This is a genomic window from Pseudotabrizicola algicola (genome assembly GCF_010915705.1).
GTDB classification, from domain to species: Bacteria; Pseudomonadota; Alphaproteobacteria; order Rhodobacterales; family Rhodobacteraceae; genus Pseudotabrizicola; species Pseudotabrizicola algicola.
The window spans coordinates 900,554-952,754 of record NZ_JAAIKE010000001.1; the positions used below are offsets into that span (position 1 = coordinate 900,554).

64 protein-coding genes, 1 pseudogene and 1 riboswitch (2 of these 66 cut by a window edge) are annotated in these 52,201 nt (G+C 66.4%); of the genes and pseudogenes, 22 read left to right on the plus strand and 43 right to left on the minus strand.

Features of this window, described 5'->3' with window-relative positions:
* From G3572_RS04365 to bluB, 14 genes are all read left to right on the plus strand, one after another.
* Positions 1–1,325, plus strand: partial view of an NCS1 family nucleobase:cation symporter-1 gene (locus G3572_RS04365; protein ID WP_164609422.1) — the 3' portion only. It extends 100 nt beyond the left edge of the window; the window shows 1,325 of its 1,425 coding nt (coding positions 101–1,425); the start codon falls outside the window, past its left edge; the stop codon is at positions 1,323–1,325.
* Positions 1,326–1,576: 251 nt separating this feature from the next.
* Positions 1,577–1,879, plus strand: a complete 303-nt coding sequence (locus G3572_RS04370) for a hypothetical protein (protein WP_164609423.1) — start codon at positions 1,577–1,579, stop codon at positions 1,877–1,879.
* Positions 1,880–2,158: 279 nt separating this feature from the next.
* Positions 2,159–2,284: riboswitch (TPP riboswitch) on the plus strand.
* 68 nt (positions 2,285–2,352) lie between these two features.
* Positions 2,353–4,194: a phosphomethylpyrimidine synthase ThiC gene (gene thiC, locus G3572_RS04375; protein ID WP_164609424.1), complete on the plus strand. Its 1,842-nt coding sequence runs from the start codon at positions 2,353–2,355 to the stop codon at positions 4,192–4,194.
* A complete protein-coding gene (locus tag G3572_RS04380; RefSeq protein ID WP_164609425.1) occupies positions 4,191–5,153 on the plus strand; it encodes an FAD-dependent oxidoreductase in 963 nt (320 codons plus the stop codon). Before thiC ends, G3572_RS04380 begins: the two co-directional genes overlap by 4 nt.
* Positions 5,143–5,340, plus strand: coding sequence for a sulfur carrier protein ThiS (gene thiS, locus G3572_RS04385; RefSeq protein WP_164609426.1), 198 nt, complete (start codon positions 5,143–5,145; stop codon positions 5,338–5,340). Before G3572_RS04380 ends, thiS begins: the two co-directional genes overlap by 11 nt.
* Position 5,341: 1 nt before the next feature.
* Complete coding sequence (locus tag G3572_RS04390) at positions 5,342–6,127, plus strand: thiazole synthase (RefSeq protein WP_164609427.1); 786 nt, start codon at positions 5,342–5,344, stop codon at positions 6,125–6,127.
* Positions 6,124–6,726 (plus strand): thiamine phosphate synthase, encoded by a 603-nt coding sequence (locus G3572_RS04395; RefSeq protein WP_164609428.1) that lies wholly within the window; start codon positions 6,124–6,126, stop codon positions 6,724–6,726. The genes G3572_RS04390 and G3572_RS04395 overlap by 4 nt, the downstream gene beginning before the upstream one ends.
* Positions 6,723–7,673, plus strand: coding sequence for a HesA/MoeB/ThiF family protein (locus G3572_RS04400; protein ID WP_164609429.1), 951 nt, complete (start codon positions 6,723–6,725; stop codon positions 7,671–7,673). Before G3572_RS04395 ends, G3572_RS04400 begins: the two co-directional genes overlap by 4 nt.
* Complete coding sequence (locus tag G3572_RS04405) at positions 7,670–8,368, plus strand: hydroxymethylpyrimidine/phosphomethylpyrimidine kinase (protein WP_164609430.1); 699 nt, start codon at positions 7,670–7,672, stop codon at positions 8,366–8,368. Before G3572_RS04400 ends, G3572_RS04405 begins: the two co-directional genes overlap by 4 nt.
* 91 nt (positions 8,369–8,459) lie before the next feature.
* Complete coding sequence (gene queC, locus G3572_RS04410; RefSeq protein WP_164609431.1) at positions 8,460–9,158, plus strand: 7-cyano-7-deazaguanine synthase QueC; 699 nt, start codon at positions 8,460–8,462, stop codon at positions 9,156–9,158.
* Positions 9,158–9,514 (plus strand): 6-pyruvoyl trahydropterin synthase family protein, encoded by a 357-nt coding sequence (locus tag G3572_RS04415; protein WP_164609432.1) that lies wholly within the window; start codon positions 9,158–9,160, stop codon positions 9,512–9,514. Before queC ends, G3572_RS04415 begins: the two co-directional genes overlap by 1 nt.
* Entirely contained in the window at positions 9,511–10,248 is a 738-nt protein-coding gene (queE, locus tag G3572_RS04420) for a 7-carboxy-7-deazaguanine synthase QueE (RefSeq protein ID WP_205518462.1), read from the plus strand. The genes G3572_RS04415 and queE overlap by 4 nt, the downstream gene beginning before the upstream one ends.
* A gap of 17 nt (positions 10,249–10,265) precedes the next feature.
* Complete coding sequence (gene queF, locus G3572_RS04425; RefSeq protein WP_164609434.1) at positions 10,266–10,727, plus strand: preQ(1) synthase; 462 nt, start codon at positions 10,266–10,268, stop codon at positions 10,725–10,727.
* A gap of 31 nt (positions 10,728–10,758) precedes the next feature.
* Positions 10,759–11,400, plus strand: coding sequence for a 5,6-dimethylbenzimidazole synthase (gene bluB / locus G3572_RS04430; RefSeq protein ID WP_240335395.1), 642 nt, complete (start codon positions 10,759–10,761; stop codon positions 11,398–11,400).
* 334 nt (positions 11,401–11,734) lie between these two features.
* Here the strand turns inward: bluB and G3572_RS04435 are convergent, their stop codons facing one another.
* The 16 genes from G3572_RS04435 to G3572_RS04510 all read right to left on the minus strand — a co-directional run bounded on the left by G3572_RS04435 (position 11,735) and on the right by G3572_RS04510 (position 25,788).
* Complete coding sequence (locus G3572_RS04435; protein ID WP_164609435.1) at positions 11,735–11,992, minus strand: hypothetical protein; 258 nt, start codon at positions 11,990–11,992, stop codon at positions 11,735–11,737.
* The gene (locus tag G3572_RS04440) at positions 11,989–12,669 is read right to left on the minus strand and encodes a YcbK family protein (protein WP_164609436.1); all 681 of its coding nucleotides are present in this window, start codon (positions 12,667–12,669) and stop codon (positions 11,989–11,991) included. The genes G3572_RS04435 and G3572_RS04440 overlap by 4 nt, the downstream gene beginning before the upstream one ends.
* Positions 12,670–12,778: 109 nt before the next feature.
* Positions 12,779–13,033, minus strand: coding sequence for a DUF6127 family protein (locus G3572_RS04445; protein ID WP_205518464.1), 255 nt, complete (start codon positions 13,031–13,033; stop codon positions 12,779–12,781).
* Positions 13,034–13,065: 32 nt separating this feature from the next.
* Complete coding sequence (locus G3572_RS04450; protein ID WP_164609438.1) at positions 13,066–14,064, minus strand: FscB; 999 nt, start codon at positions 14,062–14,064, stop codon at positions 13,066–13,068.
* A complete protein-coding gene (locus G3572_RS04455; protein ID WP_164609439.1) occupies positions 14,061–14,930 on the minus strand; it encodes an SPRY domain-containing protein in 870 nt (289 codons plus the stop codon). Before G3572_RS04455 ends, G3572_RS04450 begins: the two co-directional genes overlap by 4 nt.
* Positions 14,927–15,604, minus strand: coding sequence for a DUF2793 domain-containing protein (locus G3572_RS04460; protein ID WP_164609440.1), 678 nt, complete (start codon positions 15,602–15,604; stop codon positions 14,927–14,929). The genes G3572_RS04455 and G3572_RS04460 overlap by 4 nt, the downstream gene beginning before the upstream one ends.
* A 35-nt stretch (positions 15,605–15,639) precedes the next feature.
* On the minus strand, positions 15,640–18,771 hold the full coding sequence (locus tag G3572_RS04465; RefSeq protein WP_164609441.1) for a phage tail protein: 3,132 nt from the start codon (positions 18,769–18,771) through the stop codon (positions 15,640–15,642).
* Entirely contained in the window at positions 18,758–18,964 is a 207-nt protein-coding gene (locus tag G3572_RS04470) for a hypothetical protein (protein WP_164609442.1), read from the minus strand. Before G3572_RS04470 ends, G3572_RS04465 begins: the two co-directional genes overlap by 14 nt.
* Entirely contained in the window at positions 18,961–19,209 is a 249-nt protein-coding gene (locus G3572_RS04475) for a hypothetical protein (RefSeq protein WP_045685068.1), read from the minus strand. The genes G3572_RS04470 and G3572_RS04475 overlap by 4 nt, the downstream gene beginning before the upstream one ends.
* A 9-nt stretch (positions 19,210–19,218) precedes the next feature.
* The gene (locus tag G3572_RS04480; RefSeq protein ID WP_164609443.1) at positions 19,219–20,085 is read right to left on the minus strand and encodes a phage BR0599 family protein; all 867 of its coding nucleotides are present in this window, start codon (positions 20,083–20,085) and stop codon (positions 19,219–19,221) included.
* The gene (locus G3572_RS04485) at positions 20,082–21,236 is read right to left on the minus strand and encodes a hypothetical protein (RefSeq protein ID WP_164609444.1); all 1,155 of its coding nucleotides are present in this window, start codon (positions 21,234–21,236) and stop codon (positions 20,082–20,084) included. The genes G3572_RS04480 and G3572_RS04485 overlap by 4 nt, the downstream gene beginning before the upstream one ends.
* Positions 21,229–23,661 carry a tape measure protein gene (locus G3572_RS04490; RefSeq protein ID WP_164609445.1) on the minus strand — a complete coding sequence of 811 codons (2,433 nt, stop codon included), beginning with the start codon at positions 23,659–23,661 and terminating at the stop codon, positions 21,229–21,231. Before G3572_RS04490 ends, G3572_RS04485 begins: the two co-directional genes overlap by 8 nt.
* A gap of 47 nt (positions 23,662–23,708) precedes the next feature.
* Positions 23,709–23,912, minus strand: a complete 204-nt coding sequence (locus G3572_RS04495; RefSeq protein WP_164609446.1) for a DUF7697 family protein — start codon at positions 23,910–23,912, stop codon at positions 23,709–23,711.
* A gap of 53 nt (positions 23,913–23,965) precedes the next feature.
* Positions 23,966–24,403, minus strand: a complete 438-nt coding sequence (locus G3572_RS04500; protein ID WP_164609447.1) for a phage-derived protein YdaY family protein — start codon at positions 24,401–24,403, stop codon at positions 23,966–23,968.
* On the minus strand, positions 24,403–25,344 hold the full coding sequence (locus G3572_RS04505; RefSeq protein WP_164609448.1) for a phage tail tube protein: 942 nt from the start codon (positions 25,342–25,344) through the stop codon (positions 24,403–24,405). The genes G3572_RS04500 and G3572_RS04505 overlap by 1 nt, the downstream gene beginning before the upstream one ends.
* Before the next feature lie 24 nt (positions 25,345–25,368).
* Positions 25,369–25,788 (minus strand): acyl-CoA transferase, encoded by a 420-nt coding sequence (locus G3572_RS04510; protein WP_164609449.1) that lies wholly within the window; start codon positions 25,786–25,788, stop codon positions 25,369–25,371.
* Positions 25,789–25,919: 131 nt separating this feature from the next.
* On the opposite strand from G3572_RS04510, the gene G3572_RS04515 reads away from it, so the two are divergent.
* From G3572_RS04515 to G3572_RS04525, 3 genes are all read left to right on the plus strand, one after another.
* Complete coding sequence (locus tag G3572_RS04515; protein WP_370693061.1) at positions 25,920–26,129, plus strand: metal-sensing transcriptional repressor; 210 nt, start codon at positions 25,920–25,922, stop codon at positions 26,127–26,129.
* Positions 26,126–27,091 (plus strand): CDF family Co(II)/Ni(II) efflux transporter DmeF, encoded by a 966-nt coding sequence (gene dmeF / locus G3572_RS04520; RefSeq protein WP_164609451.1) that lies wholly within the window; start codon positions 26,126–26,128, stop codon positions 27,089–27,091. The genes G3572_RS04515 and dmeF overlap by 4 nt, the downstream gene beginning before the upstream one ends.
* A 106-nt stretch (positions 27,092–27,197) precedes the next feature.
* The gene (locus G3572_RS04525; protein ID WP_164609974.1) at positions 27,198–28,085 is read left to right on the plus strand and encodes a cation diffusion facilitator family transporter; all 888 of its coding nucleotides are present in this window, start codon (positions 27,198–27,200) and stop codon (positions 28,083–28,085) included.
* A 92-nt stretch (positions 28,086–28,177) separates the two neighbouring features.
* Here the strand turns inward: G3572_RS04525 and G3572_RS04530 are convergent, their stop codons facing one another.
* Genes G3572_RS04530 through G3572_RS04560 form a run of 7 tightly spaced genes read right to left on the minus strand, consistent with a single transcriptional unit; the run spans position 28,178 to position 33,284 of the window.
* Positions 28,178–28,807, minus strand: coding sequence for a DUF6441 family protein (locus G3572_RS04530; RefSeq protein WP_164609452.1), 630 nt, complete (start codon positions 28,805–28,807; stop codon positions 28,178–28,180).
* Positions 28,804–29,115 (minus strand): head-tail joining protein, encoded by a 312-nt coding sequence (locus G3572_RS04535; protein ID WP_164609453.1) that lies wholly within the window; start codon positions 29,113–29,115, stop codon positions 28,804–28,806. Before G3572_RS04535 ends, G3572_RS04530 begins: the two co-directional genes overlap by 4 nt.
* Positions 29,115–30,128: a major capsid protein gene (locus G3572_RS04540; RefSeq protein WP_045681588.1), complete on the minus strand. Its 1,014-nt coding sequence runs from the start codon at positions 30,126–30,128 to the stop codon at positions 29,115–29,117. The genes G3572_RS04535 and G3572_RS04540 overlap by 1 nt, the downstream gene beginning before the upstream one ends.
* A gap of 24 nt (positions 30,129–30,152) precedes the next feature.
* A complete protein-coding gene (locus G3572_RS04545) occupies positions 30,153–30,524 on the minus strand; it encodes a head decoration protein (protein WP_164609454.1) in 372 nt (123 codons plus the stop codon).
* 6 nt (positions 30,525–30,530) lie between these two features.
* Positions 30,531–31,535, minus strand: a complete 1,005-nt coding sequence (locus tag G3572_RS04550; protein WP_164609455.1) for a head maturation protease, ClpP-related — start codon at positions 31,533–31,535, stop codon at positions 30,531–30,533.
* A 4-nt stretch (positions 31,536–31,539) separates the two neighbouring features.
* Positions 31,540–33,066 (minus strand): phage portal protein, encoded by a 1,527-nt coding sequence (locus G3572_RS04555; protein WP_164609456.1) that lies wholly within the window; start codon positions 33,064–33,066, stop codon positions 31,540–31,542.
* 2 nt (positions 33,067–33,068) lie between these two features.
* Positions 33,069–33,284 (minus strand): phage head-tail joining protein, encoded by a 216-nt coding sequence (locus tag G3572_RS04560; protein WP_045681590.1) that lies wholly within the window; start codon positions 33,282–33,284, stop codon positions 33,069–33,071.
* 48 nt (positions 33,285–33,332) lie between these two features.
* On the opposite strand from G3572_RS04560, the gene G3572_RS04565 reads away from it, so the two are divergent.
* On the plus strand, positions 33,333–33,947 hold the full coding sequence (locus G3572_RS04565) for a plasmid pRiA4b ORF-3 family protein (RefSeq protein ID WP_045681592.1): 615 nt from the start codon (positions 33,333–33,335) through the stop codon (positions 33,945–33,947).
* Between the two features lie 9 nt (positions 33,948–33,956).
* On the opposite strand, the gene G3572_RS04570 is transcribed toward G3572_RS04565, so the two are convergent.
* Positions 33,957–35,957: a phage terminase large subunit family protein gene (locus tag G3572_RS04570; protein WP_045681593.1), complete on the minus strand. Its 2,001-nt coding sequence runs from the start codon at positions 35,955–35,957 to the stop codon at positions 33,957–33,959.
* Complete coding sequence (locus G3572_RS04575) at positions 35,905–36,501, minus strand: hypothetical protein (protein WP_045681595.1); 597 nt, start codon at positions 36,499–36,501, stop codon at positions 35,905–35,907. The genes G3572_RS04570 and G3572_RS04575 overlap by 53 nt, the downstream gene beginning before the upstream one ends.
* Before the next feature lie 111 nt (positions 36,502–36,612).
* Here G3572_RS04575 and G3572_RS04580 point away from each other — a divergent pair, with 111 nt between their 5' ends.
* Positions 36,613–36,837 carry a hypothetical protein gene (locus G3572_RS04580; protein ID WP_164609457.1) on the plus strand — a complete coding sequence of 75 codons (225 nt, stop codon included), beginning with the start codon at positions 36,613–36,615 and terminating at the stop codon, positions 36,835–36,837.
* A 90-nt stretch (positions 36,838–36,927) separates the two neighbouring features.
* Entirely contained in the window at positions 36,928–37,500 is a 573-nt protein-coding gene (locus tag G3572_RS04585) for a DUF3489 domain-containing protein (RefSeq protein ID WP_164609458.1), read from the plus strand.
* A gap of 99 nt (positions 37,501–37,599) precedes the next feature.
* Here the strand turns inward: G3572_RS04585 and G3572_RS04590 are convergent, their stop codons facing one another.
* Positions 37,600–38,493 (minus strand): LysR family transcriptional regulator, encoded by an 894-nt coding sequence (locus tag G3572_RS04590; protein ID WP_164609459.1) that lies wholly within the window; start codon positions 38,491–38,493, stop codon positions 37,600–37,602.
* Positions 38,494–38,589: 96 nt separating this feature from the next.
* On the opposite strand from G3572_RS04590, the gene G3572_RS04595 reads away from it, so the two are divergent.
* On the plus strand, positions 38,590–39,015 hold the full coding sequence (locus G3572_RS04595; RefSeq protein WP_164609460.1) for a cupin domain-containing protein: 426 nt from the start codon (positions 38,590–38,592) through the stop codon (positions 39,013–39,015).
* A 23-nt stretch (positions 39,016–39,038) separates the two neighbouring features.
* Here G3572_RS04595 and G3572_RS04600 read toward each other — a convergent pair whose 3' ends face one another.
* The 4 genes and pseudogenes from G3572_RS04600 to G3572_RS04610 all read right to left on the minus strand — a co-directional run bounded on the left by G3572_RS04600 (position 39,039) and on the right by G3572_RS04610 (position 41,859).
* Entirely contained in the window at positions 39,039–39,302 is a 264-nt protein-coding gene (locus G3572_RS04600; protein ID WP_164609461.1) for a DUF7220 family protein, read from the minus strand.
* On the minus strand, positions 39,299–39,781 hold the full coding sequence (locus G3572_RS22030; RefSeq protein WP_240335457.1) for a hypothetical protein: 483 nt from the start codon (positions 39,779–39,781) through the stop codon (positions 39,299–39,301). The genes G3572_RS04600 and G3572_RS22030 overlap by 4 nt, the downstream gene beginning before the upstream one ends.
* Before the next feature lie 205 nt (positions 39,782–39,986).
* Positions 39,987–40,493: pseudogene (locus G3572_RS22035) on the minus strand (DNA cytosine methyltransferase); the annotation flags it as partial.
* A gap of 1 nt (position 40,494) precedes the next feature.
* Positions 40,495–41,859: a site-specific DNA-methyltransferase gene (locus tag G3572_RS04610; protein ID WP_164609463.1), complete on the minus strand. Its 1,365-nt coding sequence runs from the start codon at positions 41,857–41,859 to the stop codon at positions 40,495–40,497.
* On the opposite strand from G3572_RS04610, the gene G3572_RS04615 reads away from it, so the two are divergent.
* A complete protein-coding gene (locus tag G3572_RS04615; RefSeq protein WP_164609464.1) occupies positions 41,858–42,139 on the plus strand; it encodes a hypothetical protein in 282 nt (93 codons plus the stop codon). The genes G3572_RS04610 and G3572_RS04615 overlap by 2 nt on opposite strands.
* A 156-nt stretch (positions 42,140–42,295) precedes the next feature.
* On the opposite strand, the gene G3572_RS04620 is transcribed toward G3572_RS04615, so the two are convergent.
* The 13 genes from G3572_RS04620 to G3572_RS04680 all read right to left on the minus strand — a co-directional run.
* Positions 42,296–42,676, minus strand: coding sequence for a DUF6362 family protein (locus G3572_RS04620; protein ID WP_164609465.1), 381 nt, complete (start codon positions 42,674–42,676; stop codon positions 42,296–42,298).
* Positions 42,669–42,869 (minus strand): hypothetical protein, encoded by a 201-nt coding sequence (locus tag G3572_RS04625; protein WP_164609466.1) that lies wholly within the window; start codon positions 42,867–42,869, stop codon positions 42,669–42,671. Before G3572_RS04625 ends, G3572_RS04620 begins: the two co-directional genes overlap by 8 nt.
* A complete protein-coding gene (locus G3572_RS04630; protein WP_164609467.1) occupies positions 42,866–43,354 on the minus strand; it encodes a crossover junction endodeoxyribonuclease RuvC in 489 nt (162 codons plus the stop codon). The genes G3572_RS04625 and G3572_RS04630 overlap by 4 nt, the downstream gene beginning before the upstream one ends.
* Before the next feature lie 390 nt (positions 43,355–43,744).
* Positions 43,745–46,024 carry a PriCT-2 domain-containing protein gene (locus G3572_RS04635; RefSeq protein ID WP_164609468.1) on the minus strand — a complete coding sequence of 760 codons (2,280 nt, stop codon included), beginning with the start codon at positions 46,022–46,024 and terminating at the stop codon, positions 43,745–43,747.
* Positions 46,024–46,248, minus strand: a complete 225-nt coding sequence (locus G3572_RS04640) for a DUF6511 domain-containing protein (protein WP_164609469.1) — start codon at positions 46,246–46,248, stop codon at positions 46,024–46,026. The genes G3572_RS04635 and G3572_RS04640 overlap by 1 nt, the downstream gene beginning before the upstream one ends.
* Complete coding sequence (locus tag G3572_RS04645) at positions 46,245–47,981, minus strand: DEAD/DEAH box helicase (RefSeq protein ID WP_164609470.1); 1,737 nt, start codon at positions 47,979–47,981, stop codon at positions 46,245–46,247. Before G3572_RS04645 ends, G3572_RS04640 begins: the two co-directional genes overlap by 4 nt.
* Entirely contained in the window at positions 47,975–48,919 is a 945-nt protein-coding gene (locus G3572_RS04650; RefSeq protein ID WP_164609471.1) for a PDDEXK family nuclease, read from the minus strand. Before G3572_RS04650 ends, G3572_RS04645 begins: the two co-directional genes overlap by 7 nt.
* Complete coding sequence (locus G3572_RS04655; RefSeq protein WP_205518466.1) at positions 48,919–49,281, minus strand: hypothetical protein; 363 nt, start codon at positions 49,279–49,281, stop codon at positions 48,919–48,921. The genes G3572_RS04650 and G3572_RS04655 overlap by 1 nt, the downstream gene beginning before the upstream one ends.
* 65 nt (positions 49,282–49,346) lie before the next feature.
* Positions 49,347–49,844, minus strand: coding sequence for a DUF669 domain-containing protein (locus G3572_RS04660; RefSeq protein ID WP_164609472.1), 498 nt, complete (start codon positions 49,842–49,844; stop codon positions 49,347–49,349).
* Between the two features lie 21 nt (positions 49,845–49,865).
* On the minus strand, positions 49,866–50,612 hold the full coding sequence (locus G3572_RS04665; protein WP_164609473.1) for an ATP-binding protein: 747 nt from the start codon (positions 50,610–50,612) through the stop codon (positions 49,866–49,868).
* A complete protein-coding gene (locus G3572_RS04670; protein WP_164609474.1) occupies positions 50,612–51,097 on the minus strand; it encodes a hypothetical protein in 486 nt (161 codons plus the stop codon). The genes G3572_RS04665 and G3572_RS04670 overlap by 1 nt, the downstream gene beginning before the upstream one ends.
* Before the next feature lie 11 nt (positions 51,098–51,108).
* Complete coding sequence (locus G3572_RS04675; RefSeq protein ID WP_164609475.1) at positions 51,109–51,318, minus strand: helix-turn-helix transcriptional regulator; 210 nt, start codon at positions 51,316–51,318, stop codon at positions 51,109–51,111.
* Between the two features lie 159 nt (positions 51,319–51,477).
* A protein-coding gene (locus G3572_RS04680) for a hypothetical protein (protein WP_164609476.1) crosses the window boundary here: on the minus strand, positions 51,478–52,201 show its 3' portion. 224 nt of this gene lie beyond the right edge of the window; the window shows 724 of its 948 coding nt (coding positions 225–948); its start codon lies off the right edge, out of view; the stop codon is at positions 51,478–51,480.

Sequence of the window (52,201 nt, forward strand, 5' to 3'; positions counted from 1 at the left end):
TTTGGGCCAATGATATCCAGTCGCTGTTTGGCTATTCGCTGGTGGCCTCGCTTTTCATCGCTTACGGGGTGACGGGGTGGACTGCCTTTGCCGCGCTGATCGCGGCGGGGCTGTTCGTGATGTTCATGGTCAACCTATCAGGGGCCGCGGGCGAGCGTTATGGGATTCCCTACCCGGTCCTTGCCCGCGCCAGCATGGGGACCGAAGGGGCAAAGCTGCCCGCAATCCTGCGGGCGATCGTCGCCGTCTTCTGGTATGGGGTGCAGGTCTATTTCGCCTCTACCGCGCTGGCGCTGCTGATCCGGTCGCTGACCGGCATCACTGGCGGGCCTGCCTTCATGGGATTGACCGGTGTGGATTGGCTGTCCTTCCTTCTGGTCTGGGCCTTTCACATCGTCATCTTCTGGCGCGGCATGGGTTGGGTCGAAAGCTTCCTGAACTTCGCTGGCCCCTTTGTCTATGCGGTGATGATCGGCCTTGTCGCCGTGCTCTGGGTCAAATCTGACGGTCAGCTCTTGGCGCAGGCGCAAACGATCTTTGCCAATCCCGAAGCGACCTGGGGTACCGAATTCAAAGGTTTCATCGTCATCTTCGGCACCATGGTTGCCTATTTCGCCGCCGTGATGATCAACTTCAGCGACTTCTCGCGCTACGCCAAGGACAAGCCCGCCATGGTCAAGGGCAACTTGGTCGGTCTGCCGCTGAACATGATCCTCTTCTCGGCCCTTGCACTTCTGACCACGGCAGGGGCCGCCGTCGTCTATGGCGAGGCGCTTGTTAACCCGACCGAGATTGTGGAGCGGACAGACAGCGTCTTTCTGGCGGTGATCGCCGCGATCACCTTCTTCGCGGCAACGGTGGGCATCAACCTTGTCGCCAATTTCATCCCGGCCGTGAACGGCATCGCGAACCTGTCACCCTCCACCATCGGCTTTCGTAAGGCGGGTCTCATTACCTCGGCCTTCGCGCTGGTGATCGGCGGGTTCTGGACAGGTTTTATCAGCCAGTTCGGCATCAGCGGCTTCGTGAACACCCTTGGCGCCACGCTGGCACCGCTCTTCGGGATCATGATCGCCGATTACTATCTGATCCGCCGCCAGAAGCTGAACCTCGACGATCTCTACAACCCGGCGCGGGGAACCTACCACTATCGCAAGGGGTGGAACGACCATGCCTTGGTGGCCTTTGCGATCGCTGCCGTATTCTCTGTCGCAACGGTCTGGGTGCCGGCGCTCGGTCAGCTTGAAGGATACGGATGGATCATCGGCGCGGGTCTGGGTGGCGTGATCTATCTGGCACGCGCACGCGGCAAGGTCGCCGTCTGAACTTTCCCTGTCGGCCTGAAGGCATGGCCTTCCGGGCAGACCCAACCAACTGGCCCCGATTGCATCAGCATCGGGGCCTTTTTTCATAGAGGCCGAGGCACCTGTCCTTCCGACGGGCAAGGCAAGTCATGGTCGCGCCCAGACCGCATTGTTGCAAGCCCCGGACCTCTGGCAGATTATGGCGTGGATCCTCTGTCTAGGCGGCAGCGAGTGCAGTTCGCTCCGACGCTAACAGCTGCCGGAAACTGACCTTGCCGTTTCCAGCGCTAGATACTGTCGGTGGAGACGTGGTAACCCTTCGCGACCTGATCGACGGTCAGGAAGATGTTCTCTGGCGAGACATTGGTATTCAAGTAGTAGGCTCTCCTGATGGGGTGGTGGGCAATGTCGCCCACTACCTGCGCCTGTGCGGAGGACATCAGACTCTGTCGCTTGGCATTTTCAGGAAAATTCGATTTGCTGAGGATAGCCCTTACATCGAAAAATCCTACCGCCAACAGGATGTTGGCCTCTGTGATGATCTCACTTGGATGCCGGCAGAAATATCAAAGTAAACCAATACTTTAAGGGCATATGGCGGAGGGGATGGGCCTGACGTCGAACCTTCTCCACCAATAAGATACTGATATAGTTATCTTTTTTGAAATCATTTGTTCCGGCTGTGCCTCAACATCCCGAGTTTGGCACATCGCGATGCGTAGGGGGAGAGCGGGATCCACCCCAGCCCCGATACAGATGAGCGTGAGTCGGATACGCAGCTGCGGAAGAAAATTCTTCCCCCAAATTGGCCGGTTAGCAGCTGTTGACGCGGGCCGAGCACGCGTCTAAGCTTTCCAAACTGTCGGGGGAGTCCCGCCCAAGGGACTGAGAGGCTGATGGCAGGGGCAACCCTGTGGCGAAGCGACCCTTTGAACCTGACCCAGTTGATACTGGCGTAGGAAGCACAAACGGTCGCCTTTCTGGCAACACGCGGGTATATCCCGGCTTCTTTCCCTCTTCGACGGGTCGTCAACGCGAAGAGGCTTTGATGAACCAGTTCGACCACAGCACCGCGCAGGCCCGTTTGGCCGCGCCCAGGCTGCCTTCCGTCACCACCGGCCCTCTGCCCGCTTCCACGAAGCGGCATGTGCAGGGCGTGATCTATCCCGACATCCGGGTGCCGATGCGCCAGATCACGGTCCATCCATCGGCGGGGGAGCCGCCGGTCACGGTGTATGATGCCTCCGGTCCCTATACGGACCCGGCGGTCGTCACCGATATCGCCAGGGGCCTGGCGCCGATACGCAGCGACTGGCTGGCAGCGCGCGGTGATTGCGAACCTTATGCGGCACGGCCGGTTCGGCCTGCGGACAACGGTTTTGCCAGTGGCGAACGGCTGGTGCCCGGCTTCCCGGTGCAGCGCGCCCCGTTGCGCGCCCGCGCCGGAGGAGCCGTCACGCAACTGGCCTATGCCCGCGCCGGGATCATCACTCCCGAGATGGAATATGTCGCCATCCGCGAGAACCTCGGCCGCACCGGCGCCGCTTCCACGAAGCGCGATGGCGAGGATTTCGGGGCCGCGATTCCGGATCACGTCACGCCGGAATTCGTCCGGCAGGAAATTGCCGCCGGGCGGGCGATCATCCCGGCCAACATCAACCACCCGGAACTGGAACCGATGATCATCGGCCGCAACTTCGCGGTCAAGATCAACGCCAACATGGGCACCAGCGCCGTCACCTCCTCAATGGCCGACGAGGTGGACAAGATGGTTTGGGCGATCCGCTGGGGCGCCGACACCGTGATGGATCTGTCGACCGGGCGGAACATCCATAACACCCGCGAATGGATCCTGCGCAACGCTCCGGTGCCGATCGGCACGGTACCATTGTATCAGGCGCTGGAAAAGGTCGACGGAGTCGCGGAAGATTTGACATGGGAAATCTACCGCGACACGCTGATCGAACAGGCCGAACAGGGCGTCGACTATTTCACGATCCACGCGGGCGTGCGGCTGCATTACATTCCGCTGACCGTGAACCGCGTGACCGGCATCGTCAGCCGGGGTGGCTCGATCATGGCCAAATGGTGCCTGCATCATCACCGCGAAAGCTTCCTGTATGAGCATTTCAATGAGATCTGCGACATCATGCGGGCCTACGACGTCAGCTTCAGCCTCGGCGATGGCTTGCGCCCGGGCTGCATCGCCGACGCCAACGACGCGGCGCAATTCGCCGAGCTTGAGACGCTGGGCGAGCTGACGCGGATCGCCTGGGCCAAGGACTGTCAGGTGATGATCGAAGGGCCGGGCCACGTCGCCATGCACAAGATCAAGGCCAACATGGACAAACAGCTCGCCACATGCGGCGAGGCGCCGTTCTACACACTGGGGCCGCTGACCACTGATATAGCGCCCGGCTACGACCATATCACCAGCGCCATCGGGGCTGCGATGATCGGTTGGTTCGGCACTGCGATGCTGTGCTACGTGACGCCCAAGGAACATCTGGGCCTGCCCGACCGCGCCGACGTAAAAACCGGCGTAATCACCTACAAGATCGCCGCCCATGCCGCCGATCTGGCCAAGGGACTGCCCGGCGCACAGGCGCGCGACGATGCTCTCAGCCGGGCGCGTTTCGAGTTCCGGTGGGAGGACCAATTCAACCTGTCGCTCGATCCGGACACGGCCCGCGACTTCCATGACCAGACGCTGCCGAAAGAGGCGCACAAGACCGCGCATTTCTGTTCGATGTGCGGGCCGAAATTCTGCTCGATGCGGATCAGCCACGACATCCGGTCCGAGGCGCAGAAGGAAGGCATGGCGGCAATGGCCGAGAAGTTCCGCGAACGGGGCGAGGTCTATCTGCCGAGCGCCGGGGCTGCGGAATGATCACCGTGCTCGGGGCCGGGGTTGCGGGGCTGTGCGCCGCAACCGTGCTGGCCGAACGGGGTTTGCCGGTCGAGGTGGTGGACAGCGGGCCGGAAGGCGCCGGGGCAAGCTGGCTGGCCGGGGGGATGCTCGCCCCCTTCGTCGAAGGCGAACGCGCTCCGCCTGAGGTGGCGCGTCTGGGCGCCGGTGCTGCGGACTGGTGGGCGGCGAGGGTGCCGGGGGTGGCGCGGCGCGGTACACTGGTCGTGGCCCCGCCGCGCGACCGGCCGGAGCTCGACCGTTTCGCCACCCGCACGGGCGGCCATGAGCGCATCGGCGCGGACCGGATCGCCGCGCTGGAACCCGATCTGGCGGGTCGCTTTTCCAGCGCGCTCTTCTATCCCGACGAGGCGCATCTGGAACCGGGTGCCGCCCTGCGGTCGCTGGCCAAGGGCTTGCGCGCGCGCGGCGCGGTGGTCCGCTACGGCGTGCAGCTTTCCCCTGATCGGATCGACGTTGACTGCCGGGGCATCGCGGCCCGTGACATGTTGCCGGGCCTGCGCGCGGTGCGGGGCGAGATGCTCGTGCTGCGCTGCCCGGAGGTGGCGCTGTCACGTCCTGTGCGCCTTCTGCATCCGCGCTTTCCCGTCTATGTGGTGCCGCACGGCGAAGGACTTTATATGGTCGGGGCCACGATGGTCGAATCCGGCGCGACCGGCCCGATCACCCTGCGGAGCGCCACGGAACTGATGTCGGCGGCCTTCGCCCTGCATCCCGGTTTTGCCGAGGCGGCGATCGTGAGCCTGGGCAGCGGGTTGCGCCCGGCCTGGCCCGACAACCTGCCGCGCATAACGCAGGCAGGTGGACGGCTGCACTTGAACGGGCTCTATCGCCATGGGTTTCTGACCGCCCCCGCGCTCGCCGGCCAACTGGCCGATCTGCTCATCCAGTCACGACCGGAGGCCGCCCATGCGCATTGACCTGAACGGAGCGGCAACCGAGATCGTCGCCCGCACCCTTGCCGATGCGCTCGCCGAACTCGGCTACGGCGGTAATGCGCTGGCGACCGCACTGAACGGCCAGTTCGTTCCTGCCGCCCTGCGTGCCGATACTCCGCTTCGGGACGGTGACCGGGTCGAGGTGCTCGCCCCGATGCAGGGAGGCTGAGATGCGGCTTTACGACGTGGACCTTGGCTCGCGCCTCCTGCTTGGCACGGCGCAATATCCCTCGCCGCAGGTGCTGACCGATGCCATTGCCGCCTCGGGCTGCGAGGTGATCACGGTGTCGCTGCGGCGGGAAAGTGTTGGGGTGGCGGGCACAAACGGCTTCTGGCCGCTGGTGCAGGCTACCGGCGCGCGCATCCTGCCCAACACCGCCGGATGCCATTCGGCGCAAGAGGCGGTCACCACCGCCCGGATGGCCCGTGAGGTGTTCGGCACCGACTGGATCAAGCTTGAGGTGATCGGCAATGCCGACACGCTGCAACCCGATCCTTTCGCGCTGGTCGAGGCGGCGCGGATACTTTGTGCCGAGGGTTTCGAGGTCTTTCCCTACACTACCGAGGATCTGATCGTCGCCGAACGCCTGCTGGACGCCGGGTGCCGGGTGCTGATGCCCTGGGGCGCGCCGATCGGCTCGGGCCGGGGCCTGCGCCAGCCCGATGCGCTGGCCTCGATGCGAGGCTATTTTCCCGATGTACCGCTGATCGTCGATGCCGGGATCGGCGCGCCCAGCCAGGCTGCACAAGCGATGGAACTGGGGTTCGACGCGGTGCTTCTGAACACCGCCGTTGCCAGGGCGGGCGATCCGGTAGCCATGGCTCGGGCCTTCGGGCAGGCGGTGGCGGCGGGGCGGCTGGCCCATGAGGCCGGGCTGATGCCGCCGCGCGACATGGCGGTACCTTCGACCCCGGTACTCGGGATGGCCGATCTGCGTCCCGGGGGGCTGGCATGATCCTGCCGCGCTTCTATCCGGTGCTGCCCGATGCCGCGATGATCGCCCGGCTGGTGCCTCAGGGCGTGCGGCTGGTGCAGTTGCGCTTCAAGGGCGATGCGGACGATGTTCCCGCCCAGATCGCGGCCTCGATGGCGGTCTGTGCGCGACACGGGGCGCAGCTTGTGGTCAACGACCACTGGCAGGTGGCGCTGGATCAGGGCGCCGACTTCATCCATCTGGGTCAGGAGGATCTGGACGGCGTGGATACCGCCGCCATCGCCCGAGCCGGGGCGCGGCTAGGCATCTCCACCCACGACCGGGCTGAGCTCGACCGCGCCCTTGCCCTGTCTCCGGCTTATATTGCCTTGGGTCCGATATGGCCAACGCTGCTGAAGCAGATGCCATGGCGGCCGCAGGGGCTGGAAAAGCTGACCCGCTGGAAATCGCGGATCGGGGACATCCCGCTGGTGGCCATCGGCGGGCTGACTCCGGCGCGCCTGCCCGACGTCTTTGCCGCCGGGGCCGATGTGGCGGCGGTTGTCACCGATCTGGTGGCTGCCCCAGATCCCGAACAGCAGACACGCCTCTGGATCGAGGCGACGGAGATCCAAGGATGAGCCGCTATGCCCGCCAGATTCAGGTGCCGGGGGTCGGCGCGGATGGGCAGAGGCTCATTGCAGCGGCGCATGTGCTGATCGTCGGGGCGGGCGGATTGGGCTGCACGGTGATCCCAGCGCTTGCCGCTGCGGGGGTCGGGCGGCTGACCGTCGCCGACCCGGATCGCGTCGAGCTAGCAAATCTGCACCGACAGACCCTCTACACCGAAGCGGATATCGGCGAGCCCAAGGCTGCCGTCGCCGCTGCTCGCGCGAGCGCGCTGAATCCTGAGTGTGATGTCGGCACAATCGTCGCGCGGATCGACCCGGCCAACGCTCCCGACCTGATCGCGGCAGCGGACCTGGTGGTCGATGCCGCCGACAGCTTTGCGGTGACGTATACCCTGTCCGACCTCTGCCTGGCAGTGGGCAAGCCGCTGATCTCGGCCTCGGTCATCGGCCGCGCGGGTTATGCCGGCGGCTTTTGCGGTCCGGCCCCGAGCTATCGCGCGGTTTTCCCTGACCTTCCCGCGCAGGCGGCAAGCTGTGCGAGCGTCGGGGTTCTGGGGCCCGTGGTGGCGGCCTTGGGCGCGGTGCAGGCGCAGATGGTGCTGACGGCACTGATCGGACTGGAGCCTTCCCCCCTGGGGCGGGTGGTGACGCTGGACACGGCAAACTGGCGGTTCAGTGGCTTTGGCTTTGCCGGTGCGGCGGAGATGCCCGGTTTCGGCTTCATCGCGCCCTCGCATATCACTGCCGGGGATACTGTCATCGACCTGCGTCCAACGGGAAGCGTCCGTGCCCTGCCTGGCGCCTTGGCGCTTGCTCCTGAGGATCTGGCCGATTGGCGGTTTCCTGAGGGGCGGCTGGTTCTGTGCTGCTCGACGGGCCTGCGGGCCTGGCGTGGGGCGCAGGTTCTGGCTTCGCGCGGGGCCATGGCGCTCGCCCTCCTGGCGGACGGACAATGAGCGTGTTGATCGTCGCCGGACTTGACAGTTCCACCGGGGCAGGCCTGGCGCGCGATCTGGCGGTGCTATCCGATCATGGCACTCCGGCGCGGGTGGCCGCAACCGCGGTGACGGCGCAGGATGCTGCAGGTGCGTGCAGCGTCCATCCAGTGCCACCTGCTATGGTCGCGGCACAAATCCGCGCGGCAGGCCCGGTGCGGGTGGCCAAGCTCGGCATGCTGGCCAATGCCGAGGTCGTCGCGGCCGTCGCCGAGGCGATGCCGGATCTTCCCTTGGTCCTCGACCCGGTTCTGGCGACCAGCGCAGGGGTCGTGCTGTTGGACGCCGCCGGGCGGGCCGCGATGATCGCCCGGCTGATCCCGCGGGCGGCACTGGTGACACCAAACCTGCCCGAAGCCACCGCCCTGACCGGCCTGGAGCCAGACGCTTCGCCGGGCGCGCTGGCCGCCGCGTTCTTTGCCATGGGCGCCAAGGCCATCCTGCTGAAAGGGGGCCATGGCGACGGCGCCGAGGCGGTTGACTGGCTGTTGCGCGCGAACGCCGCGCCCCTGAGATTCGCCGCGCCGCGCAAGACCGGCGCCCGGCGCGGCACCGGCTGCGCTCTGGCCAGCGCCATCGCCGTCCATCTGGCCCGAGGTGATGATCTGGCCAGCGCCTGTGGCCAAGCAAAACATTATGTGTGGAAGTGGATATAGCCAACGGGTCTTCACATACGCAGTCGTTGCAGTGTATCGCTGCTTTCAGACTACCGGTCGCAGCCTACCCGGTCAAAACAAGGACATCTGAATGAAAACCATCGTGATCTGCTCCGGCGGATTGGATTCCGTTTCTCTTGCCCACATGGTGGCGGCCGAGCATGAATTGCTTGGGCTTCTCTCGTTCGATTACGGCCAGAGACATCGCAAAGAAGTCACCTTCGCCGCCGCCTGCGCCGCCCGCCTGCAGGTGCCGCACCAGACCATCGACATTCGCGACATTGGCCGCAGCCTGTCCGGCTCGGCCCTGACGGACGACGTCGCCGTGCCTGACGGGCACTACGCGGAAGAAACCATGCGCATCACTGTGGTGCCGAACCGCAACGCGATCATGCTTGCTATTGCCTTCGGAGTGGCCGCCGCGCGTGGGGCGGATGCGGTAGCCACAGCAGTGCATGGGGGCGATCATTTCATCTATCCCGACTGCCGCCCCGGGTTCATTGATGCCTTCCAGATGATGCAGCGCCATGCCCTCGAAGGGTATACCGACATCACCCTGTTCGCGCCCTATGTTGATCGGCCGAAGTCGGCGATCGTGACCGACGGTGCCCGCCACGGCACGCCCTTCGAGCAGACCTGGTCCTGCTACAAGGGCGGCGAGATCCATTGCGGGCGTTGCGGCACCTGTGTGGAACGCCGCGAAGCGTTCGATCTGGCCGGCATCGCCGATCCCACCATCTATGAGGATGTGGACTTTTGGCGCGAAGCCGTTCAGCGGGGGCGCCCCTGATGTTCCGCATCACCAAGGAATTCCACTTCTCAGCCTCGCATCAGTTGTGTCGGCTGCCGCCGGACCATCAGTGCGCGCGGCTGCACGGGCATAACTACGTCGTGGTGGTCGAACTTGCCGCGGCAGAGCTGAATGCGTTCGGTTTCGTGCGCGATTACCACGAACTGTCCCCGCTCAAACGCTACATCGACGACAATCTGGACCATCGCCACTTGAACGTGGTGTTCGGCCACGACGCCATCACCGCAGAATGGCTTGCCAAACATTTCTTCGATTGGTGCAAGGCGCGCATACCCGAGACGGTCGCAGTCAGGGTCAGCGAAACGCCCAAGACCTGGGCGGAGTACCGGCCATGATCGCATCCGCCCCTGACGAGATCCGCGTCAGCGAGATCTTCGGGCCGACCATTCAAGGCGAAGGCGCGCTGATCGGCCAGCCCACCGTATTTGTACGAACGGGCGGTTGCGACTATCGCTGTTCCTGGTGCGATAGTCTGCACGCCGTCGACAGCCGCTTTCGCGCGGACTGGCGCGGGATGAGCACCGCCGAAGTTCTGGCCAAGGTGCGCGCGCTTTCGGGGGACACGCCCCTGATGGTGTCGCTCTCGGGCGGGAACCCCGCCATCCAGCCCCTCGGGCCGCTCATCCAGCAGGGGCAGGCCGAGGGCTATCGCTTCGCGCTGGAGACGCAAGGCTCAGTCAGCCGAAGCTGGTTCGCCGATCTGGACGTGCTGGTGTTGAGCCCAAAGCCGCCTTCCAGTGCGATGGCAACCGACTGGAAGTCGTTACGAACCTGTGTCGACGCGGCCGCGTCCGGGCCGCGCATCGTATTGAAGTTCGTGGTCTTCGATGAAGCTGACTTCGCCTATGCCCGCCACGCGGCCGCGCAGTTTTCGGATCTGCCCGTTTATCTGCAACCGGGCAATCACACCCCGCCGGGGCCGCAGGACATTGACGCCTGCATCGACACTGAAGGCATCCTCCGACGCATGGCCTGGCTAGTCGACCGGGTCATCGCGGACCAATGGTATGCGGCCCATGTGCTGCCGCAGTTGCACGTCCTGATCTGGGGCAACAAACGCGGAGTCTGACCGCGACGGAGACCGACATGACAGATATCCACAAGGACCTCAAACAGCTCGGCACCGCAACCCCGCTGCCGGCGAGCCCCGATGACGCTGTGCTCGAGAGGGTGGCAAATCCACAGGCGGGCACGCCCTACTGTGTCCGCTTCACGGCACCCGAATTCACCTCGCTTTGCCCGATGACCGGCCAGCCGGATTTCGCACATCTGGTGATCGACTATGTGCCGGGACAGTGGTTGGTGGAAAGCAAATCGCTGAAGCTCTACCTCGGGGCGTTCCGCAATCACGGGGCGTTTCACGAGGATTGCACGGTCTCGATCGGCAGACGACTGGTTGAGCTTCTCGCCCCCGAATGGCTGCGCATCGGGGGGTACTGGTATCCACGCGGCGGCATCCCGATCGACGTGTTCTATCAGACCGGGCCCGCGCCACAGACCGTCTGGGTTCCCGATCAGGGCGTGCCAACCTATCGCGGGCGTGGCTGAGCCTTGGAAGGCAGAACGTCAATGGATCCGCATGGCGAATGAGCGCGAAATGAATTTTTCAAAGACACAGGCCGAGACCCTGAACGAAATCCTGCGCTGGCGGCGGGACGTGCGTCACTTTTGCGCCGATCCCATTCCTGAACCGATCTTCGACCGCCTGCGCGCCGCCATGAATCTGGCACCGTCGGTCGGCAATTCACGTCCGTGGAGGGTTTTGCAGATCAAAGACAAAAGCTTGCGCTGCCGCGTGCAGGAAATTTTTGAAAGCTGCAACCGTGAGGCGGCGACGGGCTACGATGAACCGGCAAGGGCGGAATATGTCCAACTGAAACTGGCGGGCCTTCGTGAGGCGCCGGTGCATCTTGCCGTGTTCACCGAAACAGCGCCCATCGAAGGGCGGGGTCTGGGGCGCCAGACGATGCCGGAAACCCTGCAATTTTCCACCGCCATGGCGATCCACACGCTCTGGCTGGTCGCACGTGCCGAAAACATCGGCCTGGGCTGGATATCGATACTTGACCCTCAGGCAATCCTCACCCTTTTGGATGTCCCGGAAAGCTGGGTATTCACAGGCTATCTCTGTCTGGGATACGCGGCGTCGCTTGAAGAACGCCCGCTTCTACATAGAAGCGGTTGGCAACGTGATACATCGACAGAATGGCTGGAAAGGTGAGTGGCCTGCTTTCTTTTCAGGAAACGTCCCGATCTCTCGATCATTTTCGTTCGCGCAGAAGACCTTAACGGCGGGCTTTGACAAAATCATCTTGCCGCGCTTGCGCCATCGCGGTGACGCACCACGAAGCCGAGCTCTTCGAGTTGCTCGATTGCGTTCTGATGCATCGGAAGATCATCGACACGCCCGCGCCTGCTCCTGCATAACGCTGTAATCGGCGAGCATCTCGGCGATGGCCGACCCATCAGGCAATGATGTCAGTTCCTCGGCCGCGCGGGCCTGAAACTCCCGACTGTATTCCACCACCGGCGGACATGCCGACACGCGACCTGCCTCAAAACCTGCCGCCGCGCAGCCGCTGAGCAAGCTCGTTGCGATCGCGAGGACGGCGAGCCGCCGCTTCCAGCATCTGGCGTTGGACATCATTGGCCTTCTCCGTTGTCTCAAGGCGTTCGGCGAACCGTCCCGCTCGCTCACCAGACCGCCGAAGCGAAAGCAGGAACAGGAGCACGGCGAGGACGATGGCGCCGTAGCGCAGCGCCGCCCGCATCCATGGGCTCGTGGCGATCCCGGTGAGGAGCCCGCCGATCATCGCCGCCCCCGGCGCCAGTCATCGAGCCGGGCGTAGATCGTGACCGCTATGCCGCCCAGAGCCACGGCGATGAACACCCAGCGCAGAGTGTCGAGATACGGCACCAGCGGCAGGATGGCGGATTGCGTCTCGGCCAGGACGCCCTGTGCCACCTCTACGCCCGCCGCGCCCAGCGTCGCCACTCCGGCCGCCCCGCCACCCTTCATGGTACGGCTGTCGGCCAGCACTTCGCGCGCAGGCGGAGCTTCTTCGGCGAACGCCGTCGCCCGGACCGGGAAGCGCTCGCCCCACTGACGAGCGGGGCCGAGGTCGACATGGATGAACCCCGATCGCGGATAGAAACCGAAACCGAGGAACCCGACCGCCCGCGCCGCCGCCTCGAAGGCCACCGGGTCATGGTTCGACATGGCGATATCAAACGCCGTGCCGTCCATGTGCTTCGACGCCTTGGCCCCGCCCACCGTGCGGTTGTGCTCGGGGCTGCGATAGGCGGACCGTACGATCAGCGGCTTGCCCAACCGATCGCGCAGGGCCTGCAGCTTGTCGAGCGCGTCGGGGTGCAGCTTGATCTGCCCGGTGCCGCGGCAGGCGATTTCGGCGGGCGAGAAGTTCGGCCAGCGCCAGAGGTTCTGCGGAACATCGCGGAAATGGCGGAAGGTGCGAATGGGATCGGACATGGGAGAATTCCTTTGGGAAGGGACGACGAGACCCGCCCGCAGTGACGCGACTGCGGGTTGGCGTGGTTTCAGGTGATGGGGTTGAGTCGCGGGACGACCCGGTTGGCGCTCAGCCGCCCGGGCCGAAGATCTTCAGCTTCAGCGCGATGCCCGCGAGCAGCGCGAGAATGATGCCGGTGGTGACGAGATGGACCGTGGTCTGTACGGCCGTGCGGCGCACGAAGCGGATGCAGTCGAGGAGCGCGCGCAGGTCGCGGACATCCATCGCGGCCTCTTCGCCGTCCAAGCCCACATCCGCCAGCGCGCGCCTGGCGCCTTCCTGGGCCGCGCGTGCCAGCAGTTCCTCGAACTCGGCATCGGGCATGCGGACATGGCCCTCTCCGGAGCGACGCGGGCTCATGCCGACAGGATCCCGACCTCGTTGGGCAAGGTCAGATCGCTCCAGGGGCTCGCGTCGGCCGGGTTCACCGCCCAGCTCGAATACACGGGCTTGGGTGCGAGGTCCGGCACGGTCTCGGGTGCGGCATCGTGGTTGACCCCGCCCATGCGCAGGAAGCCCGCCGTGGCGTCGGGCCCGACCGTGCCCGCCTGCGCGATCTGCTTGAGATGCACGCCCGCGATGGCAGAGACCGAGGCGGGTCCGGTCGGTCCGGTCAGAGAGAAGGACATGCGCTGTCCCGCTGCCGTGCTGGCGACCCGCGTGGCGATATCGCCATCGCGCAGCGCGTCGATGCTGCCCACCATCTGGTTGAAACTGGCGATGGCATTGGGGCTGCGCCGCACGAAGCGCCGCCCGATGGTCGAGACACCGTCGAGGGCCGCGATATGGGCGTAGTACCAGGTGCGAGTCGAGGCAGAGCCGTGGAGGGCGGTGTTGGCAAAGACCACATGGCGCGGCTTGCCCTTTCCATTCGCATTCGCGGCAGTGGCAGTCGATTGCAGCACGCCATCGACATAGAGCTCGATGGTGATCTGTGCGCCGACCGCCACCCGCACGTCGATCCATTGCGGCTGGCCATTCGGGGCGGTGTAGGAGGAACTGCCCTGCACGCTGGTGTCGCCCGCGGCGATGGCGTGATAGCGGTTGGTGGTCGTGACCGGCTTGATCTGGGCCAGCAGCACGTTGGTCGCGCTGTAGAATTCCAGGAAGTTGGCCTCTGACCGGTTAATGCTGTTGGCATCGGCGTTGGGCGGGACGTAGCGGAACCCCAGCCAGAGATCGCCCGCAGGTTCCAGCACCGAGAAGGAGAACGGCGCGGAATAGGTGCTCGATCCGGAATGCCGGATCGCGTTCACGTCGAGCGTCGGGTCGAACCCTCCGGCGGTCGTGTTCAGAAGCCCCGAGATGCCGGCGATGTCGGTGGGCTGGTGGCCCAGATGCAGGATGTAACTCATGGCAGTTCCACTTCGATGTAGAGGGCGGATTGGGCAGCGGTGAGGGACGAGCCCCCGCCGTGATCGAGGAAGATCGAGACGCCGCCCGAGGTCAGACGCGTGCCGCCGCCGAGATCGAACCAGGCCTCGAACTCGCCGACGCTGAGGTCCTTGTTCCAGGCCAGTTCGATGAAGGCATGCGTCTCGAAGATCCGCAGGTCGGGGTGCTCGTAGCCGAGAGGCAGTACGCCGGGCGGCACCGGGTAGCTGAACTGGGAGGGCTGCGAGCGCAGCGTGCCGCCGTCGCCGGGATTGCGGCCCTGGACCTGCGGATAGAAGGCCGTGCTCTGCGCGGCCGTCCAGGTGGCCGCCCCGCTCACCGGATCGTCGCGCCAGACGCCGTTCCTGCCGATCCAGAGGCGCGCAGTGCTTGGGTCGAGAACGAACATCAGCACGTCGCCCGCCCCGAAGGTCGGCAGCCCCGTCAACTGCTGGGCGGCCGTGGCAGTGTTCGACGACCAGAGGGAGCCGTTGCCGCGATAGCCGATGGAGCCCAGCGTGATCGGGTTGTTGCCGACATTGAACTCCTCGCGCTGCGCGGCCGAGACGACGCCCATGTAGCCGTCGAAACTGGTGGCTCCGCTGGCTGCACAGAGAACTTCCCAATAGCGCCGCCCATCCGAGGGCAGGATGGCCTTGGCACTCGGCACCCAGCGCATGTAGTTGGTCCCGCCAGAGGTGTTCACTGCGGTCTGGTTGCCATCCGACAGCGTGTAGCCCGGAGGGCGCCGCGTCGCGTCGAGTTGCCAGACAGAGCCGATATCGACCGGCGGGGCCGTATTGCCGCCTTGCGCCAGGATGGCGGCGCGCATCATCAACAGGCTCATGCGACGGCTCCCGCCAGCGCGCCCTGGATGACCCAGGCATCCGCCCCGCGTTTGACGAGGGCGGCGCCTGACCACTGGCCATCGAGCGCAACAGAACCGCCCGTGACGCCATTGAGCGACACGCCCGGAGCCGCCGCGACCGTGGCGATCCCGGCGCCGACCTGCGTCACGTTGATGAGCGTGCCGATCTCGAAGGGTACGGTCGCCTCGACCGGGATCGTCACGGTGACGGCAGAGGATCCGGTGGTCTCCAGGATGCTGCCCAGATCGACGGCTTCCAGCGTGTGGCTGGTCGCCGTCAGCGTCCGGATACGCACGACGCCCGGGCGCGGCACCTCGATCCATGCCCCTGCGGTGAAACGGACATGCCGCGCTTCATCCGCGATCCAGACCTTCCAGCCCTCTTCGGGGGTCAGGTAGACCCATGCAGCCGCGCCGGCTGGCGATTGGTCCCAAAGCGCAAGTGCGTTGGCATTGGCGCCTGCCGCGGCGGGCACGATGGCGATCTGGCCTGCGGTGCCGGTCCCAGGAAGTGCTGCGGTCCGCGATGTGGCGCGCGCCTGCACGAGGGCCGAGAGACGGCGCAGGTCTTCGCTGAGGCTGGTGCCCCAGTTGCGCTGGCCGGGATCGTAGAAGGCGCGCAGCCCCAATCCCGGCATGATCCGTTCGGGCATGCTTGGTCTCGCTTGTCGTTATGTGATGGCGGGGCTCAGGTGCCCCAGAGGAAGCCCCAGCCGCGATCCCATCCGGCGGCAAAGGGCGCGGTCAGCCGGAACCGGCGTGCCTCGCGGTCGGTGACCCAGCTGCCTCCAACCAGACGACGCGACCGGACGGCGAGGTCGATCTCGGCCGTGCGGTCCGGGGCGCCGGTCTCGGGGATGTCCTCCGGCGCCAGCGTCCAACTCGTCCCGCTGCCAGCGTCGATCACAATTCCGGGCGGCATGAGCGCCGCGCCCGTGTCGGGGTCGATCCAGCGCACCTCAATCGCGTAACCGACGCCCGGCTCCGGCCCGATGGAGGCAGCGGTGTGGTCGACGATCACGGGGCTGGTCTGGGTCAGCCGGTCGCGATGGGTCCAGGTCAGCGCCAGATCATCGGCGATCAGCGCATCGACATCCGGGCTGTAGCTGCCGTTGGCCTGCACCCGACCGGGCGGCAGGGGCCGGATGGCGCGCCGGTCGAGCGTCACGCTGTCCTCGGGCGCCAGCGCGAAGGCGAGCGTGCCGCGCCCGGTCTCGGGCAACAGCCGGATCGCAAGGGTCTCGCCTGCTGCCCAGCTGTCCTCCGTGATCCGCGCGCCTTCGTCAAAGAAGATTACCGGCGTATCTGCGGCATGCACACGCGGCACGGTGTCGAGGCATCCCCGACCAACCGTGATGGCCGTAGAGGTGATCCCGTCGACGCGGACCAGTTCGCCACCGATGCTCGCCAGCGTGCCGATGCCGACCTCGCCGATGTCGCGCCAGCCGGTGACAGGAAGGACACGCGCCTCCGGGTGGTCCGTGACGTCCGCCGCCAGCAGCGCCGTCGGCGCGAAGGCGACCACGCCCTCCTGCGCAGGGCTGGTGCCGGGGTCGATCCAGAGTTCCGCCGCCAGCGCATCGGCGCTGGGGCGCTCGCCCGTGGCGACCACCGCGCCCGCATCTGGATCCTCCGACAGGATGCGGTCGGCCTCGGTATGGCCCAGTTCGCGGACGAGCAGCCAGTAAGTGGCTTCCTCGACCATGCGCCGAGAAAGCGCCCTAGGTGGAGCGGCGACCCCGGACCCGGTCGGCATGCGCCCGCCTGCGATGGCGGTCGCGCCAAGGGCAAAGACGTCCTCGGCGAGCTTCAGCCGGATGCCGTTATCGCGCCCGTCGCCTTGCCCGATCTCGGAGATACGCATCACCACATCATCGAGCCCGAGGCGGGGCGACCGCAGCCGGATCACATCGCCTGGCCCGAGATCCGCGCCTTCGCGGTTCACCACGATCTCGCCCGTGAGCAGCGGCACCGAGAGCGCGCGTAGGTCGCGCTCGGCCACGCGGATCCCCAGCCCCTGGTAGCGGATGCCTGGATAGTCGAGCGTGGTGGCGATCACCTCGCCCATGGACTGCACCCGGGCAGTGTCGGTGACAGAAACCGCCCCCGTGTCGTCTGTCCAGGCATCGGTGAAACGCACGGTCACGCTGTTGACCAGGTCCGACGGCGCGCGGCGCCCCAGCCGCCCCCAATCCACGACATTGGTCTCATCGAAGAGTGGCACTGTTGCGGCCGTGTAGTCGGCCCGGATCAGCTTCAGTTCCCAGAGCCCGGTGCGCCGGTCGATGAAGAGTGTCGCGTCGATGTGGTCGAGAACGCTGCCGATGAACTCCTCGATGGAGCTGTCCTGCTGCCAGATCAGCGACAGGCCGAAGCCCTCGGTGTAGAGCGTGTCCGCGGCCGCCGTGAAACTCGCCCCGATCTCGACCGTCGAATAGCCCAATCCCCAGTCGCGGTTCGTCAGGCACTCCCGGATGATATGGGCCGGGTTCATATCCGGGCCGTTCCCGAAGGCGCCGCGCAGGGAGGCAACCAGCGCCTGCGGGTTGCCGGCCGGGATCACCGGCACGCCGTCCACCGGCGTGTTGTCGATGCGCGCGGTAGAGGTCGTGTTGGCCAGCGCGATGTTGAAGCCGAAGATGTCAGCGGGCGGCAGCGCGCGAATGATCGCCAGCGCTGCATCGACCGAGGAGACCGGCGAGGGCTCGCCATCGGTCACGAAGATCACGATCCGTCGCTTGGACCCGCCGCCCGCGAAAAACGCTCCCGCCTGCGAAAACGCTGCGTCGAAGCTGGTGCCGCCCGAGGTGCTGTTCGAGAGCGCCAGCATCCAGGCCTCGAGCGCGGCATAGTCGTCCGGACCCATATCGCGGCGCTCGATCGATGCTGCAACGCCTGCGTTCCAGAGCACGATGCGGATGTCGTTCGGACGGTCGGGATCGACGCTGGCCCCGATCTCGCGGATCAGGGCGGCAACGCCCGACTTCTGCGCCGCCATGCGCGTGCCCGACATCGAGCCCGAGACATCGAGCGCGATATAGATCGCGGCGTCCGAGATATTGGCCTCTGGCACGATGGCCGCCTTCTCGGGATACCATTGCGCCGCCCCCGCCTCGCCGGACAGCACGCGGGTCACGCGCACGGCCCATGGCTTCAGGTACGGGTTGATGCCGAGATAGACCTGCCGCAGCACCAGGCTGCAGAGCCCGCGATAGCCGGGCACGTCGCCATTCATCCGAGCAGCCAGGTAGTCGTTCTGACCCTGGCCCGGCCCGCCCATCAGCACATCGACATCGCCGCGAATGCCGCCCTCGCGGCTTTCGCCGCCGAAGAGGTCGGCCTTGTCGATGCGGATGCGCCCGCCTCCGGCGCCGGCATTGCTGGCCGCGCTGGTCGCCTCGAACACCTCGACCGCTTGCGCGGGGAAGCTCAGCGCCTCGGGCATGACGGACCACGAGGTGACGTTTGTGCCGGCGTTGAACGTGACGCCGCGCAGCGTGATGGTCTGGCTCGTGCCATTCGCCAATTGCAGCCGGTAGTCCCGGCCGATGCGCACCCCGGCGCGCGTCCCCGGAAAGGTGATCGTGGCGCCCGTGTCGCCTGCCAGCGCGGCAGTTGCCGCCATGCCTGCGACTGTGCCGATCCGCGTCTCCACGGCCGCGCCGCCACCCGAAACGCCGCCGCCGGTCGTGACAGACCATGCGGTTCGGCGGTCAACGAGGATCTCGCGAATGGCATCGATCGGCCCATGGCAGAGCGCAAGATGCATCCCCAGCGAATAGCGGAAGCCAACGGTCTGCGCCTTGCTACGCCCGCCCATCGCATGCCTCCCGCTGCTCGGCGATCGTGATCACCGGCTCCACCAGCGCATCCCCAGTCGCGCGCAGCCGGTCGGCATCGATGCCGTGGGAGAGAAAGTCCTGCCAGTCGAGCTCGTGGCGGCGGAACCATGGCCGCACGCCCGCAAGGCAATAGCGCGCGTCGCGCAAGTCCTGGATCGTCACACGCGTCACTTCTTGCCGCCTTTCTTCTTGATCGGATCCACCTTCAGGTCGCCTGCCCAGACGACGTTCGGCCCGGTAATCAGCACCGTCCCGAACACCACCGGGATCGGCCGCCCTTCCTCGGCGGTGGGCAGGGAGAAGTCGTCCAGCCCCGCCGCCTGAGGCTTCTCGACCTTGGGGCGCGGGCTCAGCGCATAGGAAATCGCCGAGAGCACCAGCCCGAGGACGAGCCGTGCGATGAAGGTCCAGACCATTTGGCGTTCTCAGACGATGGAGCTGCCGCCGAAGGGATTGCGGCCGGGGATCTCGGGGAAGCCCCCGAAGTTCGCAAGGTTGCCGAACTTCGCAGCGCAGGTGGCGGCGCGCAGATCGCAGCCCGGGGCGATGTCGACGAGGACCGGGATCGGTGTGCCGGTTTCCGGGTCGATCTCCGGCGCAGCCAGCGCCGCCGCCAGTTCCGGCATCGGGCGCGACAGCATGAGACTGGCCCCGGCGTGGCCGGTGATGAACCCGAGCTGCGCGCCGAACCTGAGCACACCGCCCCGGTACCAGCCGGCGGGCTCAGCCGACGCCTCAGGGATCGTCAGGCTCGAGGCGTTGCCGGATACAGCCGTCACCGTGCCGGTCAGCCAGTAGAGCGCGATGTCGAGGCCGCAGCCGCGCCCATAGAGCGCGTGTCGGCAAAGCCGCTGGTACTTAGCCCGCACTCCCGCGCGTCGCAGCGTGCTGAAGATCGACTCCGCCTGCAGAAGGATGCGCTGCCCCTCGGCCTCGGCGCCCACCACGCGGCCCTTCCAATGCGCGACCGTCTCCCCCAGCACCTGCTCGTGGCCACGGAAGATCGTCAGCGTCACGGGCGTGTTGCCCAAGGGACCGAGGAAGCGCCGCGCGAAAGGATGCGAGAGCGGCCAGGTCAGTTCCAACCGCCCGCGCTCGATCTCGCTCGTCTGCACCACATCGCCATGGGCCACGGCGGCAGGCTCCCAGGTGATCGTATCCCCGCCGCTGCCCGCGCTGGTCCAGGCAGTGGCGCGGCTGGTGAAACGCCAGACCTGATCGCCTTCCACGAACTGGTAGAGGAAATAGGGTCGGCCCTCGGCGACCGAGGCTTCGATGCTGGCATAGGTCATGCGGGCACCTCGACGACAGGCAGCGTGACCTCGCTCGCCACAGCGCCATGCTGGATCTCGACGCGGTCGGCATCCGCGCGCATCGCGGTCAGGAAATGCACCCTCGTCGTGAGCGAAACCGGCTCGCCGAGGTTCGAGGACAGCGTCAGCCGGTGATCCGCGCCCTCGGCGATGGCGGCTGTGATCGTCCGGAAGCGCAGTGCGGTCGGCATTTCCAGCAGGATCGCGCGGCCAACATAGGCCTGGAGCGACGCGACCGGCGCCACGCGCATCAGCGTGGATCCAGAGGTCATGGCTGCGCGCAACTGCAGCTCGCGCCCCCAGGTCGGCAGCCAGAAGCTGGCCTGCCGCCCGCGAAGCGACCAGAGCCAGCGGCGCAGGGAATGGCGTGCGAAGGGGCCTTGCGCCTTCAGCGTGATCGTCTCGCTCCGCTCGAAGACGTCGCCCAGCGGCTCGACCACAACCGGGCCGAAGCCAGTGTCGACGTATTCGACCGCGCGGCGCAGGCTGGCGCTGAGCGGGCGGCGCACAAGGCTCGGGTCGGTCTGGACCGGACGGCCGAGATAGGTCGGCAGCACCGGTGCCACCAAATCTGGCGCATCGCGCAGAAGGAAGCTGGCGGTGACCGTGCCATCTCCCTGCCTGCGGCGGGTAACCTCGATGGCCGAGGTCAGCACGCCTGCGCGGATCGGCGCGACCGTGATGCGCGGCGCGGCCACCGCTGGACTGGGCAGTTGCAGCCCCAGAGGCTCCGCCAGGATCAGCCGGTCGGCCAGAACGCTGGCGATGGACACGGCCGCCGCCTCACGGCCATCGACCGTGATCGCTACCAGTTCCCCGCTGCGAAAATCCGAGAGCCCCGTATCGAGCAGGATCTCGGTCGCGCCTTGCGCCAGATCGGCATTGGGCTGCAGCGCCATGTGCCAGAGCGGCACATGCCAGTCTCCGGCAAACCCGGCACGGGCGAGTTCCGCGGCGCGCGCCATCCCCAGCGCATCCAGCCTGTGCCGAAAGGTGACGATCTCGCGCGGGCGGGGCCGGAGCCCGATGCGCTGTTCGCCCGCGCGCGATGTCAGCACATCGGTGCGCCATTCCAGCACCTCGGTGATCTCCTGCGCCGCCGGGAAGGACCAGAGTGGCAATTCAGGCATTCAGCGCACTCCTGTTGCGGCGGATGACGTTCAGGATGGCCCGCTCACCCGAGCGCGTGGCGAGGTAGTCGCCGACCACAGACGGGTCGAGCACGTTGATGATGCGCGTCGACATGTCCTGCGCGGGTTGGGCGGGCGTGCTGTTCATCTCGACCCCGAGCCGCCCGTCGCGCCCGCGCCGGAGCGGCAGGATCGCCTCGGGCCCGGCCTCGCCCATCAGCCCGATGCCGCGGGAGAACGGGAACACCGTCGGCCGGTTGACCACACCGCCGCGCGCGAAGGCCGTCAGTTCCTGGCCACCTGCAAATGCACCGCCCTTGGCGAAGCCGAACAGGCTCGCGAAGAAACCACCACCGCCGCCCATGCCCGAGAAGGCCCGCATCAGTGCATTCTCGATCGGCTTGAACGCCAGCTCGATCAGCCGGTTCGCAAGGTTCTGGGCAATCCGCGAGATGGCGCTGGCAAAGGTCTCCCAGGTGAACTCACCCGACTGCAGCGCTTCCTTGATGGGACCGACAATGTCCTGCGCGAGGCCTTGCGCGATCTCGCGCGAGCGTTCCTGTGCCGCGCGCACTGCCGCGGCCGTGGCCTCCCAGGCACCCCGTGCCGTATCGGCCGCCTCACGCAACGCCTGACCCGCACCGCGACCGGCCCCGCCTGCGCGGCCCGCAGCCTCACCCGTGGCCTCAAGCGACTCTCCCAGCCCCTCAGCGGCCGTCCGCGCGCCGTTCAGCGCAGCCTCCGCGCCGAGACCGCTGCCCGTCACCGCCTGGCGCAGGGCGTCAATGGACTCGAGCGGTGCTGTCGCCGCTTCCGCCACACCAGCCATCGTCGCACGCAGGGCCTCGGCTTGGCCGCGCGCTTCCTCGGCATAGGCACCCAGCCCGAGGTCTGGCATGGTGATCGGTTCAGCATTGAACGCCGCCTGAAACGCCGCACGCGCCTCGGCACCGGCCTCAGTCGCCGACCCAGCGAAGGGGTTATCGATCCGGCCGAGTTCCAGATTGCCGATCAGCGAAATCCGCCGCTCGATCCCCAGCGCCTCGAGCCCGCCGTTGATCCCTTCGAGGAAGCCGTTGATGCGCTCGCCGACGCCATTCAGCATCGCCTCTACGCCCGCGATCAGCGCGTTCGCCGCCTGGAACGCAAAATCCCCGATCGCCGCGGGCAGTGCGCCCCAGAGCACCTTGATCGCATCGAGCGCCCCCTGGAAGGTGTTCAGCGCCCCGTTCCCGAAACCGACCACGGCTTGCAGCGAGGTCTGCAGCGCCTCGGCGATGGCGGCCTTGATATCGGCCCAACTCGCCATGATCGCGAGACCCATGGCGACAGCGCCGAGCTTCATGCGCTCCCAGACCTCGCGGGCAAGATCGCCCAGAAGGGAGAGCGCGTTGCCGAAGCCGCCCGCACCGCGCACCAACTGACCGAACCAATAGATCAGCTCGCCCGCGCCCACGATGAGCGCACCGATCCCGGTGCGGATGATCGCCCCGCGCAGGAGCGTCAGCGCGCCCGCGAGGCTGATTGTGGCGACCTGCGCCGCGACAAACCCCGCAACCCAGCGCGCGGCCATGAATCCCGCGAAGGCGATGCCGATTGCCGCCAGCCGCTCCATGTTGTCGGCGAGCCCGATCAGTGCCGCAGCCAGCGTCGATGAGGCGCCGACCATCTGATCCCAGGTGCCGACCAGTTGCAGCGCGGCATTGCCGATCAGCGTGAACGCATCGCCGATGGTCGCCGGCATGCTGTCGGCTTCCTCGCGCAGCAGCTCGAGATTGCCGATCAGGGCGGTTCGGATCACTTCGCCGGTGATCCCGCCCTGCTGGCCCAGCCTGCGCAGGCCGGAGACAGTGGTACCAAGCTCGGCCGCCAGAAGCTCGGCGAGCCGCCCGCCGTTCTGGATGACCGTGTTGAGGTTGTCCCCGCTGAGGGTGCCAAGCGCCATCGCGCGCGAGAGGGCCGTCTGCACCGAGGCCGCGCGTTCCGCCCGCGCGCCGGACACCACCATGGCGTTGTTCAGCGCCTCCGTGAAATCCAGCGACTCCGCCGTGGTCAGCCCCAGTTCGCGCAGCGCCGTGGCATTGGCCAGCCAGGACTCTGTGGTCTGGCCGAGGCTCGAGTAGGTCCGCCGCGCCATGGTGGCGAGCCGTTCCATGACGGCCGCGCCCGCCTCCTGGCTGCCGGTCGCGAGATCGACACGCGAGCGGAGGTCGGTCCATTGGTCGGCATAGGCCACGAGCTGCCGCGTGCTGATCGCGGCGCCGAGGATCCCCATGACGCGGCGCACCACGGTGCCGGTGATGTCGGCCTGCCGCTCGATCCGCTTGAAATTGCGCTCGCCCGCATCGCCGATCCCCTGGAATTCGGCCTTCACCTGCCTGCCGCCCTCGGCGACGAGGCGGACGGAAACGCGTTTCTGGGCCATGGATCAGGATTCCTGACGAGCGGGACGTGGAATGCGGGGCGGGTTCATCAGCCGCGGGACAGAGACGCCCGGTCATCAGCCGTGCTCTGTTCATTGAACTTGCGAACCATCACGGCCTCGATCACCGGCAGGCTTTCCGCCGCGATCAGCGGGTTGACCCCGAGCGCCTGTGCCATGGCCAGCACCGCGGTCATGTCCCAGCCCAGAACCACAGTCCCGTCGGCGCTGGATGCGACGCGCAGTTGTCCCATCAGTCGCTGCGCCAGATCCCAGACCTGCCAGCCTTCCGGGGTTTCCGGCTGGTTCAGCCGCGCCGGGCATTCCGGGCAAGGCCCTTGGCAGGCTTGGCAGTAGCGATCGCCCCCGCCGAGCCACCATTCGGCAAGGGCGCAGAGACGTTTTTTTCCTGCTCCAGCAGCAGCCATTTCGCGACATAGGCGGACTGGAAGGCATCAAAGGCGGGCCAGATATCGAGGAGCGCGTCGATCCCCTCGGGCGTCACCGGGACCGGGTTGCCCTCGGCATCGCCGACACCCTCCCAATCCAGCACTGCGCGCCGCGCCACGGCCTTGGCCATGATCATCGACAGTTCCTCAGGCCCGGCCTCGGGCGGCAATGCCTGGATCGCCGCATCGTTGCGCGCCGAGACCATCAGCGCGGTGGTCAGCGGCCGCAGCTGCAGCCGCACGCCCGGCAGCAGATCGAGCCAGCGTGGCGCATTGGTGAGATCAAGTGTCAGCATCAATAGGTCTCCCGTTCGTTCACCAGCGTGACCGTGCACATGCGCCCCGTCACCGGATCCTTCGCCGCCTGCCAGTCGAAGCTCGCCTGCACGCCCTGCGGCCCGGAAATCTCGATGCGCGGGCGCGGCAGGTAGACGGCATGTGCCACCAGCGTCAGGCTCTCGCCCGAGGTCAGCACGTAGGCGAAGGTCATGTCACAGGGCTCGCCATTGATCGCCTGGTTGACCAAGAGCTGATCTGCAAAGCGCACCTCGATCCGGCCGGTGAGCGCAGCCATGCCCGGGTCCGCGCCATCGATGCGGCCATCCGAGCGGATCGTCTCGATCCGGTCGAGCGTGTTGGCATAGGTGATCTCGGCCGAGACGATGTTGCCAAGCGGCTGGCCATTGCGCGTGATCGCACCGTTGAAATGGCCGAAGCGCTGCAGGTCGATCTCGGCCAGCGTGCCTGCGGCGGAGGTCGTGGCGATGGCCTCGCCCTGCGCGACCAGGCTTGCCGTCGCGGTCAGCAGGCCCGAGCGCTGCATCTGCCAGCTGAGCGTGTCGATCATGCAGCCCGAATACATCGCGAAGCGCGGCACCTCGGGCATGCCGGTCTCGATGGACATCGAGGGCAGCACCCAGCTGCCCGAGCGGAACTCGTGGCTGTAAGGCGCGGCGGTGCCGGTGGTGATCGGCTGTCCGAAGGCGGCCTTCAGCCAGAAGCCGAAGGCCTCCGCATCTATCGGCACGACGACATTGCCATCGGCCGTCAGCGCGTCCTTGATCGGCGCCAGCGGATCGCGTCCGTAACCGAGCAGTTCGCTGTTCAGGAGCGGCTGCTCTGCCCCCAGCGTCGCGCTGGCGAATGGCATCCGCGTGAAGCCGCTCGCGGGCGGCGTGCCATAGGTCGTCTCGAACGCAAGCGCCATCTGCGCCCGCGCCCCCTGGGCTCGTGCCATGGTGTTCTCCTCGGGTTGTCGGGATCAGCCGAGCGGATCGGCCGTGGAATAGTGAAGCACCACCGGGATCACGGCGGCCTTCAGGCTAGCCGCGCCTTCGACGGGCAGATCGACGGGGCGCGGCGCTTCCGCCTCGATCCAGTCGCACCGGCCGCCGAGCGTGCGGTCGGCGGCAATCGTCGCACCCACGCTGGCGCAGAGCGTATCGAAGGCAGCGTCACGATTGGCACCCTGCACGACGGCCTCGATCTCGGCACGGTGCTGGTAGTGATAGGCCAGCGGCGACAGCGTCACCTCCGGCTCTCCAGGCTCGCCGTCGCGGAGGATCAGAAGGCCGGCAGCCGGCACGCGCTCGGGCAGCACCTCGCCGCGCAGGGCGGTGGCGGGCAGCGCTGAGAGCCGCTGGTGCAGTGCGGCGAGGATGGTTTCGCGGGGGGTGGGCATCAGTTTCTACCGCGCTGATGAGGAGTCGGCATTGTGGACTCGGCGAGTATAGGGTAGCCCCCTATGCTATGAGTCACACTGTCCAGAACAAATCCAAACTTCTCGCCAGAGTCCGCCGCCTGAAGGGGCAGATGGAGGCGATCGAACGGGCGCTGGAGGCGGAAGTCTCCTGCGCCGAAATCCTGAACCTCGCCGCCTCGGTCCGCGGGGCGACGAACGGCCTCGTCGTTGAACTCCTCGAGGATCACCTCCGCAACCACGTCGTTGATGTCGAAGGCGACGCGCAGCGGAAGGCCGGGGCGGACGAACTGATCGAAGTCATGAGAAGGCACCTGAAATGAGCCCGAACGCCGCCGCACCGCACGACCACGTCTTCCTCGGCGAGAACCATGCGCGCAATGAACGCCGCACCTGGCTGGTGATCGCGCTGACCGCGACCATGATGGTCGCGGAGATCACCGCCGGCACGATCTACGGGTCCATGGCGCTGCTGGCCGACGGCTGGCACATGTCCACCCATGCCTCGGCGCTTCTGATCACGGCGCTCGCCTATCGCTTCGCCCGCAAGCACGCGCGCAACCCCCGCTTCACCTTCGGCACCGGAAAGCTCGGCGATCTCGCCGCCTTCGGTAGTGCGACCGTCCTTGCTATCGTCGCACTGCTGATCGGTTGGGAAAGCCTTGTCCGCCTGCGCAGTCCGGTCCCGATCAGCTTCGACGAGGCGATCTTCGTCGCCGTGATCGGCCTCGTGGTGAACCTTGTCAGCGCCCGGCTGCTCAAGGACGACCACAGCCACCACCACGGCCATGCTCCTCACCATGCGCATGATCATGACCATGATCACGATCATGACCACGGGGCGGCAGCGACCCGCGGAGGAGACCGCGACAACAACCTGCGTGCCGCCTACCTGCACGTTCTCGCAGATGCGCTGACATCCGTTCTTGCCATCGCAGCCCTGCTCGCGGGCCGCAGCTATGGCTGGGTCTGGCTCGACCCGGTGATCGGCATCGTCGGCGCCCTCGTCATCCTGAGCTGGTCGTGGGGACTGCTGCGCGACAGCGGATCGGTTCTCATGGACTATCTGCCCGACCACGACGATCTTCCGGCCGAAGTGCGCGCCGCCATCGAAAGCGAGCATGACGAGATCGTCGATCTTCATGTCTGGCAACTCGGGCCGGGGCATCACGGTGCCATCATCGCGCTGAAATCCTCGCGCCCTGAACCGGTCGCGGCCTATCGTGCGCGGCTGCAGCACATCGACGAGCTGTCTCACGTGACCGTGGAAATCCATCCCGCCTGAGGTGCGAGGCTTCTCCTGAGCCTCGTGATCCTGGCCAACTCTCCTGTGCCGATGACCTCGTCTCGCGGCCGCCGATAATCCCTGAAAGGTAGCTGCGATGCCGACCATGTCACCGCTGATGAAGATCGCCACCGGAAGCATCGTGGTCGGCATCGTCGTGCTGGCGCTGAAGACCCTCGCATGGTGGATGACCGGCTCGATCGCGCTGCTGTCCGATGCGCTCGAAAGTATGGTGAACGTCGCGACCGCCATTGCAGCGCTCATTGCGATCCGCCTCGCTTCACGACCCGCGGACGCCAATCACCCCTATGGCCACCACAAGGCGGAATTGTTCAGCGCGATCCTGGAAGGCGTGATGATCATCATCGCTGCGCTGCTGATCATGCGCGAGGCCTATCACGGGTTTCTCGCGCCGCGCATGCTGGACGCGCCACTCGAAGGCCTGCTGGTGAACGGCCTGGCCAGCGTGATCAATGCCTTCTGGTGCTGGATGCTGATCACGCAAGGACGCAAGCGGCGGTCGCCTGCGCTGGTTGCGGATGGCCGTCACCTTTTCACGGACGTCATCTCCTCTGTCGGCGTGACCTTCGGGGTCCTTGTGGCGATCCTGTCCGGGTGGGCCATTCTCGACCCTTTGATGGCGGTGATCGTGGCGATCAACATCCTCTGGTCCGGCTGGAGGGTGATGCGGGAGTCTCTCAGTGGTCTGCTGGACGAGGCCATCCCGGATGTGACACTCGCGCAGGTGCGCGAAACCATCTCGCGGGAAGCCGAAGGCGCTGTCGAGGCGCATGACCTTCGCACGCGCCATGCCGGCCAGGCCTCGTTCATCGAGTTCCACCTCATCGTCCCCGGCGAGATGACGGTGAACGCCGCGCACGACATCTGCGACCGGATCGAAGCGGCATTGAAGGAGATCCTGGAGGGCTGCGTCGTCACCATCCACGTCGAGCCGGAGCGCAAGGCAAAGCGGTCGGGTATCGTGGTTCTCTAAGGTAGCCCGCGCGCCGCCAGGTGTCCGCAGGAACGCAGGGTCCTGCGCGCTGACTTCCTTCGCCTGTGTTCAGTTTCCCGCCACGACCAGTTTCAGATTTTCACCTCCACCCAGTTTGCCGCGATCAGCCCCGGCACCGCGTCACGCGCTCGCTCTGCATCGCGCGCCAGGTTCAGCCGCTTCGGCAGCTTGACCTGCGGCACCAGCAGGAAGATTGGCGCTGTGACGAGGCCACGCCCGGTTTTCGACCGTGAGGCCACCGCGCGGCCCTTCGTGTTCAGCCGCCCCTCGGCGACCAGCAGGCTCGGCCCCGCCTGCCGATAGATGAACCGCAGCCGGAGGCCCGTGCGGCGTTCCCACTCGCCTGGTGTGATCCGCCCGCCGCGCCGTGACGTGCCCGCAGCGGGAGTGGGAATGGCCAGCCAGAACCCGTTCCTTGAGCGGATCAACGGGCCAGTGTCATGGGCGTTGACGATGACCGGCGCCTTCGACCAGACCAGCGCGGCTGCGTTCAGGCTAGGCCTGCCTTTCGGGAACTGCTCGGAGCGGATGGTCCGGGCAAGGCGCGGCCCGAGCCCTGCGCCGGTGATCTGTGCGCGCCAGGCATCCTTGAGACCGGTCCCGGCAATCCGCATCGCCGTGCTCACGGCCTTCTCGCCTGCCTTCACCTCGGCATCGAGCAGGCTGGCAACATCGCCAACGATGTCGATGCCGAGTTTCACGCGGGCCTCAGATCGACGGTCCAGACCAGCCGCTCGCGATCACGGACAGGCTCGCCCTCGATGAGGAAGGCGTCCCCCTCGATCTCGATCCGGTCGCCGGGACGTGGAGCCGAAACCTCGGCCATGCGCAGGTCGATCCGAGTGGTTTCGGACCAGATCCGCGTATCGCCGAAGTCGGTGACCGCATCGGCACGTCGGGCCACGGTGCGCACCAGCACCGGCGCGCCGCCGTCGGCGATGTAAACCGCGTCACGCCCGACGTTCGGATCGGCAAAGAGCGCGTCGAGCGCGATCGCGAGTGCACTCATCACGTCCGCCGCGCGCTGCGCAGCACCTGCGGGCGGGTGCAGATCGGCAAAGGATTGCTCTCGATCTCGAGGCGCACCCATTCGTCCCGGTCACGGTCCGGAATCATGCGCGCGTAGAGCGGCAGGCCGAGCGTGTTCACCGTCTCGAAGGTGTCGGCCGGGGCGTAGTAGATCTCGAAGAGGCCCTCGACCCCCTCGGGATAGAAGTAGGCCTTGTCGGTCGGCACGCCGAAGCCGAGGCCGCCCCGGTAGCGGCGGAAGGTGATGCCGCCGAAGCTGACCTCCTCGCCCACGCGCCCGCGCAGATCGGCGGCGGCGGCGGTATTCAGGTAGGTCTCGCGCACCTCCTTGTGGGCGACCAGATCGGCGAAGAAGGCCGAGCCGCATTCGGCGCGCAGCTGGACCTGACCGGCGGCCAGCCCGCCAAGGCTGTCCTCGACGCTTTCGATCAGCGCCTGGCAACGCTTGCGCAGCGCACCCGAAGCGGGGCTCGCGTTGTCAAGGTCGAAGTCGACCTCGGTGGCGGGCGTGATGCCGAACTCGGTGAAGTAGTTCACCACCGTCGCCCCGTCCTTCGGATCCTTCACCACGCCTTGGATGCCGTTGAAGAGGTGGAATTCGAAGGTGGCCTCGGCGTCGTTCCTGAGCCGCCCCAGCTTGCGGGCCACCTCGGTCTGCACCTGCTGGGTGGCGGTTTCCGATCCGTGGTCGCGGATTCCCTGGATTTCCGAGGCCCAGAGCACATCCTGCTTCTTGAACTGCCGGACGACAAAGGCGCGCATCTCGCGGCGTTCCGGCACCTGTTGTTCATAGGCTGAACCGCGCTCGGAGAACGGGATCAGCTGCAGCGTGCCGTCCCGGCTCTCGATCACCACGGTGCGCGAACGCACGCCGCGCGGCCCGAAGAGGTTCGCGCCCGAGAGGATCGCGGGCTTGAAGGGGATGTTCTCCAGCGCGCGGGTCAGTTCGATGAGCGAGAAGGCATCGGCCTCAAAAATGTCCATGGTCGCCATGGGGGTTTCCTTTCGATGGAGAGATCAGCGCAGGAGGATGCCGAGCGCAGTCAGCGCTGCGGTGGCGGCGGCGATCTGCGGTTCCGTTGCACCCTCGGGCCAGACGAGCTCGTAGCGGTTGACGATGGCCGGGCCGCGCAGGACCACGACGGCGGTGGCATCGGCGGCCGTCGCGTCGGCCGGGCCCCAGAGAATGCCGGCGGCGTTCTGGCTGCCGTTCGACGCGGCCGGGGTGAGTTGCGTGAACTTCCCGCCCGTGGTGATCTTGCCCAGCACCGTGCCGGGCTCGAGCTTGCCCGCGCCGGAGGCGAGGGTGACGGTGTCACGGGTGTAGTCGCGCGAGGTTTCCCAGACGAGGAAGCCGCCCGCATGTCTGCCTTCGGTCAGCGTGGTCATGGAAGATCATCCTTTCAGCTTGAAGGTGCGTGCGATCACGTCGCCCCAGGGACGGGCGGTGGGTGTGGGCCCGGGTTGCGGGTGATGGGGGCTGATCTGCGCCTCCGCCTCGGCCCTCGCCGCAAGAAGGCTGCAGCGAACCGCATCGAGGCTGGCATCCTGTTCGAGGAAACGCCCGGCCATCTGCGGCTGTCCCGCAAGGCGGCAGAGGTCGATCACGGCGCGGGCATGGGCGATGGCGTCACGCCGGATGGCGGTTGGATCGATGCCTGTCGCCACAGGGTCGGGAGTCGGCGGTATGCCCGGCTCAGGCTTGGGTTCACATGGGATCGCGGGAGCATCGTCGCCGATCTCGTCGCCTATGACATCCTCGGCGGTCTCATTGCCGTCCTGATCGCTCTCAGAAGCCGGATCGGCGATGGCTTCTGCCAGCGCGGGCGGCGCGTTGCGGAACCGCGCGATGTCGAAGCTGGCTGCAATCCGCACCGGTTCGATCATGCGGGTGGCAAGCCCGGCCTCCAGGGCCGCTCCCGCATCGAACCAGGTCTCGGCCGCCATCAGGGCCGCGATCTCCTCTTCGGTGCGTCCGGACCTTGCCGCATAGCCTCGGACCATGCCGCCCGCGATCTTGTCCATGGTGTCGGCCATCTCGCGCATGTCGGCGGCGGTGCCCATGACCAGCCCCGAAGGGTCGTGGATCATCAGAAAGGCATTCTCGGGCATGACGATCTCGTCACCCGCCATGGCCACATAGGAGGCCGCCGAGGCGGCTACGCCGTCGATCCAGACGGTGATCGTGCCGTCATGCCGCTGCAGGGCATTGTAGATCGCCACCGCATCGAAGACCGAGCCGCCCGGGCTGTTGAGGCGCAGGTCGATCGGCACCCCGTCCGGCAGTGCGCCGAGTTCCGCGAGAAATCCCTTGGCACTGACGCCATAGGCGCCGATCTCGTCATAGATCAGCACTTCCGCGCCTGTGCCCCGGGCGCGGATCGTGTACCAGCTTTTCATCCTGTCACTCCTGTTCGGATTGCGCGTCCGCGTCGGGCCCATCTGTTCCCGGATCGGGCAGCCTTGAGGGCGTGGCCCGCGCGCCTTGCGTCTCGCCGGGGCTGGTCCGGTAGCGGAGGCCCAATTCGGCCGACCGCCGGGCGTCGGCGGCGTTCTCGCGGTCGACCTCCTCGACATCGTAGCCCGTGGCCTCGACCACCTTGCGCCGCGAGGTGATGCCCGCCTCCATTGCCAGCACCTGCGCCTGGATGTCCTTCAACGGATCGACCCAGTCCCATCGGGGCGGGATCCACTGCGCGGCCCTGAACCGGCTGGGCGCGGCCGCAAACCCTGGCAGATCGAGCGCCCCCGCCAGCACTGCGGTTTCCATCCAGCGTGCCCAGATCGGGCGGCAGAACTGGTGCACGATGACACCATGCTGCAATTGGCCGATGCGACGGCGGAATTCGACCAGTTCGGCCCGAAGGCTCGAATAGTTCGCCTGCCGAACATCGCCGGTGACCAGATGATAGGGCAGTCCCAGAGAGGCCGAGACGGCGAGCAGTGTGCGGTACTGGAACGCCTCGTAACCCCCGCCCACATCGGCGGGGCTCGAGAACTTCACATCCTCTCCCGGCAGCAGGACCTGCATCGTGCCGGGCTCAAGGCTTGCAATTGCGGCACCCTCGGGGTCGGCCGCCCCTTCACCCATCATCGGCTCTTCCGGCGCCGTCTTGGTGATGAAGCCCGCGAACATCGCCGCGGTCTTCTTCCGGTCGAGTTCGGCATCATCGTACTGGTCGAGCAGGAACAGCCGCACCATGGCAGGCGCCACATGCGGCAGGCCCCGGATCTGGCCCGCATCGATGGGCCGGTAGATGTGCAGGACGTCCCCGGCCGGCACGCGGACAGTATCCGGCACCGCCACCCGCTGGTCCGTGCTGTCACCCGGATGGCGGCGGCGGAAGTGATAGGCCACACGGCGACCGATACCGTCGAATTCGATCCCGCAGCGGATGCGGTTGCCGGAGGGCAGCACTTCCGTCTTCTCGAAGGGCAGCATCTCCGACTGCAGCAACTGCATCTGCATGGGCACCATAAGCCCGTCCTCGGGCCGACGCGTGCGCAGCCGGACGAAGCACTCGCCTGCCACGAACATCTCGCGCGCAACCATGGCCTGCAGGCCGAAGAAGTCGGTCAGCGCGTCCGCGTCGGCCTCGTCCGTCCAGGCCAGCCAGAGCTTCTGGACATGGTCGCGAAGGCCCGCATCCTCGATCAGAGAGGACGGCTTGATCCCGTCACCGACAAGGTTTGCCGCAAAGGCCTCGCAGGCGTTCGCCGCATAGCCGTTGGTGACCACCAGTTCGCGGGCACGGGCCAGAAGACGCGGACCACCCGAGGCAACCAGCGCGTTGATGTTCTCGAGCGGCGGATTCCAGCCCTTGAGCCGTCGCCGCGCCATGGCCCCTTCGAGCCGGGCGCGCACAGCTGCAGGGCCGCCGGTCGCACCGCCAGCGATGGGCCCGCGGCGGAACCTGTCAAACAGACCCATGCTCAGAGCCCCTTGTCTATCACGACACGGACCTGCCGCACGATCCTTCGCCCTTCGGCTGAAGCGATCTCGCGATCCAGCGCCTCCATGGCCCGGTCGATCTCCGCCACGGAGCGGTAATCCACCGTCTTTCCGTCATAGCTGACCCGGGCCACGCCCGAGGCGCGCTGTGCGGCCAGCGCCTCGCGGCGGGCGCGAAGTTCCGTGATTGTCGCCATGACGGCCCACCTCTATCCTGCCCGTGACCCGTCCTGACCAGGCCCGCCATGACCGACCGGATTGCCCGCCTTCGCATCGAACTGCTGCATCTCGAGCCCTGCATCTGGCGTGAGCTCGAGGTCAGACTGACCACCAACCTCCGCGCCCTGCACGAAGTCATCCAGGCGGTGATGCCGTGGGAGAACTACCATCTCTATGACTTCCGGGTCGGCGACCGGGTCTATGGCGAGCCCGATCCCGAGGACGCGGTCTGGGGCCGCAAGGTCTATCAGGCCAAGGGCATGCGCCTCGGCACGCTGATCGATCGCGGCGTCACCGAGTTCCTCTACACCTACGATTTCGGGGACGACTGGCAGCACCGCGTGCTGGTCGAACACGTCGGCGCGGCCGATCCTGATACTGACTATCCGCTGTTCATCGCGGGCGAGCGCACCGCGCCGCCCGAGGACGTCGGCGGTCCACCCGGCTTCATGGATTTCCTCGAAGCCATCGCGAACCGCCGCCATCCGCAGCACAAGGACATGGTCCGCTGGTATGGCGGTCCCTTCAACCCGGTCGACTTCGGCGAGCCCGAGATCGCGGCCCGCGTTCGTGATCTCGCCGCCCGGCGCAAGGTCTCCCTCGACGCCTTCGCGCGCAGTCGCACGCTGCGACAACAATAGTTCCGAAGGTCAGCCCATATAGGTTGAGCGCACCGTCCGGCGCCGCGGACCCTGTGGCATCCGAGGAAGACCCGAGGGCGTCGGTCCGCTCTCGGCGCGCATCGCGTTCCGGTCCGGGAACTGCCGTTCCAGATCCTGCCATCGGGCTTCCGGCCAGCGATCCGCGCCCGCGATCCAGGCGGCGGCGCGGGCATAGACCCGGCAGTCCAGCGCCTCGTTCCGCTCGCGCAGCTTCTGCCATTCCAGCCGGGCGAAGCCGCGCTTGGTGCGCACCGTCACCAGCTGCTCGGCCACAAACTGCTTCAGCCATTCGTTCTCGACCCAATGCGGCAGATGCACCGATCCCGGCGGAAACGCGGCCCCTTCCGCCAGGTCTTCCTCGGTTGGACGTTCCAGCCGCAGGAAGCGATAGGTCTCGGCCTTGAAGGTCGACACCGCCACGGTCCAGAGCCGCGCGCCGCGCCGCAGGCGTTTCCCGCCCTCGGTCGCATCGACGAAGGTCGGCCCCGATACCGGGCTCGAGCGGTTGAACCCTTCGACGCCCTTGACTGGCGACACCTGTCCAAACCCCTGCGCCCGCGACCAGGAATAGACCGCTGGGGCCTCGTAGCCCGTGTCAATGGCCAGCCGTGCGATGCGCAGATGCGCGCCACGTTCATGTGGCCAGGACCGGTCCAGCAGCGCAGTCAGTTCCGACCACGCGTCATGCCGGTCCGGCCCGCCCTCGATGACGACGTGATCGACAAGCCAGCTTTCCAGCCCTCGGCCCCACGCCCAGACATCGACCTCGATCCGGTCTTTCTGCACGTCGGCCCCGGCAGTCAGGAACAGCCCGCCCGCAGGCACCGTGCCGGATGTCCAGCGCTCGCGCCGGTCGTAGAGCCGCTGCCAGTCCGGCGCCTCCCCGGTCTCGACCCATGTCTCGCCGAGGATCGTGTTGCGGAACGCCTTGATCGCTTCATCCGACCCTTGTGCAGCGTCCCAAGCCCGCACGATCCGCTCCCAGCTCAGCCAGCCGATCGGCGAATAGAGCGCGGAGAGGTGATACCCGACCGTGGTCGGATCGGCGGCCGTGGCGGTCGCCCGCCATTCGCCGCTCTCCAGCATCGCCGTCTTGTGGTGCTCCGCGATTGCCGCGTCGCAGCCCTCGCAGTGATACTCCGCTGTCTCCGGGCGGCCTTTCTGCCAGCGCAGCCGGTCGAACTTCAGCCACTGCATCGCACCGCAATGCGGGCACGGCACGAAGAACCGCCGCTGGTCGCTGGCATCGTATTCCCGCTCAATCCGCGACAGCCCCCGGATCGTCGGGGTCGAAACCAGCAGCACCTTGCGCCGGTGGGCGAAGGTCAGCGACCGCGCTTCCGCCAGCGTCACCGGATCGCCTTCCTCGTCGGCGGAGGCGGGATAGGCGTCGACCTCGTCGAGGAAGATGTACCGCGCCGGGGTGGACCGCAGTCCGACCGCCGAGTTCGCGCCCGTCATGATCAGGATGCCGCCCGCGAACTCCTTGGACAGCATGGTGTTGCCCGCGTCGCGGGATCGGGCGGGCTTCACCCGCTCCCGCAGTTCCGGGCTCTCGTCGATCAGCGGGTCGATCCGCTGCCGCGAGTTGCGTTTCGCCAGTTCCACGGTCGGTTGGACCGCCAGCATCGGGCCCGGCGCCTGGTGGATGGCAAAGCCGATCCAGTTGTTGCCCGCCTCGGTCGCGCCGACCTGCGCGGCCTTCATGAACACGATCCGCTGCGTGGGATCGCCCGGCGACAGCCGGTCCATGATCTCGCGCATGTAGGGCGTGCGCACCGTACGATACCGCCCGGGTTCGGCCGAGGCGCGGCCCGAAAGCATCCGGTGCCGGTCCGCCCATTCCGAAACGGTCAGGTCGGGGTCTGGCCGCAGCCCGTTGCCCCAGGCGCGCAGGATCTCGCCCGCGCCGTCGAACTCCGTCAGCGCGTCATCTTCACCGGAAGTCGGGCCGGACCTCGGCGAGTTCGTCGAGGTGGGCGCGTACATGTTTCTCCAGCACCTTCTGCATCGCGGCTGGCTCCACGGTGATCTGCTGGCCCGACGCGTCGCGGCACGAGGCCGAAAGCTCGGCCGCCATCAGCGCCGCGGCGCGTGCAGGCCAGTTCACCCACGCGTCCCGTTCCTCCCGCGCCAGCCGGAACACCAGCGCCAGCGCGCGGGCGCGCTCGATCAACTCCCCCTTCAGCTTTTGCAGACGGATGCGCCGCTCCTGCGCCTTCAGCACCTCGTTCGCCGTCTTGGCCTGCAGGAAGGTCGTGCCGCCGCCCACCGTCGGGACAGCCAGCCCCTGTTCGCGCAGCGTGTCGCCGACGGCGGCCACCGCCGCCTCGGGGACGGGCTTCAGCTTCGGCGCGGGTGGCTTTCGCGTCTTCGACGGGTCCGTCGTCTCGGCACGCCGGGCGTCGCTGGCGGCCGCGTTGATGCTGCCGTCCGGATAGAGGACCAGCCGCTCGGCCGTCTTCGCCTTCTGGATCGCACCCCGCGACAGCCCGACATGCGCGGCGTACTGGCGCTCGCTCATGCCTTGCATCGACAGCTCCGATTACCATTCAAGATCATGTGCTTATCGAGTTGATAAGCTTCGCGGACAGAGGGAACGTGTCTCCAGAAGGACGATGCAACTCACCACGGAGCCACCCCGATGACCCGCCGCGCGACCGACAACACGAAAGCCCTCGACGCCTTCATCGCCGCGAAGACGGAGATCGACGCGATGCTGGAGCGGCTCGCCGCGCTGAGCGCGGACCATTTCGAGACCAGCCCCGACGAGATCAACTGGGGCCATGTCGGCACCCTGAACCATTACCGCGCCAAGCTGCGCGAGATCACCGACATGGCCTTCAACGAAGGCGAACACGCCGAGTGAGACGACCCGCTCCCGGTCCCGCCCGCCGACTGGCGGGCTCAGCCTCGTAGAAGGGCCCGCATGCCGCGCGCCCCGATACGGGAGACGACGATGACCCAGCTTTCCGACACCCAAGCCCTGATCCTGAGCGCCGCCGCACAGCGCCCCGAGCACATCGCCCTGCCGTTGCCCGAGAGCCTGCGCGGCGGAGCCGCCGCCAAGGTGGTCGGCGCAATGCTCGCCAAGGGCTTCCTCGAAGAAGTCGACGCCGACACGCGCAAGGGCGAGCCAATCTGGCGCGAGACCGGCGGCGGCCACGGCGTCACGCTGGTCGCCACCGACGCAGGCCTCGCCGCCATCGGGATCGAGCCCGAGGACGCGAACGCCGCACCCACGGGCGCGAGGGACGCGCCGACCGAGGAGCCCGCGCCGGACACCCCCACCGAACCGAAAGCTGCGCCCAAGACGCGCACGCCGCGCGAGGGCACCAAGCAGGCCACGCTGATCGCCATGCTGCGCGCGCCGGACGGCGCGACCATCGAGGAGATCATGGCCGCGACGGACTGGCAGTCGCACACGGTGCGCGGCGCGATGGCCGGGGTGCTCAAGAAGAAGCTCGGGCTCGAGGTAACCTCGGAGAAGGTGGAAGGGCGCGGCAGGGTCTACCGGCTTCCCGCCGCCTGACACACCCGACCACTACCACTTTATAACCGCCGTCCCTCTGGGGCGGCGGTCGATCATCTGGCGATCCGCATCCGGATCGCATTCACCCTTGTGCCACCGTCAGCCGATCAGCGCTTTCTGCAAAGCCGGCACGTCTTCGAGGACCTGATCCACGAAAGCAGCGACCCGAGGTGTCCTTCGCAGGTCGGGTGCCGTCAGCAGATACCAACTCCGTGTGAGCTCCTCGACAGGTGGAAGAACCTGGATCAGCACGTCTTCGGCATCCCCAAGGGTCGTCGGTAGCGGCGCGATCCCGACGCCAGCCTTCACGGCCGAGAGCGTCCCGAGCATGCTGTTGTTGCGGCTGACGATGCGGGCATTCGGTACTGCAACCGGAAGCCATTTCGCCACCCGGTGGTTTTCCATGATCCCGTCGAAGCCGAGCAGCGCATGGTCAGCCAGATCAGCAATGCTCGTCGGGCGGCCGCGTTGCTGGACATAGCTCTTGCTGGCATAGATCGCCCAGATCGAATCGCAGATCTTTCGGCCCACGAGCGTGTCGTCCACGGGCTCGCCGGACCGGAACGCGACGTCCGCCTCACCCTTGCTCAGGTCGAGGTACCGGTCGCTGGTCACGAACTCCACCTGAAGCCCGGGATAGCGCTCATGGAACCGGTCCAGCAGCCCCGTCGCGACGATCCGCGGTACGGTCGGCTCCGGGCAGGTGAGGCGCACGACTCCCTTCAGGTCGTGCTTCAACGCCCGGATTTGCTGTTCAAGCGTGTGAACGGCCGTTTCTACGGCAAGCACATGATCGATCAGCGCCTCTCCAAGTTCGGTCAGTCGATAGCCGCTGGGATGGCGCTTCATCAGCGTCAGACCGATGGCTTTCTCCAGCTCCAGCAGGCGGCGGTGGACCGTCGACTGGTTCACGCCGAGCGTCTTCGCGGCGGCGAGGGTGCTTCCCTGCCGCGACACGGCGATCAAATGGCGCAGATCTTCCCAGTCGAACATTCTTCCGTTATGCATTTTTGCCGCGCGTTTCGCCAGAGTTGCTGCTGCCGCTGTCGCGGGCCCGCTGATAGCCTGACCACAGAGATGGAGGCTGACATGCACGAGAGAACCGATGTCGAAACCATGACCGCCGGCTTGACGGTCGGCGTGACCCGCAGCGCACAGGACAACGGCATGGCCAAGCTGACGCCGCTACACCGAGAGGTAGTAACGGGGCTGCCAAGGTCCGCAGAACAGGAGGTGCGCGTGCTGTTCGCGACCCTGATGCCGGGCGATGTCACCCCTTACCATTCCCATCGGTTCCCGGTGACGGTCTACATGATCGAGGGCGCATTCACGCTCGAGCTGGACGATCGGGAGCCGGTCGTGATCGAGGCGGGACAAGCCTTCGTCGAGCCTGCTGGCGTGAACATGACGGGTCGAAACAGGGGCGATGCTCCCGCGCGCATGGCCCTGTTCTATGTCTGCGAGCCCGACGCGCCGTTCGCCGACCCGGTGAACCGGGATGCAGGAGCGCACTGAACGGTTAGGCCGATGACCAGGCCTCAGCCTTCCTTTGGCAAAGACTTGGTCCTCGGAATTCGAGGCGAGGATGACCGAACCCGGATAGCCTCGAACACCCGCCGCAGGGCGAAGGACCGTGCAATGCTTACCAAGGTGAACACCGCGCCCATCTTCAGGTTCTGCGCCAGCGTCGTATGCAGCCCGAAAACCGGGAAGATCACGATCTGCGTGACCACCGCGACTCCGTAGCCGACGATCACGTTGGCGACGGACTCGACCAGCGACATGAGGCGGGATTGCTTCATGTCGCCGCCTCATCCATCGGCCAGCAGTTCAACTGCCAGAGTTCGCAGCGCATGCGCCGCAACCAGCGGGACCACGCCGTTGCCACAGAGGCGAAGCCGGTCCACCCGGTGGGCCAGCCCATCAGCGCCTCGACGAACAGCGGGTTCAAGGTCCGGCGCGTATCTGAGGTATCGCGCCCAGTCATCGGCGTCACCAGGACCTGGCGGCCAAGCAGGCCGTTCACCGGGGTGTTGGCAAGGCTCGTCGCCCCGTCCTTGTGATCGCGCGCCGTCGGCGTCATCCACATCCCGGCTGCATGGGTCAGGTCTGCTGTCCGCCGGTTGCCCGCGCTCGGCTTGCATCCGTCGTTCGCCATCGGCGTCGGCCAGTCCCGCGCCATCCGGTCCAGACCCTTCTCGTCGCGCCTGTCGCCACCCCGGCTGCGGAAGCTGTCGATCTGCGGCGTCGGCCAAAGTGCTGCCGTCGTCGCCAGGTTCATCCCGTGCTGGCCTGCTTCCTGCGATGGCGTCGGCTTCGTCTGCCGGTTCTCGTTGGCGCTGGCCCTCGGCGTCGGCCAGAGGCGCAGCAGTTCCGTCCGGTTCCCGCCACTCGACCGGGTGCCAGAGCAGGCGCGCGGGGTCGGCCAGCTCGTCGCCCTCGCGGTGTGCGAGGATGAAGAGCCGCTCGCGCCGATGGGGCGCACCGACTTCCGCCGCCGTGAAGAGGCCTGCCGCAAGGCGGTAGCCCATGCGGACCAGTCCGTTGGCGACTTCGGGGAAGCCGAGGCGGAGATGATGGGCGACATTTTCGAGGAAGACGAAGGGCGGCTCGACCTCATCAATGATGCGGGCGACATGCGGCCAGAGGTGCCGCGGGTCGTCCGCGCCCCGGCGCTTGCCTGCGACGGAGAACGGCTGGCACGGATAGCGCGCAGTGACGATGTCCACCGCGCCGCGCCACTGGCGGCCGTCAAAGGTGGCAACATCGTCCCAGACAACAGCCGGATCCAGGGACGCGTCTTCCATCCGCGCCACGAGAGTGGCTGCGGCGAAGGTTTCCCGTTCGACATGGCCCACAGCACAATATCCGGGGATGGCGATGGCGAGCCCGAGGTCGAGCCCGCCCGCGCCGGAGCAGAGGGAGAGGCCGAAGAGGCACGCATCTCCGGTTCCGGAAGCTCGTCCGGAGGGATGTAAAGCCAGGTCATGCATGTCACGCGGCGGACTTGCGCTTTCGCGCGGGTTCGGGTTCGGCGTCCGTGTCCAGCGTATCGGTGTAGTCGCCCAGCCGCTCGGTTCTCACCTGCGCGAAGGTCCGGCGGTCGCCGTCGAGTATCGCGTCACGCCCCGTGTCAGCCTGCCAGCGTTCAACGGCGACATCGACGTAGGCCGGACTGATCTCCATCGCGAAGACGCGGCGGCCGTTGGCTTCGCCCGCCATGATCTGCGAGCCGGAGCCGGAGAACGGCTCGTAGCAGAGGCCGCCGCGGGCGACGTGCTGGCGCATCGGAATGCCGAAGGCGTCGAGCGGCTTCGGCGTCGGATGGTCGGGCCGGTCATCCTTGGCAAAGCTGGGCAGCGCCCATGTCGATGGCAGCGTTTCCTCGGCCACCTTCGGCGGGCGGTTCGGGCGGCGCCAGCCCATGAAACAGGGCTCGTGCTTCCAGAGGTAATGCGACCGGGTCAGAACCCCGCGGTCCTTCACCCAGATGATCTGCTGATGGACGAAGGCTCCGGCCTTTTCCCAGCAGGCTTCCAGCATCGCCTGGCGGCGCGAGGCGTGCCAGCAATACCAGGCGGCATCCTCCGTGATCGCCTCGGCGACGGCGGCGGCGATGAAACCATCGTAAAGCTCGGCCCCCTGCGAACTGTCGTCCCAGGTGGTGCCGTAGGATGCCGACCAGTCCTTGTTTCGCGTCGGGTGGTTGGAGCCGTCGTAGTCCACGAGATACGGCGGGTCGGTCGCGAACAGGATCGCCCGCTCGCCGTTCATCAGGCGGCGCACGTCGGCCGCGCTGGTGCTGTCGCCGCAGAACAGCCGGTGGTCGCCGAGGATCCACAGGTCTCCCGTCCGCGATGCCGGGTTGCGCGGCGGCTCGGGGATGGTCACCGGCGGCACGGAGCCCCCGGCGCCACCTTCTTCACCGCCGTCTTCCGCGACGAAGGCCAGCAGCTTGTCCAACTCGCCATCGGAGAAGCCAACCAGCGACAGGTCGTAGTCTTCAGCCAACAGGTCGTTCAGTTCAGCCGACAGCAGCGCCTCGTCCCAGGTGCCGAGTTCCGTCAGCTTGTTGTCCGCGATCCGGTAGGCCCGCCGCTGCGCCTCGGTCAGATGCCCCAGCACGATCACAGGCGCCTCGGTCAGCCCGAGCTGCGTCGCGGCCAGCACGCGCCCGTGGCCTGCGATCAGTTCGCCGTCGTCGCCGACGAGGCAGGGCACGGTCCAGCCGAACTCGGCCATGCTGGCGGCGATCTTGGCGACCTGGTCCGCGCCATGCGCCTTCGCGTTCTTCGCGTAAGGCTGCAGGCGCGACAGCGGCCATTGCTCGATCCGCTCGGGGGCGAAGGCGAGGGTCATGAAGGTTCCTATCGATGAAGGGGGCGGCGATCAGCGGCGTCGCGCGATGGTTTCCGGCTGGTGGAGTCCACCGGCTTCCGGCTGGATTCCGGGGTCCAGGGCATCCACCCCGGAGTCCACCAGCGAAGGCGCTGTTATTGCGTGGTTATTTCAGGTTGCGTGGTGGCTTCCGGCCGGGGTGGCTTCCCAAAAATCCGGCCCTGTCACTGGCGATGTCCCGCGCTTCGCCCGCCAGCATACGAATATCGCCAGGAAGGAACCGGAAACTGCCGTGGGCTAGACCCCGGCCGGACCCTCGCTGGATGCCGGGGTCCAGGTGGCCCCCGGCAACGCAAAGGGGAGAGCGAGCTTTCCAGCGCACTCTCCCCATCTTGCCTTCGGAATAGCACGATCATGTTGCAGATGTCGAAGGAAAAAGTGTTGCAACACATTGGAGTCACTGCGCATTCAGGCGCGCAGCGATCTTGGTCAGGGCCAGTTGCCAGCGACGCCACGCGGTGGTGCGGTCGCAGCCAAGCTCACCGCTGATCTGCTTCCACGGCACACGGGCCGCTCGGGACCAGACCAGCTTGCGCTCCGCCTCCTCGATCCAGAGCACCCAGTCGAAGGTCTGCTCGAGCCGGGTGATCGCGGCGGCCGAGGGCCAGACCCGCATCGGCTGCGGCTCCATGGCCGCGATCTCGCGGCTGGTCCGCACGATGTCGGGCCAGGTGTTGAAATAGCCCTTGGCCTTCACTGGCGGCAGCCTGCGCAGGGTACGGAACGCCTCCTCGAAATGATCGGCGACGTCGTCCGCGGTCCAGACACGATCAGCCATTGCCCACCTCCCTCACCGGAGGAAGCTTGCCATATAGCTTCTCACCCACATGGCGGACGAGTTCGCGCTCAGGCCAGGTGAGACGCGGGTCATCGAGCGAGACGGCCAGCATGCGCTGCTCGTGCCATCCGTCCCGTTTGACCTGCTCGGGATCCCGGCGCTGGCCGCCGTAGCCCTTGGGGTACAGCCTCATGCCACACCCCCATTCGTCTCGATCGCCCAGACCAGCAACGCAATAGCATCGGCCTCGTTGTCGTCGACGGGGCTGAACCCGCGGGCGCGGGCCGCTGCGATCATTGCCTCCTTGGGCGCATTGCCCTTGCCGGTCGCATGGCGCTTGATCGTACCGACCGGGACGCCCTGGTAAGGGACGCCGCGCAGTTCACACCACGCGGTCAAAGTTGCCATCAGACCGCCATAGACATGAGCCGCGTCAGTTCCGGCGTGGCAGCGAACTTCTTCGAACCAGATGGCCGAGATCGGGCCGGACAGCCGGTCGAGTTCCGTCAGCCAATTGGTGAAGCGCAGATAGCGCATGCCGCCGCCATCGTAGCGCCCGGGCTTGAAGCTGGCCGTGCCAGTCGTGATCAGACCGTCATGACCACGCAGGGCCCAGCCTGTCGTCGTGCCAAGATCGAGCGCCAGCATGCAGCGCGGGGTGTTGTCGGATTGGGTCATCAAGACCTCCTCTTCGCTTTGGCGAGCGTGGCGGGAGGGCTGGCCGGTGAAGGCTGCGGTCTCGCCAGGCCCCGAAGGGTGGTCTGGTCATGTCAGGCGCGGGGCGAGCGTGCCGCCCGGCAGATCCTTCAAAACCGTCAGAGGGGTCGCTTGAAAGATTTCCGCCCCTAAGTGGTTGTCCTGTATATATAATATATAATCTTTCAATTATTCAATATTTCAATAGGTACCTCTCTCCTCATATTAAAACGCGCGCGCACGCCTAAAGGGATAAGGGGTCCTCTTGAAGGATTGAAAGATTTGAAGGATCCCTCTTTTCTATTTCATAGCATAGGCTTGACCCCACCCCTTGCTTCAAGATCGCCTTTTGATGCTTTGAAGGATCTCCGGTCATCCACCCCACCTTGCCATCCTGTAGACCATGGCTTGCTTGGTCGATGACCCGCGCATGCCGGTGGTGATGTCGCCGCTCTCGATCAGGGTGAGCAGGATTTCGTCGCGATCGCGCGATTTCAACCACTGCGAGGCCCGGGTGATCTCGGATTTCGTGATCCCCTTGGCCCCGGATGAACGGATGATCTCCTTCAGTCGCTTCAGGTGGGCCTCCGTCTCGGTATCCGCGACATGCCGCTCAACCGCTTCCATGGTCCGCTGGGCGTAATGCCGCACGAAGCCGATGGCCCACTCCGCTGCCGTGATCTCGATCTCGGGCCGGGCCGGATCGCGTCCCACCGCCACGATCAGCGCGAGCTTCAGAGCGTTTTCCCCGATACGGGCGAGGATTGCGGTGAAGGCTGTACCTGCCGCTGCACGTAGTTCCTCAGTCAACTCAATGCTGAGCTGGCGGAACCGGACCCTTGCCTCCTCTGTCATCGGCACGATCATCGGGTTCACGGCGGTGTTCTGATCGGCGGTCTTGCCGGTCAGATTGCCTTTCCTGACCCCACCGCCGGCGGCGATCAGTTGCAGCCCTTGGATCAGCGCGGGTGGTGCCTGCCGGATGCCAACGGCGATGTTTTCATCCGGATAGTCCTCGTCGCTGGGCAGGATCAGGAAGCGCGCGAGCGAGCCGTCAACGACGTTGGCCCCCTGGAGGGCACCCCAGAAGTGCAGCGGCGTCGTGGTGCCATAGACGCAAAGACAGGGCTGCACGATGTCACGCCGCTCGTTCGATCCATCCCGGTTGGCGTATTCCGCGCCGAGGAAGATCCCGCCGGCTGAGGTGTAAAGCTCGGTCATGTTGTCGAGGATCTCGGTGATGTGGCGCGGGCTGCGCTTGCGGTCTGCGGCAGCTGACAGGAACATGCCGAACTCGTCTATCTGGAAGAGGATCGCGGGCTGACGATGCAGCGCGGTCAGAAGCCCCGCGCCGGAGGCGATCTTGTTGCCGCCGAGGTGATGGGCGAGCCCGGCCTCGAAGAAGGTTTCGTTGATGATTTCACGGGCGTGGTTCTTCCCCGATCCGCTGTCCGCGATGCCGACGACATAGAGGTTCGAGCGCAGGTTGCTTTCGGTGCGGTAATTCCGCCCCATCAGGGCACCGATAGCGCAGAGGCTGGCCCCAAGCGACAAAAGCGGCTGCGGGCGCCGGGCGGTGGACAGCATGTAATCCGTCAGATCGCCCACCAATCCGTCAGGGATGGCGAGCGTGAATGGCGGTTCGGCTGGGGCCAGAGACGCTGCCGCTGTTGTAACATCCAATCGTGCAAGCAGCCCCGCCGCCGGATGATCCCCATCCTCGGACAGACTGCCATCCAGCCGTAGGTCTGGGTCGGGCTGCCAGCCGCGCTCCATGGCAAGATGGTAGATCGTGCCAGCGCCGATCCGGTCGGGCTTGAAGCTGGCCCAAGCCTTCATGGTGGTGGCGGGGACATCCTTCGCTGCCTGCGCCGACCAATTGGCGAAGATATCTGCCCCGGCCTCGCCGAGCGCGCCCTTCAGGGCCATGCCGACACGCATCCAGCTGTCGTAGTCCAGCTGCGCGTTTGGCAGCCACGCGAGGGCGGCCTCTATCGCGGGCAAGGTACCAATCTGACCGTGGATGCGCGCGATGTCACCGGCTGGTGCATTGGAAGCCAGCCCGCGCTGCCGCAGGGTTTCTGGCAGTAGCGCATAGGCCTCTTCGAGAAACGCCACCGCAGCTTCGGCCGTGATTTCGGGCAAGTCGGTGATGTCGATGTCCGCCAGCCCCTCCTCGGGCCAGGCATAGGGCGCGCCGGTGTCGGGGTGGATGGCATAGGCCAGGAACTGCTGCCCGAGGCAGAGCACTTCCAGCGGATGGCGTTTGATGCCGCGGAAGGGCTCGGACGTGCGATAGACCAGCATGCGCTTCGGGGCCCTGCCAATGCGCAGGGCGGGCGTGTCACCGAGACGCTCCCTGGCGAGCCGCTCGATCTGCAGCGCCAAGTCGGCATCGTCTTTGATGTCAATATCGACCGCAGCAACTGCGCCGCCGACAATGCCGATGCCGCAATCCGGCCAGGACGACCATGTGGACACCTCGACCTCGGTGGTGCCGCGTTCGGCATGGCGGTTCCATTCAGGGTAGTCCGCCCAAGCCCCGCGCTGGAAGCGGCCGGGCTTTTTCGTGCCCGGGCCGATGGGCAGGATGGCATAGCCATTCGTGACGAGCCGCGCGCCGAAGCGCGCCATGAAGGATGTGTCAGCCATCAGAAGGGCACCTCGGGGGTCATGGCGTCGAGGCGTTTGCGATCCCTGGCCGCAAGCTCACGCAGGTGGTCGCAGTATCCGGTTACGACCGCATCGATGAAACAGTCCCATTCGATCTCGGTCAGCGTGGCGAGGTCGGATTTGCCGATGCTCTCGAGGTACTCGCCGCCCATCTGGCCGCCGACGGTCATCGCCTCGGCCTCGTTCGGGGTGGGATCGATCATGCCCTTCCTCCCATGGCAGATGTCCTGGCAGGTCCGGCTGCAGAGTTGCTTGCGGCTGGCATCGCGCCGCGGGTCGGAGACGCGGAAATCCCGGTCGAACCAGCCAAACCCACGAGGTTGCCGGTGGCAGACGGCGCAGAGGCTGGTGTGGATTTGGGGCATGGATCAAACCTGTGGCGGGAGACTTCGACGTAGCGGCCCGAGGGACGGACCGAGATTTCGCTGGGGCGAGCAAGACGCGCGGCTTCCGCGATGGCCTGATCGACGGTGAGCGGCACCGGGCACTCCGGGGCGCGCTTGCGCCACCATTCAGCCGCCTTCTGCCGGGCATAGCCCTGATGCTCGATGCAGACCCATTCGCTGTAGGATTTCAGCCCGCAGCTATAAGTGACCTTCAGCGAGGGCAGCCCGCCCAGCTTGTCGTGGCGGCTGTAGGAGACGCCGTGCACCGGCAGCCATTGGACCTTCGGCGACAGGACTGGGAGCGTGGCCGCCGTCGGGGCGATCTTCACCTCGCGGGCCGGGAACACATGGCCACAGTCGGGGCATTCCGTCGCCGAAAGCGCGATGATGCTGTCGCATTCCGGACAGACCTTGGTCGGGGCCTCGCCGCCACCGGCCTCGCCGGGCCGCCGAGGCCGCACCAGATCGATCGGCCCGTGGCGGCGGACATTGCCAGCGAAGTCGAGGACCAGGCAGTTTTCCTTGCCCGGGGCGAGGCGCGTGCCGCGGCCCACCATCTGCACATAGAGCCCTGCGGACTTGGTGGGGCGCAGGAGCGCGATCAGATCGACCGCCGGCGCGTTGAAGCCGGTGGTCAGCACGCCCATCGAGGCGAGCGCCCGGATTTCACCCAGCTTGAAGGCCGTGATGATGGCGTCCCGTTCGTCCTTCGGCGTGTCGCCAAAGATCGTGCGGCAGGTGATCCCCTGTCGACCAAACTCCTCGGCCACATGGCGGGCGTGCTCGACGCCGGAACAGAAGACCAGCCAGGATTTCCGCTCGCGACCATGTGCGATGATCTCGGTAACCGCGGCGCGGGTGATGGCCTCCTTATCAACGGCAGCCGCCAAATCGCGCTGGATGAAATCGCCAGCGCGAGTGCCGACCTTCGAGACATCGAGCCGCGTGGCGAGCTGTTTCGACACTAGCGGGCTCAGATATCCAGCATCGATCAGATCGCGCACCGGTGCCTCGTAGGCGATGTCAGTGAAGAGCGCGTTCTTGCCCTCATGCAGCATGCCGCTGTCGAGCCGGAAGGGCGTGGCGGTCAGCCCGATCACCTTCAACGCAGGGTTGATCCGGGCCAGCCCATCCAGAAACCGGCGATACATGGTGCTGGTGTCGCCGGGAATGAGATGCGCCTCGTCGATCAGCACGAGATCCGTGTGGCCGATCTCAGCCGCGCGGCGGTGGATGGACTGGATGCCTGCAAACAGGATCTGCGCCCGTGCCTCGCGCTTGCCCAAGCCCGCCGAATAGATACCGGCCGGGGCCTCCGGCCAGAGGCCGATCATCTCGGCATGGTTCTGGGCGATCAGCTCGCGGACATGGGTCACGATCAGGATGCGCTGGTCGGGCCAGGCTTTCAGCACGCCCTTGATGAAGGCGGCCATGACGAGGGACTTTCCCCCGGCAGTCGGGATCACCACCAGCGGGTTGCCTTTGTGGTTCTGGAAATAGCCGTAGATCGATGTGATCGCGGCCTGTTGATAGGGGCGCAGGGTCAGCATGGCGCGGCCTCCGTTGTGCGGGCGTCGTTTGCCCAGGTCGAGCCATCGGCCATGCGGTAGGTGACGATATCGTCGCCCGCATCGATGACTTCGCCCGGAACGAGATCGGGGGTGAAGAGATGGCGGGTGCAGGCTGCACGCTGCTCGGCGGGTGCCAGCATCCGGTCGTGGCGGGCGCAGTGCCAGCCGCCGTCAACGGGCGTCGCATGCAGGCAGGACCGGCAGGTCACAGCCGCCCCACCGCCGTCATGACAGGCGGCATGGTGATCGCAGAAGCGGCATTCGAACCAGGTGGGGTCCTCGCTGATCCGCGCGGGCGGGTGCTGGGCGAAGATAACGCGCCCGGCCTTGTCCAAGAGGCGTTTGGCCATGGCGCTGTCGGAATCGATGCGCTCGATGTGCAGCGCGTCGGTATCCTTGCAGACCGCGACGTACAGGGCGCGGTGGATCCCCGTCAGATGCATGTAGATCTGCATCTGCGCGGCGTGCTGGGGCTTGGCCTGCACCACGCCTTTGGCGGTCAGCTCGCTGAAGCTCTTGACCCCATGGGTCTTGAATTCCAGCACATGCCAGGTCTTCGGGGCCTCGAGGATGCCGATGGCCACGCCATCGAGCGACCCGCCGAAATGGCCGCCATGGGCCTCGACGCGGAACTGGCGGCCGGTTTCCGGATCAACCTCGAGCACCGTCGCACCGGTGGCGCGCAGATTGCGCACGAGGCGGTCCTCCTCCAGCTGGCCGGTCTCGAAGAGGCGCAGCAGGCGGCCAGAATGGCGCGCAGGCGTGACCCAGCGGAAATCATACCAGAGTGCGCGAGCACAGGCCTTGCCGATGATGGACGCCCCGAGGTGGTCGCGGAAACCATCGCCCTGACGGGCCTCGTAGTCGGCATAGACCGCCGTCAGCGTCGGCGTGGGGGTGTCGGGAAGCTCAGCCATCACAGCCCCTCCCGTTCACTGCGCGCCTGCGCCTCGGCCAGAATGCCGGTCCAGGTTTCCGGATCATGGCGCTCGCGCAGAACGCCGATCAGCGCGTCCTTCAGCTTTTCGCGGCGGTGACGTCCGGTGCCTTGGGCCAGAAGTTCCGCCCGTTCGCGGCTGAGATGCCGCAGCGCCGTTCGGGCCCGGTGGAACCAGTCGGGGTCGATGGATTTGTGACCCCGCTGCCGGGCCAGATCGGCTGTCGCGATCTGGGTGCGGATCTTGGCAATGGCGTCGTCGAGTTCGATCAACCGGCGCTGATCATCAGGCAAGCCGGGGCCGTTCACGGCCACGGGGGCCGCGTTGTTCATGTCAGTCATGGGAGTGTCCTCAGATGGGGTTGGGCACCGCCCCGGCCGTCAACAGGTCAGGGCGGCGCAGCGCATCAGCCCTTCTTGTTCCAGGGCGCAGACGCCATCTTGGGCGGGGCCGCAGGTGTGGCGGGCGCAGCGGGCGTCGGTTTGGCTGCACGGGCCGCAACGCCGCGGTCGGGCGGCAGATAAGCGACGGCATTGCTTTCGCCGTAACCGTTCTTCGGCGGCTTGACCTTCACCTGGATCGTCATCGGGATCAGGTGCAGCTCCTCGCTGTCGCTGACATGCATCTTGCCCGTCGCGTGGCAGATGGCCGACAGCGTGCGCTGCGCGATTTCCACCGTGGTCGGGTTCGGGTTAACGAGGTTCAGCTGATCGAAGATCTTCCGCCCCTTGTACTCGCCCTCGAGGATGTCGAGCATCAGCCAGAGAAACTGGCCCATGCCGTTCTTGGTGACGCGCATCTCGCTTTCAACGATCTGGGCGCGGTATTTGCCAGCAGGCAAAAGCTCGTGGGCGGTGGTGGGTTCGACGCTGGTGGCGTCAAAGGACGTGTCGAAACGTGCCATGGTCTTGTCCTTTCAAGGCGATCATTCGGATTGGGGCATGGCCGCCATGAACTCTGCCCAGCTGAGGGGCAGCGTGTCCGGCAGGCCGTAACGGTTCTTGGCGAGGAAAGCGGGGCGCTCCTCGGTGTGCATGACGCGCGCACCAGACCCGAGCGCCCGGGTTACCTTCTTGTTGAAGCCGACATCGGATTTCGCGACCGAGATCTGATAGTTGGCGAAGAGCACGACGTCCGAATGCTCCTGCAAGAGCGCCGAGGCGCGGGCCTGCAGCTTGATCACGTACCGGTCGTAGGGCTCGTGCTCGGGGCTGTCGAAGCGCTTGATGTCAGTATGAGCGATCTGGATGACCGCCATGCCCTTCTGGTCCCGGAGCGCATTCAGCTTGTCGAGATACTCGCGCCAGATATTCAGCGCCTCGCCATAGCCCTTCCCAAAGCCGGGGGTTTCGATTGAGGCCCAGCCATTGCGTAGGCAGGCCTCGGCCCAGATCAGCGGCTCCAGCCAGTCGACGCTGTCTATGACCACCGTACCGAACGCGTGATCCTCGCTCAGCAGCGCATCGAGCGCCCCGGCCACATCCGCATAGCTTGTCGCCAGCGGAAAATGCGGCACCTGCAGCTTGCCGAGCCCGTCCTCAGTCATGATGAAGACCGGCCGGTCGGCATCGGCCGCAAAGGTGGACTTGCCGACCCCGGCGACGCCGTGGATCAGGATGCGCGGCGGCGTCAGCGCCGAGGTCATGCGCAGGGATGCGAGAGAAATGGCCATCAGATCGCTCCCTCGTTCAACACCAGACGGAACTTGGGCTTACCGGTCCGGACCGTGCGCGCGGGCTCAAAACCCCTGCGCCAGCTTTCCGGCAGGGCACCGTACTTGCGCTCCGAGACCGACAGCTTGGTGTCGATGAACTCGGCCGGGTCTTCGCCAGCGGATGCGATGTTTGCAGCGATCTTGGCGAGCTTGGTCTGGTCCCAATCGATACGCTTGGGCAGTTCGGCGATGACGGTGACGCCGCCATCCTCGAACCGGATCGTGCCAGTGTCCTTGCCAGCCTCATGGCGAAAGTCACCGGCGCGATCGGCGTATTTCAGGGAAATGGCGCCATCGAGCCAGTCCGAGATGGACTTCGCCTGCGTCAGCTGCTCGTCCGCCATGCCTTTCAGCAGGGCGAGCTGGTCGGCGGGCAGCGCAGCGATCTGGCCCACCGGCATGCGGTGGATATCGGCGAGGGTGATGTGATTGGAGATCGTCATGTCATCCCCCCTCACGCCGACATCGGCCGATGGGGTTCATGATCCGCGCCGCGGATCTGCTCGACCTCGAAGGCTTCGACATCCTCCAGCCGGTAGATCACCCGGCCGCCGAGCTTGATGAATTTCGGGCCTTCACCCGTCCACCGCCAGCGCTCCAACGTGCGGTGCGAAATGTTCCAGCGAGCCGCCAGCTCGATCTGGGAAAGGTGCCTGGTCGCCATGTGAACCTCCTTGGGATTTCCGCGAACACTTGCGGGATCAACATGGCGGAGGGCGTGGTAGGGCTGAGGGAGGGCACCGGTAGGGAAGCCGGTAGGAGAGTCACAAAATCAAAAGGCCGCCCTTCTGGACGGCCTTCGAAATGGCGATGGCTGATCGGATTAGGGCTCTATCCAACAGTTTCCGTCGGCGTATTTGATGAACGAGCGCCAGTCGTCGCGCCCGCTGAACACCTTTGAGAATGCGTTCGTGCCGTCCTTGTAGCCCGCTTCATACAACACGGCTTCAGTCAGGCATGTTGCAGAACCTGCTTCGTACGCATCGAACAAGACGTTCAACAGTCGCCGCTGCTTGGGGCTCTTGAAGGTGAGGGTTTCGCCGCGCAGCCAGACGATGCCGTAGTCATCCGAATGATCGATCGGGAAACGACGCTGCACTTGCCCGGGGAACACCCGCGCAGCGAGTACCTGCGGCGAGATCGTGAGCTTGGCCGGATCACCTGCAACATCCGACACATTGATGATGTGGTTGCGCTTCTGGGCGGTCTCCGGGATGCGCTCACCGGGCGTGGAGGTCAGGATAATGCGGATTTCCTCCGGCGGCTTGCGTCCGATCAGCGCCTCGAGCTGCGCCCAGCCCCTCGGATCTCCAAGCCGCCGGGCAAACCAGACGGGCGCTGGGGCCTTCGCTCCGGTAAGCTTGATGGTTCCCACGTCCCAGACAAGATCCGAGATCAAGGGCGTCGGGCGTGAGGGCCCGGCGCGCTCGAACGCCACCAGCATCTTGGCAAGGGCCAGACCGTAGTCGACCCTGCACGCCGCGATCTCCTCATTAGCGACCTTAACCCAGCGGCCGGTGCTGTCGTGATAGCCGTATGATTTCAGC

What these genes read in the sequence shown, in the direction of transcription:
- G3572_RS04650 (WP_164609471.1), bottom strand. Translation starts at nt 48,919, where the DNA reads ATGGCTGAGCTTCCCGACACCCCCACGCCGACGCTGACGGCGGTCTAT.
- G3572_RS04405 (WP_164609430.1), top strand. Translation starts at nt 7,670, where the DNA reads ATGAGCGTGTTGATCGTCGCCGGACTTGACAGTTCCACCGGGGCAGGC.
- G3572_RS04595 (WP_164609460.1), top strand. Translation starts at nt 38,590, where the DNA reads ATGCACGAGAGAACCGATGTCGAAACCATGACCGCCGGCTTGACGGTC.
- G3572_RS04400 (WP_164609429.1), top strand. Translation starts at nt 6,723, where the DNA reads ATGAGCCGCTATGCCCGCCAGATTCAGGTGCCGGGGGTCGGCGCGGAT.
- dmeF (WP_164609451.1), top strand. Translation starts at nt 26,126, where the DNA reads ATGAGCCCGAACGCCGCCGCACCGCACGACCACGTCTTCCTCGGCGAG.
- G3572_RS04450 (WP_164609438.1), bottom strand. Translation starts at nt 14,064, where the DNA reads ATGAGTTACATCCTGCATCTGGGCCACCAGCCCACCGACATCGCCGGC.
- G3572_RS04670 (WP_164609474.1), bottom strand. Translation starts at nt 51,097, where the DNA reads ATGACGATCTCCAATCACATCACCCTCGCCGATATCCACCGCATGCCG.
- G3572_RS04665 (WP_164609473.1), bottom strand. Translation starts at nt 50,612, where the DNA reads ATGGCCATTTCTCTCGCATCCCTGCGCATGACCTCGGCGCTGACGCCG.
- G3572_RS04500 (WP_164609447.1), bottom strand. Translation starts at nt 24,403, where the DNA reads ATGCTGACACTTGATCTCACCAATGCGCCACGCTGGCTCGATCTGCTG.
- G3572_RS04570 (WP_045681593.1), bottom strand. Translation starts at nt 35,957, where the DNA reads ATGTACGCGCCCACCTCGACGAACTCGCCGAGGTCCGGCCCGACTTCC.
- G3572_RS04645 (WP_164609470.1), bottom strand. Translation starts at nt 47,981, where the DNA reads ATGCTGACCCTGCGCCCCTATCAACAGGCCGCGATCACATCGATCTAC.
- G3572_RS04545 (WP_164609454.1), bottom strand. Translation starts at nt 30,524, where the DNA reads ATGACCACGCTGACCGAAGGCAGACATGCGGGCGGCTTCCTCGTCTGG.
- G3572_RS04655 (WP_205518466.1), bottom strand. Translation starts at nt 49,281, where the DNA reads ATGACTGACATGAACAACGCGGCCCCCGTGGCCGTGAACGGCCCCGGC.
- G3572_RS04540 (WP_045681588.1), bottom strand. Translation starts at nt 30,128, where the DNA reads ATGGCGACCATGGACATTTTTGAGGCCGATGCCTTCTCGCTCATCGAA.
- G3572_RS04565 (WP_045681592.1), top strand. Translation starts at nt 33,333, where the DNA reads ATGACCGACCGGATTGCCCGCCTTCGCATCGAACTGCTGCATCTCGAG.
- G3572_RS04515 (WP_370693061.1), top strand. Translation starts at nt 25,920, where the DNA reads ATGGAGGCGATCGAACGGGCGCTGGAGGCGGAAGTCTCCTGCGCCGAA.
- G3572_RS04585 (WP_164609458.1), top strand. Translation starts at nt 36,928, where the DNA reads ATGACCCAGCTTTCCGACACCCAAGCCCTGATCCTGAGCGCCGCCGCA.
- G3572_RS22030 (WP_240335457.1), bottom strand. Translation starts at nt 39,781, where the DNA reads ATGAACCTGGCGACGACGGCAGCACTTTGGCCGACGCCGCAGATCGAC.
- G3572_RS04435 (WP_164609435.1), bottom strand. Translation starts at nt 11,992, where the DNA reads ATGATCGGCGGGCTCCTCACCGGGATCGCCACGAGCCCATGGATGCGG.
- bluB (WP_240335395.1), top strand. Translation starts at nt 10,759, where the DNA reads ATGGCGAATGAGCGCGAAATGAATTTTTCAAAGACACAGGCCGAGACC.
- queF (WP_164609434.1), top strand. Translation starts at nt 10,266, where the DNA reads ATGACAGATATCCACAAGGACCTCAAACAGCTCGGCACCGCAACCCCG.
- G3572_RS04580 (WP_164609457.1), top strand. Translation starts at nt 36,613, where the DNA reads ATGACCCGCCGCGCGACCGACAACACGAAAGCCCTCGACGCCTTCATC.
- G3572_RS04675 (WP_164609475.1), bottom strand. Translation starts at nt 51,318, where the DNA reads ATGGCGACCAGGCACCTTTCCCAGATCGAGCTGGCGGCTCGCTGGAAC.
- G3572_RS04635 (WP_164609468.1), bottom strand. Translation starts at nt 46,024, where the DNA reads ATGGCTGACACATCCTTCATGGCGCGCTTCGGCGCGCGGCTCGTCACG.
- G3572_RS04390 (WP_164609427.1), top strand. Translation starts at nt 5,342, where the DNA reads ATGCGGCTTTACGACGTGGACCTTGGCTCGCGCCTCCTGCTTGGCACG.
- G3572_RS04610 (WP_164609463.1), bottom strand. Translation starts at nt 41,859, where the DNA reads ATGACCCTCGCCTTCGCCCCCGAGCGGATCGAGCAATGGCCGCTGTCG.
- G3572_RS04510 (WP_164609449.1), bottom strand. Translation starts at nt 25,788, where the DNA reads ATGCCCACCCCCCGCGAAACCATCCTCGCCGCACTGCACCAGCGGCTC.
- G3572_RS04640 (WP_164609469.1), bottom strand. Translation starts at nt 46,248, where the DNA reads ATGATCGATCCCACCCCGAACGAGGCCGAGGCGATGACCGTCGGCGGC.
- G3572_RS04505 (WP_164609448.1), bottom strand. Translation starts at nt 25,344, where the DNA reads ATGGCACGAGCCCAGGGGGCGCGGGCGCAGATGGCGCTTGCGTTCGAG.
- G3572_RS04625 (WP_164609466.1), bottom strand. Translation starts at nt 42,869, where the DNA reads ATGAGGCTGTACCCCAAGGGCTACGGCGGCCAGCGCCGGGATCCCGAG.
- G3572_RS04455 (WP_164609439.1), bottom strand. Translation starts at nt 14,930, where the DNA reads ATGAGCCTGTTGATGATGCGCGCCGCCATCCTGGCGCAAGGCGGCAAT.
- G3572_RS04660 (WP_164609472.1), bottom strand. Translation starts at nt 49,844, where the DNA reads ATGGCACGTTTCGACACGTCCTTTGACGCCACCAGCGTCGAACCCACC.
- G3572_RS04445 (WP_205518464.1), bottom strand. Translation starts at nt 13,033, where the DNA reads ATGCCCGATGCCGAGTTCGAGGAACTGCTGGCACGCGCGGCCCAGGAA.
- G3572_RS04535 (WP_164609453.1), bottom strand. Translation starts at nt 29,115, where the DNA reads ATGAGTGCACTCGCGATCGCGCTCGACGCGCTCTTTGCCGATCCGAAC.
- queC (WP_164609431.1), top strand. Translation starts at nt 8,460, where the DNA reads ATGAAAACCATCGTGATCTGCTCCGGCGGATTGGATTCCGTTTCTCTT.
- G3572_RS04465 (WP_164609441.1), bottom strand. Translation starts at nt 18,771, where the DNA reads ATGGGCGGGCGTAGCAAGGCGCAGACCGTTGGCTTCCGCTATTCGCTG.
- G3572_RS04495 (WP_164609446.1), bottom strand. Translation starts at nt 23,912, where the DNA reads ATGGGACAACTGCGCGTCGCATCCAGCGCCGACGGGACTGTGGTTCTG.
- G3572_RS04415 (WP_164609432.1), top strand. Translation starts at nt 9,158, where the DNA reads ATGTTCCGCATCACCAAGGAATTCCACTTCTCAGCCTCGCATCAGTTG.
- G3572_RS04525 (WP_164609974.1), top strand. Translation starts at nt 27,198, where the DNA reads ATGTCACCGCTGATGAAGATCGCCACCGGAAGCATCGTGGTCGGCATC.
- thiS (WP_164609426.1), top strand. Translation starts at nt 5,143, where the DNA reads ATGCGCATTGACCTGAACGGAGCGGCAACCGAGATCGTCGCCCGCACC.
- G3572_RS04630 (WP_164609467.1), bottom strand. Translation starts at nt 43,354, where the DNA reads ATGACCCAATCCGACAACACCCCGCGCTGCATGCTGGCGCTCGATCTT.
- G3572_RS04485 (WP_164609444.1), bottom strand. Translation starts at nt 21,236, where the DNA reads ATGCCTGAATTGCCACTCTGGTCCTTCCCGGCGGCGCAGGAGATCACC.
- G3572_RS04590 (WP_164609459.1), bottom strand. Translation starts at nt 38,493, where the DNA reads ATGTTCGACTGGGAAGATCTGCGCCATTTGATCGCCGTGTCGCGGCAG.
- G3572_RS04480 (WP_164609443.1), bottom strand. Translation starts at nt 20,085, where the DNA reads ATGACCTATGCCAGCATCGAAGCCTCGGTCGCCGAGGGCCGACCCTAT.
- G3572_RS04560 (WP_045681590.1), bottom strand. Translation starts at nt 33,284, where the DNA reads ATGGCGACAATCACGGAACTTCGCGCCCGCCGCGAGGCGCTGGCCGCA.
- G3572_RS04620 (WP_164609465.1), bottom strand. Translation starts at nt 42,676, where the DNA reads ATGGCTGATCGTGTCTGGACCGCGGACGACGTCGCCGATCATTTCGAG.
- G3572_RS04575 (WP_045681595.1), bottom strand. Translation starts at nt 36,501, where the DNA reads ATGCAAGGCATGAGCGAGCGCCAGTACGCCGCGCATGTCGGGCTGTCG.
- G3572_RS04395 (WP_164609428.1), top strand. Translation starts at nt 6,124, where the DNA reads ATGATCCTGCCGCGCTTCTATCCGGTGCTGCCCGATGCCGCGATGATC.
- G3572_RS04550 (WP_164609455.1), bottom strand. Translation starts at nt 31,535, where the DNA reads ATGAAAAGCTGGTACACGATCCGCGCCCGGGGCACAGGCGCGGAAGTG.
- thiC (WP_164609424.1), top strand. Translation starts at nt 2,353, where the DNA reads ATGAACCAGTTCGACCACAGCACCGCGCAGGCCCGTTTGGCCGCGCCC.
- G3572_RS04615 (WP_164609464.1), top strand. Translation starts at nt 41,858, where the DNA reads ATGAAGGTTCCTATCGATGAAGGGGGCGGCGATCAGCGGCGTCGCGCG.
- G3572_RS04555 (WP_164609456.1), bottom strand. Translation starts at nt 33,066, where the DNA reads ATGGGTCTGTTTGACAGGTTCCGCCGCGGGCCCATCGCTGGCGGTGCG.
- G3572_RS04490 (WP_164609445.1), bottom strand. Translation starts at nt 23,661, where the DNA reads ATGGCCCAGAAACGCGTTTCCGTCCGCCTCGTCGCCGAGGGCGGCAGG.
- queE (WP_205518462.1), top strand. Translation starts at nt 9,511, where the DNA reads ATGATCGCATCCGCCCCTGACGAGATCCGCGTCAGCGAGATCTTCGGG.
- G3572_RS04475 (WP_045685068.1), bottom strand. Translation starts at nt 19,209, where the DNA reads ATGGTCTGGACCTTCATCGCACGGCTCGTCCTCGGGCTGGTGCTCTCG.
- G3572_RS04600 (WP_164609461.1), bottom strand. Translation starts at nt 39,302, where the DNA reads ATGAAGCAATCCCGCCTCATGTCGCTGGTCGAGTCCGTCGCCAACGTG.
- G3572_RS04380 (WP_164609425.1), top strand. Translation starts at nt 4,191, where the DNA reads ATGATCACCGTGCTCGGGGCCGGGGTTGCGGGGCTGTGCGCCGCAACC.
- G3572_RS04460 (WP_164609440.1), bottom strand. Translation starts at nt 15,604, where the DNA reads ATGCCCGAACGGATCATGCCGGGATTGGGGCTGCGCGCCTTCTACGAT.
- G3572_RS04440 (WP_164609436.1), bottom strand. Translation starts at nt 12,669, where the DNA reads ATGTCCGATCCCATTCGCACCTTCCGCCATTTCCGCGATGTTCCGCAG.